Source organism: Sporosarcina koreensis, from assembly GCF_001531445.1.
Classification (GTDB): Bacteria; Bacillota; Bacilli; order Bacillales_A; family Planococcaceae; genus Sporosarcina; species Sporosarcina koreensis_C.
Genome location: NZ_LQYA01000195.1, coordinates 20230 through 60685 on the forward strand (window position 1 = coordinate 20230; position 40456 = coordinate 60685).

Genomic DNA, 40456 nt, shown 5'->3' on the forward strand with positions numbered 1-40456 from the left:
TCGCAGAAACAGATTTTCTTATTACGACGGGCGGCGTATCTGTCGGTGATTATGATTATTTGCCAGCCATTTACGAAAAGCTCGGCGCGAAGGTTTTATTCAACAAAGTGGCGATGCGCCCAGGCAGTGTAACGACTGTCGCGGTTCTTGGAGAGAAATACTTATTTGGACTTTCCGGCAATCCTTCCGCCTGCTTCACAGGATTCGAACTGTTTACAAGGCCTGCAATTCTTGCGATGATGGGAGGAACAGACCCTTATATGCCAAGGATGACGGCGATGTTGGGCGAGGATTTTACGAAGCCGAATCCGTTCATGCGTTTCATCAGGGCGACTTGGAAGTTGACGTCGGATGGAGTGATTGCGGTGCCAGCGGGATTCAATAAATCGAATGCCGTATCGTCAATTGCCCGAGGGAATTGCCTGATTGTACTGCCGAGCGGAACGAGGGGCTTTGCCGAAGGGGATGAAGTCGATATCCTGCTCGTCGGCAGTGAACAGGGCGCCGGCGAATGGACACTATGAAGACGTTCCAAGTCGTCGGCTATAAAAATAGCGGCAAGACGACGTTGGTTGCGAGATGGGTTCGTTTATTGAAGAAGAACGGGTTATCTGTCGCAGTGTTGAAGCATCATGGGCATGGCGGGAAGCCGGACATGAGCGAGCCCGCAACCGACACGGCACGGTTCTTAGCAAGTGGAGCGAATGCAACGCTCGTTGCGGGCGGCGGAGCGATTCAATTCAATTGGAATGAAGAACCCGGTTTCGACAAACTTAAAGAATTAGCTACGATTGGAAAGCCGGATGTGTTATTGATTGAAGGATATAAAGGTGAGACAGGGGGCAAAGTTGTTTTGCTGCGCAATGAAGAGGATTGGGATACGCTCCGTCACTTGCAAGGGCGGCAGCTCGTGATCGGGTGTCCGGAAATTTCGGTGGATTGCCCCCATATTCATTCGCGCGAGCAGATTGAACAGATCGATGAATGGTTTGTGAAGTGGATTGGAAGGGTAGATGACGATGAAACAATATGAAATTGTAGAAACTCCGATAGAGGTTCAAAAATATATGGATTATGTGCTTCATCCTTCAGCCGGCGCTGTCACAGTTTTCACGGGCAATGTGCGGGAGTGGACGCATGGAGTGAAGACACTATACCTATCGTATGAAGCATACGTCCCGATGGCAGAAAAGAAAATGGCGGAAATCGGTGCAGAAATGGAAGCGAAATGGCCGGGCGTACGCGTAGCAATCGCACACCGGATCGGAGAACTGCAAATTTCGGATATTGCCGTCGTCATTGCTGTTTCCTCACCGCATCGAAAAGCGGCTTACGAGGCGAATGAATATGCCATCGACCGGATTAAAGAAGTTGTACCGATCTGGAAAAAGGAAATTTGGGAAGACGGGGAAGAGTGGATCGGTGCTCAGAAGAAATATCCTGAAAAGGGGGTTGAACAAAAATGATCAAAGTGAATTATTTTGCGAGGCTGCGTGAATTGACAGGTAAAGGAGAAGAGACGCTTGACCGTGATTCGATGACGGTGGCAGAATTGCTGAACTGGGCGGAAAAATCCTATCCTGGGTTTGGGGCGGATAATGTCCAAGTGGCGGTGAATGAAGAGTATGCATTGAAAGAAGATGTCATCCAATCCGGTGACGTATGTGCATTCATTCCTCCGGTGAGCGGCGGCTGATGAAGACGGCTGGAATTGTTCTTGCTGGCGGTTTGTCGAGCCGGTTCGGTTCTCCGAAGGCATTTGCCGAGTGGGAGGGTCGTCCTTTCTATGAATTATCATTGGAAGCCTTGTCGCCGTTTTGTGAAGAGTGCATTGTTGTGACGCGCCCCGAATTGGTGGAACGGTTTCCCGAAGGTTTGCATATTACGACAGATATCGCACCTTTTGAAGGACAAGGCCCAATTGCGGGGATTTTGTCGGGAATAGAAAAACTGCGCGCGGAACGTTATATCGTTTTGCCATGTGATATGCCTTTCATGACAGCTGATGTGATCGAGCGGCTGTTGGAATGCCATGGTTCTGGCGTGACGGCTGTCGTTTTGGACGGAAAATATCACCCACTCGTATCCGTATGGGATGCCGCTGTGCTTCCGGATTTGCGAGAAGCGCTTGAAAATGGGAAGCGGCGGGTAATGGATGTCCAAGAGAAACATGGTGTCCGGTGGATTGAAGGCGAATTGCTGACGGAAGAGGACGCTAGCCAGATTTTCATGAATGCGAATACTCCGGATGTCTTGGAAGGGAGTTGACGAAGATGAATCCAATTGTCGATAAATTAGGCCGACCGATCCGGGACTTACGGATTTCGGTGACAGACCGCTGTAATTTCAGGTGCACGTATTGCATGCCGAAGGAAATTTTCGGTGATGATTATGTGTTTTTGCCGAAAAGTGAGCTATTGTCATTTGAAGAAATGGAGCGGTTTGCGAAGCTATTTGCATCTCTAGGCGTGAAGAAGCTGCGACTGACAGGCGGCGAGCCTTTAATGCGACGCGACCTGCCCGACTTGATTGCAAAGCTGACAAAGATTGAAGGAATCGAAGACATCGGATTGACGACGAATGGCGTGCTGCTCGGTCAATATGCACAACCGCTGTATGACGCGGGCCTTCGTCGCTTGAATATGAGCTTGGATGCGATGGATCCGGAACTGTTCGGAAAAATGAACGGGCGCGGCATTAAGCCTGAGCTCATCTTGAAAAATATCGATCGCGCGAAGGAAATTGGATTCACGATCAAAATGAATATGGTCATACAAAAAGGTGTGAATGAAAGCGAAATTCTCCCGATGGCGGCGTATTTTAAGGAACGCGGCATTACCTTGCGTTTCATCGAGTTCATGGACGTCGGCAATGACAACGGCTGGAGCTTCGAGAAAGTCGTGACGAAGAAGGAAATCTATGGAATGCTGCGGGCGGAATACGAGATGGAGCCTGCCGAAGAGGAGTATTACGGCGAAGTGGCGAAGCGTTACCGGTATTTGGACAACGGGGCTGAAGTTGGCTTTATTACATCGGTTTCGGAATCATTCTGCTCAACTTGTACGCGGGCAAGGCTTTCATCGGATGGGAAGCTGTATACTTGCTTGTTTGCTTCATCCGGATTTGATTTACGGGAATTGATCCGCAGCGGCATGTCGGACGAAGAGCTGCTCGAAGCGATTACGGGTGTCTGGCAAGGCCGCAGCGACCGTTATTCAGACGAGCGGACGGAACAGACGGTGAAAAACCGGAAGAAGATCAATATGAGTTATATTGGTGGCTGATTGATGGGTGCTTCGCTAGTTGCGGAGCACTTTTTGTCATGTTGAAGATAGGTCTTAAATCACGAAATGATACTAACTCTTGGGGAACGATCGATAACTGTTTGGGCGGCCATTTAGGTTAATAAGGAATTGTGAGTATAGTTCTAAAGTCATGAAATGGTGATAAGTTTTATGATTCAATAGAAAGCTATCCATATTCAATAGATAATCCACGCGATTCAATAGATAACTCCCCATATTCAATCGATATAATTGTGAACTCGATAGATAACCATGAAAAAGAACCGACTGAATTATGCTAAAATAAATGAAACAGGAGGGATTGCGATGAAACCGACTATCTTTATTACAAGAAAGCTGCCCGATGAGCTCGTGGCGCCATTAAAAGAAAAGTTCACTGTCCGGATGTGGGATTCGGAAGAGGTGGCGGTGACAAAAGCTGTATTGAGGGAAGAAATTGCGCAAGTCGATGCGCTCTGGACGATGTTATCGGATACGATCGACCGCGATATGCTGGAAAGCGCTGCAAACCTAAAAGTGATTTCCAATTTGGCAGTCGGTTTCAATAATATTGATATAGAAGCGGCGAAGGAGAAAGGCATTATCGTGACGAATACGCCCGATGTGCTGACGGAAACGACCGCGGACCTTGCATTCGGCTTGCTGCTCGCCACGGCGCGCCGTTTCAATTCAGCAGAAAAGGATTTGCGGCAAGGCGGCTGGCTTTCATGGACGCCGATGGGCTTTACAGGAATGGATATACACGGGACAACCCTAGGGATTATTGGCATGGGCCGGATCGGTGAGGCGGTTGCGCGCAGGGCGAAAGGGTTCAACATGCATGTGCTCTACCACAATCGCAACCGCAAGCTTGAAACAGAAGAAAAGTATGACGTCGAATATGTCGAACTGGACGACCTATTAAAACAGGCCGATCATGTTGTGATTCTCGTGCCTTTCACCGAAGAGACAAAAGAGATGATCGGCGAACGGGAGTTGTCCCTCATGAAGAAAACGGCAACTCTTATCAGTGTTTCACGCGGAGGCATTGTCGATGAAGTCGCCCTATATGACGCGTTGAAAAATGAAACGATCTTCGCGGCGGGGCTGGACGTTTTTGAAACGGAGCCGATTCCTCTCCGGCATCCACTGCTCACATTGCCGAACATTACAGCGGTTCCGCATATCGGAAGTGCAAGCGTCGAAACGCGCCGTGCCATGATGAAAATGAACGTAGAAGCAATCACAGATGTGCTTGAGGGGAGAGAACCGAAGGACCAGGTAAATTCATTAGCTTCTGCAAGATAGCCAGTTCCTGCCAACCATCCGTTACGTATATGCATTCGCGTCACAATCTTTTGATAATGGGAATAAGTAATTGTCCTTGATAATAGATTGTACTAGCTGAAAATACGGGAAATAACTTCGGTTAGAGCTTCTTCGAACGAAGTGCAAATAGAAACGGAATGGAGGAAAGGGAAATTGAATGCAATTATTGTTGCGGTGGCAGGGATGATTGTTTTTGCGTTGGGTTACCGGTTTTATTCGAAATTTGTCGCTGAAAAGATCTTTAGATTAGATCCGAATTATGTGACGCCGGCGCATCGGTACAAAGATGGAGTCGACTTTGTACCGACGAATAAGCTTGTCCTTTGGGGACACCATTTCACATCGGTCGCAGGCGCAGCGCCGATATTGGGGCCTGCAATTGCCGTCTACTGGGGCTGGCTGCCAGCCTTGCTTTGGGTCGTGCTTGGAACGGTTTTTGCTGCTGGAGTCCATGATTTCGGAACTTTGGTGTTATCCGTTCGCCATAAAGGCCAATCGGTTGGTACGTTAGCGCACCGCCTCATTGGACAACGGGCGAAAATTCTGTTTTTGTTCATTATCCTCATTTTAGTGTTGATGGTGAATGCAGTATTTGCTTGGGTCATCTCCAATTTGTTCATTAAATTCCCCGCAAGCGTTTTGCCGGTTTTCATTCAAATTCCTCTGGCGATTTGGATCGGCACCGCCGTTTATAAGCGGCAGAAAAAGTTGCTTGTTCCTTCGCTGATCGCTTTGGCTGTTATGTATATTACGGCAGTTATCTCCAGCAAAGTGGGCTTTTTGCAGATTGATCTTGTGAAGTACATGGGCGGGACGGAAGGAACCGGTCTGTTTGGACTTGGTGCAGTATCAACGGCATTCTTCATTTGGATTGTCATTCTAATGGTGTATGTCTATTTTGCTTCCACACTACCGGTTTGGCGCCTGTTGCAGCCGCGTGATTTCATCAACTCACACCAACTGGTAGTCGGGCTTGGCATTCTCTACTTGGGCTTGCTTTTCGCAAATCCTACGATTACGGCTCCTATGACGAATGCAACATCTGACGTATCGTGGTTCCCGCTTCTGTTCATTACAATTGCATGCGGAGCGATATCAGGTTTCCACGGACTCGTTTCGTCCGGCACTTCATCCAAGCAGCTGAATAAAGAGACGGATGCCCGATTTGTCGGCTATCTTGGAGCAGTCGGCGAGGGTATTTTAGCACTTGTCTCCATCATTGCGGTCATCACCTTCTTCCCCAATAAAGATGCATTCCTCGCAACCTACAGCAGTTTCGGTGCAGCAAATGGCTCCGGATTGACTGTTTTCGTAGAAGGGGCCAGTAAATTGGCGACTAGCTTGTATATACCAGCTGATGTGGCAACGACAATCGTATCGATCATTGTCATTAGCTTCGCCGCCACGACATTGGATACTTCAGTCCGGCTTATGCGATACATCATTGCGGAATTGGGCATGGAATACAACATGCCGAAGCTGTCAAAGAAGCATGTGGCGACATCGATTGCGGTATTATCAAGTGCAGCACTTGTGCTTCTGCCGGAAGGACCGAATGGATTCGGATCCGGCGGATATTTGCTCTGGCCTTTGTTCGGAACGGCGAATCAATTGTTGGCCGGCATTAGTTTACTGCTGATCGCAGTTTGGCTTAAGCGGCTTGGCAGGAATTATATGGTGGCCATCATTCCGATGATCTTCCTGCTATTCATGACACTGTTGGCGATGTTTAAGCAAGTGGTCTATGAATGGTCATGGTTCGGTTCAAGCTCGAACTGGCTGCTTTTCATTTTTGGCGCCATCATTTTCGTCTTTGCTGTTTGGATCATCTTGACTGCATTCTCTGCCTTGTCCAGCAAAGATAATCAACAAATCTCAACGGACTTGGATGATTAATAGGTGGAGGTAATGATAGATTCCCTGAAAAGACTGATTAACTACTATGAAGAAGTCATTAGTTTGCCCCATCGCCGGGAAATTGCTTCAGAGTTACGGGATGAAGAGGATCTCTTTTTCCTCCTCCTTTATTCCGAAATGATCGGGATTCCGAATCCGGCATATTATTACACATTGGAACTCTATCCGTATATGATCGAAAAATTCCACGAATGGCATTTGCGCATGGGCATGGAGAAGTCTCCGATGCATGGCATCCGCTGTTGCTGAAATGAGGGGGAAACGATGGACGTACTGATGAAACAAATCATTTTTGTTGGTGGAAAGGGCGGAGTAGGCAAATCGACAACGGCGGCGGCCATTGCACACCACTTATCCGCATCCGGGAACCGCACACTTTTAGTATCGACGGATCCGGCCCACAATGTCGGCGACATATTCGGCAGGACGATCGGCGGCAAGCCGGTGGAGGTGGCGGAACGGTTGGTTGCGCTTGAAATCGATCCGCAGCTTGAGACGGAACGGTACATTGCAGGCGTGAAGAATAACATAAAGGGCGTCGTCCATTCCAGTATGATGGAGGAAGCGCACCGCCAATTAGACACTGCAAAAGCTTCTCCAGGTGCAGATGAAGCGGCTCTTTTTGATAAACTGATTACGATCATTTTGGAGGAGCGCGAGGGTTTTGACAAAATCGTGTTCGACACCGCGCCAACCGGCCATACAATCCGCTTGCTGTCGCTTCCTGAACTGATGGGTGTGTGGATTCATGGCTTATTGGAAAAACGAAAAAAGGCGAATGTTAATTACTCGCGTCTGCTTAATGACGGAGAGCCGGTGGAAGATCCGATTTTTGAAGTGTTGGCAAAGAGGCAGCACCGCTTTGCCCGAGTCCGTGAACTATTAATGGATCCGCAGACAACAGGTTTTATTTTCGTTATGAACCCGGAGCGGCTGCCAATTTTGGAAACGGAAAAAGCAATCCAATTGCTGAACCGGCATTCACTTCAAGTGAAATCGATTGTTGTCAATAAGATGCTCCCTGTACAGGTCGAGGGTGAGTTTTGGAATGAACGGAAAGAGCTTGAGCGGAAATATGTAGAGATAATAGAGAGGACGTTTAAGAACCAAGACATCCTTTATGTTCCTCTTTTTCAGGGAGATATTACGAGCTATCAGGATTTGGCTCGGTTTAGTGAACAATTAGTGTAAGAAAAGAAGGCAATCTTAGTGGGAAATTAACCTAAGATTGCCTTCTTGCTTAGCGAAATTAATTTTTCATGAACGCCGCAATTGCTTCATTCACAAAATAAGCGCCGAGCTTCACAGTCTTCCCGTTTTCATCCAAAGCGGGATTCACTTCACAAATGTCGAATGACCGGGTCTTTTCATGCCCAGTGACCTTTCGGATAATCGCGCGCACGGTAGACGGCTCAATTCCGAACGGGGAAGTCGCGCTTACGCCTGGGGCAAACGCCGCATTCAAGACGTCAGTACATAACGTCAACATCACTGCATCATGCTTGTCCATGAAGGCATCCAATGAATCCATCAAATTTTCGAGCTGGCCGGGGATCATTTCATCCTCATGTATGTATGTGGCGCCAAGCAGATCGGCACGGTCGAACAGTTCCTGCGTATTCCCGTACCGCTGGATGCCTGTGACAAAATAGCTCGCATTCGCATCATTCTCCAAAATCTGTCTAAACATCGTGCCAGAAGACGACTGCTCGTCGTAAGGCCGCAAATCGAAATGGGCATCTATGTTGACGATGCCAAGAGAGGCGTCCGGACCTAGGAATTCACGGACCCCCAGATAATGACCGTACAGGGTTTCATGCCCGCCGCCGAGAATGATTGGTGTCACCCTGTTTGAAAGCAGCGTTCCTACCGCCTTTCCCAGTTGAATCTGGGCAGCTTCCAACTCTGCGCCTATACAAGCAATGTTGCCGACGTCAAATAGCTGGGTAGTTTCAGGGAATCTCCACGGCAGATTTGCCAGCCCGGTGCGCAATGCGTTAGGAGCTTTTGCCGAGCCGAGCCGCCCTTTATTCCGCCGGACGCCTTCCTCGCATTCAAATCCGATAATGGCACACCCGTCCTTCGCCGCATGCATATCTACCGTTTCGACAACTTGATGATAACGGAAAGTCGCTCGGTCTGCCACATCATCAATCCTTCCTGTCCAAATGGATTCATTCATAACCCTCATCCCTTTCCAAAGAAGACTTCTTGCCTTCAGTATATAGCTAGATTATGATTATTCCAACTATCGATTGAGAAGAGGTTGATATTATGAAAATCCGACTGCTCATCAAAGACCCACTCGAAGCGCAAGGGCTGAAATGGCTGCTTACATCCCAATGGAATGACGTCCAAGTGGATATTGCGGAGGGGACTGACGCTGCCGACGACGCATACCTCTACATCATCGACATGACCTACATCATGACAGCGGAATTCGAACTGCCGCCTCACGCAATCTGGCTCGGCATTTCCTCCGAAAGGACATTCCAAACAGTCTACAAAGCACTCTCCCTAAAAGCGGAAGACATCCTCTTCCGGCCATTCCAGCCCGACCGGCTCGTCAAACAAGTCCAGCAAATCCGCTTCCGTTGGCGGAATGAAAAGACGCAGCTAAAAGGCCCCGTCCAACCGAGGGAAGCAGTCGTCACATACGAAGACTTTCTCATCGGCGAGACAAAGGCGGAAACCCCAGTGCTTTTCAGTTTAATCGCGCCATCGCGGTTGGAGGAGCTCAACCATCTCGTCCGCGAACTCGAATTGCACGATTTTCCGCTCGTATATAATATTTTCCCGTTTTCAGATTTTGTGTTAGTCGTCCATAAATTGAAAGATCTTCACGTTCTTCATGAAGCATATTCGATCTTTTTTGCCCAATGGAAACGCCAATCGGACGCATTGCTGACGATTTATTTGCATGCGGATGAAAACAGGACGTACCGCGAACTTTATAAAAAAATGCGCAAGTATCACGAGCGGATCTTCTATGACGGCTATGATATTCTGACGATCGAGCAGGACGATCTTCATTGGCGTGACATGGATCCGTTTTTATCACCGCTCGAGCAGCGGAAATGGGTGGAGATGCTTGAGAAACGGCAGATGGCAGAAATCCGAGAGTGGATGGAACAGGATTTCCTGACGCTTGAATCGCCATTCCCAGATCCTGAAATGGTCCGTGTCAGGTTGACGAGTATACTCGCGCAAATCCGACGGTATATGACCGCAAAATCATTGAAGTCGCAGGCAGTGGAAAAGGCGTACCATGCATTGTTTGAAACGGTCATCCGCGAGCCGGTCATGTACCATATCATTCAATCCTTCATCGGGTTCATTGTGGAATTGCTGCAGTCTTCCGCCGGTCAATCGCATCGCGAAGGCAGCTTGGTCGAAAAAGTCCAGGAACGGATTGCGGCAAATTATTGGGATGCTTCCTGGAGTTTGGCGGCGTGCGCCGACGAGTTGAAGTTTCACAAAAGCACGTTAAGCCGCAAGTTTGCGAAGGAGGCAGGGGAGCCTTTCAGCGAGGCATTGCTGAAAATGCGCATTGAGGAAGCGAAGCGTCTGTTGACGGAAACCGACCTTCCCGTTGCGGAAGTGTCAAAATCTGCAGGCTTCACGCATTCCACATATTTTAGCCGACGGTTCAAAGAGGAGACGGGGATGACGCCTTATCAGTTCAGGATGAGGTAGAGAGTGAGTGAAAGAAAAAGCAGTGAAGAATGGAAATTGCTTTTCACCAACAATCTAGGGACAAATTGTTTAACGGTGGTTTGAATAGATAGAGACAAAGAATAGGAAGTGCGAAATGGGATATGATTGGGAAACGTGTTCCCCTGAAGTAAAGGACTTTATTTGCGACGTTAAAAAAGGTATTCAAAAGATTATAATAGAAGATTTTGTTGGTTTTTATATACACGGTTCTTTGGCAATGGGAGGATTTAATCCGAATAGTAGCGATATCGATATTCTCGTTGTTACAAACAAGGCAATGGATGTTAAAGTTAAAAGGCTATTAGCACAGTTCTTCTTGGGATATTCAAATTCCCCATTCCCAGTGGAAATTAGTTTTTTAAACAAAAATCAGTTAAAGGACTGGCAGCATCCTTGTCCATTTGATTTTCATTATAGTGAATTTTGGAGAGAACGGTATCAAGATGATTTGATATGGAATACATTCAAATTTTTAAATAAAGATAGTAGCATTGATGCAGACTTGGCGGCTCATATTACAATAACCAACCACAGGGGTATATGTGTAGATGGTGATTCTATTGATAAGGTATTTCCAATAGTTCCGAGAAAAGATTATATCTCTTCAATAGCGGCTGATTTTCTGGACTGTTTGCGGAATATTGAAGATGAACCGGTTTATTGTTCACTAAACTTAATGAGGGTATTTTGGTATTTAAAAGAAGGGGTTATTTCATCGAAGCAAGAAGCCGGTAACTGGGGGCTAAAGATATTGCCGCAAGACTTGCAGATAACACTTAAAAAAGCGATTAATATCTACACGGGTAAGAAAGATAATAGTCCTTTTGTTAAAAATGAATTGTTCTTTTTAAGAGATTATATAGCTGAAAAGGTGGAATGCTTGTACAAAATAGAGCTTGAATAATTTACCGTAAAAGGACGCGATTGTGAAACAAACTACGCACATCTTCTGGAAATGAAGGACGTAAAAACTTTTAGATCTAAGAGTTTTACGTCCTTTTTCTATTGCCGATTTACTATTAAAGTTTAATCTAATCGGACTATTTTTCATTTTTTATACCCGCCAACCGAACCGTTAGCTTTTCTTCACTGCATTCTATTCAAAATTTCTTCTGGAAAAACGGTGTTTTTTTCAAAGCCAGGCAAAGCGGTATGGCAATCAGCAGACCGACAGCGCTTTGAATGAGGTCACCCGGGATGGATGCCAGTGGCGCAACCCAGTTGTTGTACATAATTCCTTGCCCGATATAGTACACGGCCAGCATGACCGGTGTGGATGCAACGGCTGCCAAGATGTTGAGTCGAACGCTATCTCCTCGGTGACCGTTCGACCAAGCGATCTTCCCGACGATATAGCCTTGCAAAGCGCGGGCAACAATGGTCGTTGGCGCCCAAATGATCCAGCCGCCAAAAATATCGAACAAGCCCATCCCGATGGCTCCAGCCAACGCTCCCTTTTTCGGGCCGAATAAAATCGCAACGATGAAAAGTGCACCTGTCCCTAAATGGATCAAGCCGCCCTGACCGATCGGAAGTTTGATATTGATGAAGACAGTTGATACGAGGACAAGCGTCGACAAAATGGCTGTAAGCACTAAATCAAATGTTTTTGCACGTGTTTTCGTTGTGGGTTGTATAATCACTAAGTCGGTTTCCGATTGTTTTTTGCGTTGTATGATTTGCATATGCGAATCCACTTCCTCACTACATGGAATTTTGATACCTTTCATTTTACTGGAGGTCTGACCATTACAAAAGTGCCAGTTCACTGAAAGTAATAGGGGTCAGATAGTGGAGAGGAAATTGTGTTTCTTTGTATTCGTGCTTTTCCCTTCTTGTGGTACGATGGAGGAAGTGCAAGTATCGACGTGTTAGGTGGGAATTTTAATGAAAAAAGTTGCGGTCATCCAAGACATGTCATCCTTCGGAAAGTGCTCGCTTACAGCGGCTATCCCGGTCTTATCCGTGATGGGGGTGCAGGCAGTGCCGCTGCCGACTGCCATATTGACGTCGCAAACAGAGTATCCGAGCTATTATTGTGAGGATTTGACATCTAAAATGCATCATTTTGTAGACGAGTGGAGCAAGTTGGGCGCTGCTTTTGACGGCATTCATACGGGTTTTGTGACAGGCAAAGAGCAAATCGAAAATATCTTTTCATTTTTACATACATTTTACAAGGAAGAGACAACGCTTCTTGTCGATCCGGTAATGGGCGATCGGGGAGAGATGTATGACGTTTTTTCGGATGAGCTGATTGGCTATATGAAGGAACTTGTGAAGCGAGCGGATATCATTACGCCTAACGTAACGGAGTGCTGTCTACTGACGGGTCTGTCTTATGATAGTTTGCAAAATTATCAGGCTAATGAGGATTATTTATCCGCGATTGAGGAAGTGGGGCGGCAGTTGCAGTCGTCAACAAACGCGAAAGTCATCATTACCGGCTTGAATCCGCCAGCTATTTCGGAAACAAGATACGTCGGCAATATGTTTATCGAAGGATCCCGCACCTTTCACAGTCTTCAGGAATATAACGGAAAAAGCTATTCCGGAACGGGTGATTTATTTGCATCCGTCATTATGGGCGGCATGATGCGCGGCCAAGACGTCGCAGAGACAATGGAGCTTGCGGAGAAATTTTTATCTGCCGCAATCGAAGCGACCGTGAAGGAACGGATTATAAGCCAAGACGGTGTGAATTTCGAAACGTTTTTAGGGATGTTGCTTTAATAGAGTGAACTGTTTCTTGGTAGGTCGAGAAATGGTTCACTCTTTTATTCGATAGTAATGAAAATTAAATTCGTCAAAATTATTCACAAAATAAATATTGATTAGTCAATAAAGTATAGTTTTGCAATTAATTCATAAACAATTATCTGAACCTTCCATATAGAATGATAGTAACGAAAGGGAGGTCATCAGAAAATGAAAGCGGATACAGTGGAGAAAGTCGTTCAATATACAGGCACTGAATTGAATACGAAGGGGTGGCAACAGGAGGCGGCGCTTCGGATGCTTATGAATAATTTGCATCCTGATGTGGCGGAGCATCCTGAGAAGCTCGTCGTTTATGGGGGAATCGGAAAGGCGGCGCGCAACTGGGAAAGCTTTGACGCCATTGTCCGTTCTTTGAAGGAACTTGAGAATGATGAAACATTATTGATCCAATCGGGTAAACCGGTTGCAATTTTTAAATCACATACAGACGCACCTCGCGTGTTGATTGCCAACTCGAATATCGTTCCGGCTTACGCCAATTGGGATACGTTCCATGAGCTCGACAAGAAGGGCTTGATGATGTACGGACAAATGACGGCGGGCAGCTGGATTTATATCGGGTCGCAAGGAATCGTGCAAGGGACGTATGAAACGTTTGCAGAGCTTGCGAAACAGCATTTCGGAGAGTCATTGAAAGGGACGATCACGTTGACGGCAGGTCTCGGCGGCATGGGCGGTGCGCAGCCATTGGCGGTGACGATGGCAGGCGGCGTCTGCATCGGCATCGAAGTCGATGAAACGCGAATCGATCGCCGAATTGAAACACGCTACACGGATGTCAAAACGGACTCCCTTGATGAAGCGATCCGTTTAGCGGAAGAGGCGAAGGCCGAAGGGAAGGCGCTATCAATCGGTCTTCTCGGGAATGCGGCGGATGTATTGCCAGAAATGATTGCGCGTGGGTTCAATCCGGATGTATTGACGGATCAAACGTCTGCGCATGACCCGTTGAATGGCTATATTCCATCCGGCATGTCGCTTGAAGAGGCGGCGGAACTTCGTGCTGCGGATCCGGATGAGTACGTGACAAGTTCGAAAGCTTCGATGGCGAAACATGTTGCGGCGATGATCGAGATGATGGATAAAGGCGCTATCACATTCGACTACGGGAACAATATCCGTCAAGTGGCGAAGGATGAAGGCGTTGAAAGGGCCTTTGACTTCCCTGGATTCGTTCCGGCGTATATCCGTCCGCAATTCTGCGAAGGGAAAGGACCTTTCCGCTGGGTGGCGCTTTCCGGAGACCCGGAAGATATCCGGAAAACGGATAAAGTCATTTTACGCGAATTCAGCTACAATACGCATCTTTGCAATTGGATCCGAATGGCGCAGGAAAAAATTCAGTTCCAAGGGCTTCCTTCAAGGATTTGCTGGTTAGGATACGGCGAACGTGCACGTTTCGGGAAGATCATCAACGACATGGTCGCAAGCGGCGAATTAAGTGCGCCGATCGTCATCGGGCGTGATCACCTCGATTCAGGTTCAGTTGCTTCTCCGAACCGTGAGACAGAAGCTATGAAGGACGGCTCGGATGTTGTTTCCGACTGGCCGATCTTAAACGCGATGATTAACGCGGTCGGGGGGGCGACTTGGGTGTCTGTCCATCATGGCGGTGGCGTTGGGATGGGGTATTCCCAGCATGCGGGCATGGTGATTGTCGCGGATGGAACGAAGGAAGCGGAAGTGCGACTTGAGCGTGTGTTGACTTCGGATCCTGGAATGGGAATCGCACGACATGTCGATGCGGGCTATGATCTCGCGATTCAAACAGCGAAGGAAAAAGGGGTAAACATCCCTATGATGGAAGGATGAAAATCTTGAAACCAATCTGGATCAAACATGCAGCACAACTGGCGACAATTGCGGGTGAAAACGGGCCGCGTAAACGCAAGGAAATGTCCGAACTAGGCATTATCGAAGACGGCAGTGTGTGGATTGAAAATGGCGTCATTGCAGCGATCGGGACGACCGAGGAATTGGAGCGCCAGTACAGTGAGCGGGCTTCGGAAGCGGATATCATTGACGCAACGGGCCGTCTCGTAACGCCTGGCCTCGTTGATCCGCATACGCATGTTGCTTATGGCGGCAGCCGAGAGCGTGAATTTGAAATGCGTCTTGAGGGTGCGACGTATATGGAAATCATGAATGCGGGCGGCGGCATCCATGCGACAACGCGGATGACGCGTGAAGCGACAGAAGATGAACTCGTGGAGCAAACATTGCGCAGATTGGATTCATTCCTAAAGCACGGTGTCACAACTGTCGAAGGGAAAAGCGGTTATGGACTCGATCTTGAAACGGAGCTGAAGCAGCTGCGGACGATGAAGCGGTTGAATGAAATCCATCCGATCGACCTTGTGCCGACATTCATGGGTGCGCATGCCGTTCCGCAAGAATATAAAGGCAACGAAGATGAATATATTGATAGCATTATTAATGACATGCTTCCTGTCGTTGCGGAAGAGAAGCTTGCAGTTTTCAACGATGTGTTCTGCGAAGTTGGCGTGTTTACACCGGAGCAGTCGGAGCGTATTTTGGAGGCTGGAAAGAAACTCGGGTTGATTCCAAAAATTCATGCGGACGAAATTGAGTCGTATGGTGGAGCAGAGCTTGCGGCGAAAGTCGGAGCCATTTCGGCGGAGCATCTATTGAAGGCGTCTGACGAAGGGATTAAGCAAATGGCAGAAGCGGGAGTAATCGCTTGTTTATTGCCGGCAACTGCTTTGTACTTGCGCGAAGATGCTGCTAAGGGACGGCAAATGGTCGATGAAGGGGTTGCAGTCGCCATTTCGACGGACTGCAATCCAGGTTCTTCACCGACGACTTCTATGCCGCTTGTCATGAATTTGGCGTGCATCTCGATGAGGTTGACACCTGCGGAAGTGCTTGTCGCGGCGACGATGAATGCCGCTTGCGCCATCCGGATGGAGGACAAAGTCGGTTCGCTCGAAGTCGGCAAGCAAGGGGATGTCGTCTTGTGGAACATCTCGAACTATCAGGAGCTTCAATATTTATTCGGCGTGAATCATGTCGATAAAGTGTGGAAAAAGGGAGAACAGGTCGTAGGTTGAGACCAGCCGTGGATGAACAGATTGGTGTTTCATTCACGGCTTTCCTTTAACGGAAGTTATTGGAACATTGAGAGAAGGGGGAAAGTTTATGGCGCAAGTGGGGGAGAAAGTGAAAACGCAATCGAATCCTGGTATGTGGAAGTTTTTCGTCTTTAGCGCTATCGGGGCATTCATGTTTTTTGTTCCGGTCACGATTGGCGGAAAGAGTTCGATCATGCTGGATCATATTGTCACATGGATTCAAACGCATGGTAGTGGGGCGCTGCCGTATTATGCATTGGTCGTCATTCTTGCCGGAGCAGTCTATCCGTTCGTCTCGGGTACATGGAAAAAATCGACTGTAAATATGGTTTTTTCGTTTTTTAAAGTGATTGGTTTAGTCGTCGGCATCATGCTTGTGTTTAATGTTGGGCCGGCATGGTTATTTGACCCCGATATGGGACCGTTCCTGTTGAATAAATTAGTAATTCCCGTAGGATTATTAGTTCCAATCGGTGCGGTATTCTTAGCTTTATTAGTCGGGTACGGCTTATTGGAATTTATCGGCGTCCTCGTACAGCCGATCATGCGTCCAATTTGGAAGACGCCGGGCAGGTCAGCGATCGATGCCGTTGCTTCGTTTGTTGGTTCGTATTCTTTAGGGTTGTTGATCACAAACCGTGTGTATAAGGAAGGGAAATATACGGCGAAGGAAGCCGCCATCATTGCGACGGGGTTCTCGACGGTTTCCGCGACATTCATGGTCGTTGTCGCGAAGACGCTCGACTTGATGAGTATGTGGAATTTGTATTTCTGGACGACGTTGGTTGTCACATTTGCCGTCACGGCCATTACGGTACATTTATGGCCGTTGCGCTCGATTAAAAATGAGTATTATGAAGGTTCGACGCCGCAGCCTGAAGCGAAGCCGGAAGGGAAGCGTATCGCGACTGCCTGGACTGAAGCGATGGAGACGGTCTCAAAAGCACCGACGTTCATGCAAAATATCGTGGCAAACGTAAAAGACGGATTGTTGATGGCGATGGCTATCCTGCCTTCCATCCTATCCATCGGTCTATTGGGGCTTGTGTTGGCAGAGTTTACGCCTGTCTTTGATTGGCTCGGCTATATTTTCTATCCGTTCACTTGGGCACTGCAGTTGCCTGAGCCGATGTTAGTCGCAAAAGCGAGTGCGCTCGGCATTGCGGAAATGTTCCTGCCGGCATTGCTCGTCGTGGAATCTGCATTGGTCGTCAAGTTTGTCATTGCGGTTGTATCAGTTTCGTCGATCATCTTCTTCTCGGCAGTCGTGCCTTGTATCGTATCGACGGAAATCCCGATTTCCATTCCGCAGCTGATTGCTATTTGGGTGCAACGAGTTATTTTGACAATCGTAATTGTGACACCAATTGCATATTTATTGCTATAGATGAAGTTTGAAACACCCGGGAAGCCCCGGGTGTTTTTAGTTTCAATCATTTCCCGACATATATCGATCATTTCCCAAGATGTATGGCCATTTTGGGACTTTTGGCCTCATAAAAAGTGGAGCGATGCGACATCCCGTCCCCACGTTTGATATGATGAAGGAAAGCAACAAAAGGGGGTTATATGATGATTGGCAGAAACGATCCTTGCACGTGCGGAAGTGGGAAGAAATATAAGAAATGCTGTGGCAAGAAGGGTCCCGATTTAGTCGGGCTGATTGTGAATGAAGAATTGGATCAAGTCCTCGGCAACTTCTTCGAGCATTATCCGAAAGGGGACGAGCGAAAAGAGATGACCCGCATGATGCGGGAATGGATTCTCCGTCTTTCGGACAGCTGGAGCAAGGAAGATATTGAAGAGGCAGCGGGTGAATTTTATTTATTTGTATACAATCCGAATTGCTGGCATGAATACATACAGGAACAGCTAGGAAAAGCGAAGCGCGAGACGGTGCTTTCAGTGTTGAAAGCTTGGGACGAGCCTTTCATGCTTTTGGCCGAAGTGATTGGTGCGGACGATGGTATGTTGGAAGTCCGTCAGTTATTCACAGAAGAAATCTATCATGTCACCCGAAATGAAGGGATGCCTGTCGACCCGGGAACATTGATGTTCGGCTCGGTGCTGCGGGATCCCCGGAAAAGGGAGGACGCGATTGCGCCGATTTCTTCGATGATGTTCCTCGCGAAATGGAGCAAGCAAACGAAGCAATCGCTCATGGAATTGCGCGAAGCCCACGAAGGGAAGACGGCGGAGGAATTCATTCGTGCGCATGCGCTTACTATTTATGAGCTATTCATTAAACGAAGTGTGGCATCGCTGAACGAATTGGTCGAGGAAGTGCTCGTCCGTTCGCAATTGGATGCATTGAAAGCGTTGGAAGTGGCGTTGCGTGAACTCGGACAAGACGCCGATGCAAGAGAAATCATGCACAAATTAGCGGTCGCGTACTTCATGAATATCCAGCAGGAAATCGCCTCGCAAAATGATTTTGTTGCCGCCGCTGTTTGGACGGGTGCGAAGCTCGGTGTTGTGAGGGGGCTGGAAGATACAGAGACGGAAATCGTGTCTCGATATGGAGCATCCGCTAATGGGATGAAGCCGTTTGTTGAAGACTTGTCCTCCTTATACGAAGAAATGATGGGCAGCTTCGACGAGCTGATGGCGAACGTTGTTTACGACATTGGTACAGATCCGCGGTCTTCAGAAAAAGGACTTTGGGAAACAGCGATGACGACGGCTGGTGTCGTTCAAACGGAACGGAAACCGAATGTGGATGAAGGAAGGGCGCAAATGCTCGCATACGAAGCGTATGCCGCGGAAAGCCAGGTAGAACGGCGAGAGCTTGCTGCGAAGTCATTGTCAATTTCACCGGAGCTTACGGATGCGCTATTGCTGGCAGCAGAAATTGAAGAAGATCCCGGAAAAGCGTCCACCTTATTCGAAAAGGCGATCCGCAATGCGAGCAAGACGTTCGAGCCGGGTGAAAACCCTTGGATGAACATCCCGAATCGGCCATTTATGCGTGCCGCATTTGTATACGGCGTCCATTTATTTAAAATGGGAGAATTTGACGAAGCGGCGGATGTGTTCAAGGATCTCGTCCGGATGAACCCGACGGATAATCAAGGTGCGCGCTTTGAAGCAGTAGCTTGTTTGATCCATGCCGAGCGATTTAACGAAGCTGCTGAACTGATGGTCCGCTATGAAAAAGGTTCGCAAAGTGATGCAACATATTTATACCTTGATTGGAAATTGGAGCATGATGCATCTGGTGGGAAATCGGAAGAAGCTAGGGAAATGCTCGAAAAAGCGGCGAAAGCGAATGGACACGTCATGCATTTGATGACGTTCAAGGCGAAGACGATCGACTATCCGAAACAGATGAACATCCAACCGGGAAGTGAAGAGGAAGCGCGCTATATTTGGCTGTTGTTGAATAGCGCGCATTGAGATAATGCGTGAGTTTTGACGTTTATGAGCGGATTTGGCGATTTATGCGCATATGGGAGCAGTTATGCGTCGATACATGAATTTATGCGCGTCTAGCGGCAGTTATGCGTGGCTTTACAAATTTATGCGTTTATAGCACAAGAAAAACCGGAACGCCGAGGCGTTCCGGTTTTCTCATTCATTTACCGCCAAGCATATTGAACAATCCACCCGCAATGCTGCCTTCGTCGCGTGAGCCGCCGCCTGGAGTTTGCGGTGCTGCTGCGAAGACACGGCTTGCGAGTCTGGAGAATGGCAATGATTGGACCCACACTTTTCCAGGTCCTTTCAATGTTGCGAAGAACAATCCTTCGCCGCCGAACAATGCCGTCTTGACTCCTTTCACCATTTCAATATTGTAATTGACGTCCTGTGTCATAGCGACGAGGCAACCTGTATCGACACGCAGCGTCTCTCCTGGAGAAAGGGTTTTCTCGATGATTGTTCCACCGGCATGTACGAAAGCCATGCCGTCCCCTTCAAGCTTTTGCATGATGAAACCTTCGCCGCCGAAAAAGCCGACGCCAAGTTTCCGTTGAAATTCAACCCCGACAGAAACACCTTTTGCTGCTGCTAAGAATGCATCCTTCTGGCAGACAATCTTGCCGTTATATTGGCTTAAATCCATCGGGATGATTTTACCGGGATACGGAGCTGCAAAAGAGGCATGCTTTTTGCCGGATCCTTCGTTTGTGAATGTTGTCATGAATAAACTTTCCCCGGTCAGTAAGCGTTTTCCGGCTCCCATCAGCTTGCCCATGATGCCTCCGCCGGAACTGCCTGAGCCGTCCCCGAAGATTGTCTCCATTTCGATTCCGTCTTCCATCATCATCAATGAACCCGCCTCCGCGACGACTGTTTCGCCCGGATCCAATTCCACCTCTACAAATTGCATATCGTCCCCGTACAGTTTGAAGTCGATTTCGTGATTGTTCATAATATGCCCCCCTAAAAGTTTAGTTGCTGATTAATTGTACGGCGGGCGTCTTCGAAAGTTTCATGAATTGGTTTTATTTCTATCGATATATTTCCAAAGTGGGATTAGGAATTCATTTACACTTTCGGTAAAATTCGTGCCGTTGCTCGCTTCGCGGAATGAACGTCCAATTGCTTCCAAGAGGTATAGCCTCGGCTTTTCAGTCTGCAATTCCGATAGTAGGAAATCTGTGTATTCGAGACAGTTCTCATTCTGCGCCTCTTCCAGCTTTCTTTTCAGTGAAAGAAGGTCATCCAGAAGTTTTTCCTTCAGCTCCCCTGCCGGCATTTCCAAAGGCGAAATCATATAATTTTCTAGCAGCACGTCCTTCTGTTCAATCATATCGGACATCAGGGCATCCATTCTTCTGAATGTAAAATGGACAAGCTTTCCGGTGTCTGGGTCTTTGGATGAACCGGCTTTCCAGAAGTGGTTCAGTTGTTGAATCATCCCGAGTGTCATGACAGAGCAATCGAATGCATGAGGCTCGGCTTCTTCGCCATAGACGTCGACGAGGCGACGGGCAATCCATTTCAACTCGCTGATGTGGTACGCTTTCACGAAATTCCGGAGCTCTTCATCATTGGAATAAAAAACCGCCTCGTAAATCGGAAGCAGATTCAATTCCCGGTTTACTTGCATCCGGACGAGGATCTGTCCGGCTAATATGTCCTTATCTTTTTTATCCCTCCCAACGAGCAGTTCGCGCCTCCTGATGACCGACTCGTTATGCGCATCTTCCAAGATGGCCATGAGGCATTCGTTTTTAGAGGTGAAATAATTATAAAACGTCCCTTTGGAGATTTTTGCTTCCTCCAAAATGTCTTGAACGGAAGTGGCTGTGAACCCTTTCTCAATAAAGAGCTTTTTTGCGACCAACATGACTTGTCGTTTACGGTCGTTCATCTAAATCACCCTACATTTTTTAGTTTTAGACTCATAGTACAAAATTATTTTATCAGATAAAACATGATAATAACAGCGTTGAATGTTTTTTTATTTCGAGACGATTTTTTTACTTGCCCATTTTGGACTTAAGGTATAAACTATTTAATTGTGTATGGGAAACAAGAAATCGAATGGAGGAATTCTATTGGAAATGGATATAAAGAAGTTGCACGAAAAGCCTCCTTACGGAATGATAGCGATTTTATTCTTCGGGGCGTTCGTCGCGATCTTAAACAATACATTATTGAATATTGCTTTGCCTTCTATCATGAATGAGTTTGCGGTGAAACCGTCAGCGGTCCAATGGCTGACGACCGGTTATATGCTTGTGAACGGCATCATGATTCCGGCAAGTGCTTTCTTTGTCCAGAAGTTTACGAACCGTAGGCTATTTTTGACGGCAATGATATTATTTACGATTGGAACGGCTCTTGCCATCATTGCACCGACCTTTGGACTGCTTGTCGCGTCGCGTATGATCCAAGCATCGGGTTCTGCTTTGATGATGCCGCTTTTGATGAACGTTATGCTTGTCGCCTTCCCGATTGAGAAAAGGGGAGCGGCGATGGGGATGTTTGGGCTTGTCATGTTCACTGCGCCTGCAATCGGGCCGACATTGTCAGGCTGGATTGTCGAGCATTATTCATGGCGCACGCTTTTTGAAATCGTGTTGCCGTTTGCTATTTTGACGATTCTCTTTGCTATGTGGAAGCTGAAAAATATTACACCGAATACATCGGTGAAGTTGGATGTATTCTCCCTCGTTTTATCGAGCGTTGGTTTCGGCGGTCTATTATATGGATTCAGCTCGGCTGGAGATAAAGGATGGGGGGCCCCGATTGTTTATGGAACGATTGCAATCGGAGCAATTTCGCTCATCGTCTTCATCATTCGCCAATTGCGAATGGAAGAACCGATGCTAGACTTCAAAATATATAAATATCCGATGTTTGCATTGGCATCCATCATTTCAATCGTTTTGTCGGTGGCGATGTTTTCAGGGATGATCCTGACACCGCTTTACGTTCAAGAAGTACGCGGCATTTCGCCGTTCGAAGCAGGAATTCTAATGCTGCCGGGCGCAGTTCTCATGGGGATCATGTCGCCGATCACTGGACGGCTGTTCGATAAATACGGAGCGCGGATCCTTGCGATCATCGGTCTGTCAATCACAGTCGTTACGACGTATTATTTGAGTAAACTTGAATTGGATTCAGGGTATTACTACTTGATGGCACTATACACGATCCGGATGTTTGGAATGTCGATGGTCATGATGCCGATCATGACGAATGGATTGAATCAGCTTCCGATGAGATCCAACCCGCATGGCACGGCGATGAACAATACATTGCAGCAAGTATCTGGTGCAATCGGATCCGCGATTCTGCTTACAATCATGACTAAGCGGATGGAGAAATCGGGAGAATCCCTTTTCAACGATGCGGCGTCAAGTGGGAATATTCCGACGGATAAAGGTGAAATGGCGGCTATGGAGCATGCAATCGAATTGAAGGCGATGCTGGACGGCATCAATTATTCATTCTTGGTTGCGACGTTCATTGCCCTTGTCGCATTGATCTTAACGCTCTTCGTTAAAAGGGTACGTCCTCCGAAATATGAAGACATGAAATCGCCAGTTGCGGAAGGTTCAGGAGAAGCAAATCCGGTAAATGAATAAACTAGCGAACTAAGGTGTAGACAACTTGTCTGCACCTTTTTCTTTAATTGCCTTTCACTTTTTGCGAAGATTTCCAGATTTTATTTTAGTAGAAGAAGGAATTCGAGTGGATAATGTCGAAATAGATAGATTGTAAGCGGTTGCAAAAAGTACGTGTTGGAAAGGGGAAATGAAGGCATGCAATTGAACAACTTTATCGGAGGTTCCTGGCAGGATAGCGGGGGTGTGAAATATACGGCTGTCACGAATCCGGCGAATGGGGAAGAGCTGGCGCAAGTGCGTTTATCGACGAGTGAAGATGTGGACCTGGCTGTGAAGGCGGCAAAGGAGGCGCAGAAGAAATGGGCGCTCGTTCCTGCACCGAAGCGGGCGGATTATTTATATGCAATCGGCAATCTCATGAAGGAACGAAAAGAGCATTTGGCGCAAGTGTTGACTGGTGAAATGGGGAAAGTCATCGAAGAGGGCCGCGGCGAAGTGCAGGAAGGGATCGATATGGCATTCTACATGGCCGGCGAAGGGCGCAGACTGTTTGGGGAAACGGTTCCTTCCGAGCTGCAGGATAAATTCGCGATGAGCGTCCGCGCACCGATCGGGGTTGTAGGATTGATCACGCCGTGGAACTTTCCGGTGGCGATTGCGACGTGGAAATCATTCCCGGCAATCGTTGCGGGCAACACATTCGTTTGGAAGCCGGCAACGGAAACGCCGATGATGGCTTACGAAATGGCGAAGATATTCGAAGAGGTAGGTCTTCCTTCAGGTGTTGCCAATGTCGTATTCGGCTCTGGATCTGAAGTCGGGACAGCGATGATCGAGCATCCCGATATCCGGGTCATTTCATTCACGGGATCGACGGAAACAGGCCGGCATGTAGCGGAAACAGGCGGGCGCCATTTGAAGAAAGTATCGCTTGAAATGGGCGGGAAAAATGCTGTCATCGTCATGGATGATGCGGATATTGACCTAGCCGTGGAAGGAATCCTTTGGAGTGCATTCGGAACAGCTGGCCAACGATGTACCGCATGCAGCCGGGTCATAGTGCATAAAGATGTTAAGGAAGAGTTGGAAACGAAATTATTGGCTGCGATGAAGCATTTGACGATTGGAGACGGGTTGGACGAGTCCGTGAAAATCGGGCCGGTCATCAACGGCAAGGCATTGGAGAAAATCCAAAGCTATGTGGAAATCGGAAAAGGGGAAGGCGCGAAGCTATTGGCGGGAGGAAATGTACTGACGGACGGCGACTTGGCGAAAGGTCATTATTATGAACCGACGTTGTTCACGGACGTGAAATGGGATAGCCGACTTGCGCAGGAGGAAATCTTTGGTCCGGTTGTATCTCTGATTGAAGTCGGCAGCCTAGACGAAGCGATTGAAGTGAACAACAGCGTCCTGTACGGTTTGTCGAGTTCCATCTTCTCGCGGGATGTGAATAAAGTGTTCCGGGCTCAACGGGATCTTGATACGGGAATTGTCTATGTGAACGCTGGGACGACTGGGGCGGAAATCCACCTTCCGTTCGGGGGAACGAAGGGAACCGGCAATGGACACCGTGATTCAGGCGTGGCGGCGCTTGACGTGTTCACGGAATGGAAGAGCATTTATGTCGATTTCAGCGGAAAATTGCAACGGGCGCAAATCGACACGGAGTAAAGTGAAACTTCATTCAGCGGGGTGCTTTTCCCCGCTGAATGGCTGAACAAAGGCTAAGTTCGCAACGTCCTGTTGCGACGCCTTTGTGACCTGCATCCTGCAGGTCCGAACCAATCGGGCATTTAGTGGCTGTTGACCCCTCGCAGAGGATCTTACAGCCAGTTAATGCGGGGTAATCTTTGGGAAAAGGGGATGTTCACATGAAAGTGGTTGTACTAGGTGCTGGCTTAATGGGGAAAGAGGCAGTTCGGGATCTTGTAAAAAGCGATGATGTAACGAAAGTATATTTGGCGGATTTGAACTTGAAGCCGGCAGAAGATTTTGCAGAGCAGCTCATGTCTGACAAGTTGGATCTCTTGCAGCTTGACGCGACAAATGACCTTCAGCTGCAGGAAGTGATGGCGCTTGGAGATGTCGTCATCAATGCACTGTTCTACACATTCAATGAAAAGGTGGCGCGGACTGCAGTGGAAATCGGGGTCCATTCCATCGACCTTGGCGGACATATCGGCGGTGCGACCGATGCTGTATTGGCGCTGGCTGATAAGGCGGCTGCAAAGGGTGTTACAATCATTCCGGACCTCGGGGTGGCACCTGGCATGATTAACATATTGTCGGGGTACGGAGCGGGAAAGCTCGACAAGGTTGAAAGCATTAAGCTATATGTAGGCGGAATCCCAGTAAAGCCGGAGCCTCCGCTTAATTACAACGTCGTATTCTCATTGGAAGGGGTTTTCGATCATTACACGGATCCATCTCACGTCATTCGGAACGGACAGCTTCTTGAAGTCCCTTCGTTATCCGAAGTGGAAACGATCCATTTCGATGAATTCGGTGAACTGGAGGCGTTCCATACATCCGGCGGCACATCGACATTGACGAAGACATTCCCGAACGTGCAAACGTTGGAATATAAGACGATCCGGTATAAAGGGCATGCCGAGAAATTCCAATTGCTTGTCGATCTGGGGCTGTTATCGCGTGAAAATGAAGTGACGGTCGGCGATAAGCAAGTGAAAGTGCGGGATGTCATGCGGGAACAGCTTTCACCGCAATTGCGGCTTGGAGATAAATCGGATGCCGTCCTTCTTCGTGTCATTGTGAGCGGCGAAGCGCACGGGATGCCGGCAACATATGAATACAACCTAGTGACGAAAAAAGATCTGACGGTGAATGAAACAGCGATGGCCCGTGCGACAGCGAATACGATTTCGATTGTTGCGCAAATGATCGGAAACGGGACGATTACAAAACGTGGCGTCCATCCGCCGGAGAATATCGTTCCGGGTGCTGAATACATTGAAGAGATGAAAAAACGCGGTGTCGACATTGAGGAAACGGTAAGAACGCAAGAGGCGCATGTGTAATCGATAAGTGGGGAAGGGGTTGTGGGAATTGGATTTTGGATTTACAGAAGAACAGCAAATGCTTCGCAAAACAGCACGGCAGTTTGTTGATGAAGAAATCATGCCGCATATCCAGCGATGGGATGCGGAAGGCGGATTCGATCCGGCTATTTGGAAGAAACTTGCGGACTTAGGATTCATGGGTGTTTGCGTGCCTGAACAATATGGCGGCAGCGGGATGGACTATAACTCCCTCGCCATCCTCTGCGAAGAACTGGAGCGCGGGGATACGGCATTCCGGACAGCGGTTTCCGTCCATATCGGGTTGAATTCCATGACGCTCATGCAATGGGGAACGGAAGAGCAGAAGCAAAAATTCTTGGTACCGCAAGCGAAGGGTGAGAAAATTGGTGCGTTCGGACTGACTGAACCTGGTGCGGGCTCTGACGTCGCAGCGATGGCGACGACTGCAGTGCGAGACGGGGATGAATACGTCATCAATGGGCAAAAGACTTGGATTTCTCTTTGCGATGTGGCAGACCATATTCTTGTTTTCGCTTATACTGACAAATCGAAAAAGCACCATGGCATTAGTGCATTCATTGTCGAACGCACAACGCCGGGCTTTTCATCGAAGGCGATCAAAGGGAAGTATGGCATCCGGGCGGGCAATACCGGTGAACTATTTTTCGAAGATATGCGTATCCCGGCTGAAAACCTGTTAGGTCAGGAAGGTGAAGGATTCAAAATTGCCATGTCCGCACTCGATAACGGTCGTTTCACAGTGGCGGCAGGCGCGGTCGGCTTGATCATGGGTTGCATCGAGGAAAGCGTGAAATATTGCCATGAGCGTGAAACATTCGGCAAGCCGATCGGCAAGCACCAGCTCGTCCAGCAAATGATTGCCAATATGGAAGCGGGTTACCAAATGAGCCGCCTCCTCGTCTACCGTGCAGGTGAATTGAAAAATAAAGGATTGCGGAACACGCGCGAGACATCACTGGCTAAGTGGCAAGCATGCGATTTTGCCAATAAAGCCGCTGATGACGCATTCCAAATCCACGGCGCATACGGCTATTCGGACGAATACCCGGTCGCCAGATTCCTGCGCAACTCGAAAGCGCCGGTTATCTACGAAGGTACACGCGAAATCCATACGATCATGCAAGCGGAATATGTATTAGGCTACCGTGAGGATAAAAAGTTGAGTCATATGCTGCCGGAATGGCCGTTTGACTGAACGGAAAATGCCGAGTAACATAGCGTCGTATTGTATTTTAATTGGGATGATATGAGCATATATCTATTAAAAAACCGGCCAATACCCGAAAGGAAGGGGATGGCCGGTTCACTATTTTTACTGCTGTGATTTTGCTTCCAATGCTTGCGCGTGACTTACTTTAACTTCGCTTAAAAGTGCTGCGTCTGTCAGTAAGTCAAGCCCTGTTTTTGCAAGCGCTTCTGCGCCGATCAGGAGCGCTTCCATACCGCGATCAGATTTGGCTGCTTCGCGGAACGGAACGGTATGTCCGATCAAATCATCATCGCCAATTTTTATATATGGATGGGCAGTAGGCACTTCATAACTGATATTTCCCGCGTCTGTCGATCCAAGACCTTTTCTTTTTTCAGTATGGACGATTTCGCCTAGGGATTCGAGGTGGCGTTTCACTATATGATCAAGTGCGCCTGTAATCACGAAATCTTTTACTTCATTTTGAAAGCGTTCGATTTTGACAGTAGCGCCAGTGGAAAGTGCGGCACCTTCTGCGATTTTCCGTATTTTCGCGGCGATTTCTACTGTCCGTTTCCAAGTGGACGCGCGAATAAAAAACCTGGCTGAGGCATATTCGGGAATAATGTTCGGTGCCTCTCCGCCGTGTGTAATGATGCCGTGTACACGAACATCTTGTGGCAATTGTTGGCGCAGTGCATTAATGCCGTTGAATAGTAAAATGACTGCGTCAAGTGCGTTAATGCCATGCTCGGGTGCACCTGAAGCATGGGCTGGCTTGCCGTAAAAATGGAAATCCAATGGATCGACGGCTAGCGAGTTTGACGTTACACCTGTTTTTCCGGAAGGATGGGCCATCAATGCAACGTCTACATCTTTTAAATAGCCGTGGCGGACGAAACTTCCCTTTGCACTGCCGTTTGGACCACCTTCCTCGGCAGGTGTTCCTAAGACGACCACTTTTCCACCGGTAGAATCGATTTCTTTGGAAAGTGCGATCGCAGCCGCGACACTTGTCGTTCCGATAATATTATGGCCGCAAGCATGTCCGATTCCTGGAAGGGCATCGTATTCTGCCAAATAAGCGATTGTTGGACCCGGCTTCGAACTTGAGAACTGTGCGTAAAACGCAGTTTCGTGGCCGGCGACATTTGTTTCCACTTCGAACCCTTCACTGCGAAGCAATGTCGTTAATTGCTCGCAGGCAAAATATTCTTCGTTTCCGATTTCAGGTTTTGCATGGATCGATAGGCTCGTTTCAACAAAGCGTGCACGGTTTTCCGCTAAAAATGAGTGGATTTGATTGGTTGTTGTCGTCATATTACTCTTCCCCCTTCAATTGTTCGAATGTATCAAGTAGCTGATCTTGCGGTATGTTCAATAAAATTGAACCGCCTTTCGTTTCTTCATCAATTGCTTTCTTCACCTGTTCAGATTGGTAAAGCTCAATGATTTTTAAATACGTCTCGTTTTGTACATCCTCCGCACGTGCTGCAAAGACATTCACATAAGGCAAGGCGTTTTCACTGTCGCCATCTTCCAAAAAGATTGGATCCTCAATAGGGTTGAATCCGGCTTGTCCGGCAATCCCGTTGTTGATAAGAGATGCCGCGACATCTTGCAGTACTCGTGGCGTTTGCTGCGCAACCATAGGGATGATTTCCAAGTTTTTAGGGTTCTCTTCTATGGATGTCGTATCTCCGAATAGTCCAGTGCCTTCTTTTAATTTGATGAGGCCGGCAGTTTCCAATAATCGTAAAGCACGTCCCAAATTCGAAGGGTCATCGGGAACCGCGATTTTGTCGCCTTCTTTGATGTCAGAAATATCGTCAAGCTTATCGGAATAAATGCCAAGCGGAGCGATAACGGTTGAACCAATCGGTACGATGTCAACATTATTCTCTTTAGCAAATTGACTTAAAAATGCGATATGCTGAAATGAATTCAAATCGATGTCACCATTGGCAAGCGCATTGTTCGGTAACGTGTAGTCCGCAAATTCTTTCAGCTCGATTGTTATGCCTTCCTCTTTCGCCAATTTTTTCAGCACATTCCATTGCTCGCCATCCGATCCAGTAACACCAATTACTACAACATCATCGTTAGCGGATCCATTTTTTCCGCAAGCGGCAAGAATGGTTAGCAGTAAAATTACTCCAAGTGATTTAATAATTTTTTTCATTAGAAATCCTCCAATTAGATCCATATTTTTAATAAATGTTTGATTGTGAATAAAAAAGTTACCGTCGCATCACTTTCTTAGACAAGAAATTGCCGATCCATTGTGCCAATTGTACAAGTATGATTAGAATGACGACCGTAACGAACATGACGGAACTGTCAAATCGTTGGTAGCCATGCGTCATTGCGACGTGACCCAATCCGCCTCCGCCAACCGTCCCTGCAACAGCTGAAAAGTCGATTAAACCGACCGTGACGAACGTCAATCCAAGGATGAGTGGTCCAAGCGCTTCAGGGATCAATACGGTGAAAATGATTTGGCGCGGACTTGCTCCCATTGCTTCAGCAGCCTCGATAACACCCGGATCGATACTGATCAAGTTGTTTTCGACGACCCTTGCGACAACAAACGATGCGGCAATCGTCATTGGGAAAATGGCAGCTGCCGTCCCGATCGTCGTTCCAATCACTTCGCGTGTAACAGGTGAAAGCACGAAAAGTAGAATGATGAAAGGAATCGGACGAATAATATTAATAAAGAAATTTAGCAAAGCCGAAATGAACCGATTCTCAAGTATATTTCCTTCTCTTGTGGTAAACAGAAGGATGCCTAATGCCATCCCGATAATTGAACTAAAAACCAAAGTTCCTAAAACCATCGTAATCGTTTCACCGGTCGCCTCCACAATACGAATCCAAAACGTCTCCCAATTAACTTTCATTCGTATTCACCTCCTCAATGTCCACGATGCTTTTCAATTCATGGATGCAAGCCATCACCGCATCATTTTTCCCTTCGAATGAAACGACAAGATTGCCAAAAAACTGTTGCTGCAATTCCCGGATAGAACCGTAAATGATATTGAAATCTATCTGATGCTTTCGAGTAACTGTCGATAAGATCGGGTCACTTGCCCGCTCTCCTTTGAAAATGATGCGGTACAAATCGGTTCCGCCTTTTGCCCGCCATTCATCAAGTAGTTGAGGGGAGGGCAAGCTTTGATCGGTGGCGGAGATGAATTCTTTCGTAGTTGCGTGCTGAGGATTAGTGAACGTTTCGAACACTTCGCCTTGTTCAATAACTTCACCCGTCTCCATTACGGCGACACGGTTGCAAACAGATTGGATAACCTGCATTTCATGTGTAATCAGCAGGATTGTAATCCCTAATTCCCGATTCACTTTTTGCAATAAGTTCAAAATATCGCGCGTCGTGTTCGGGTCAAGTGCGGACGTCGCTTCATCGCATAGCAGAATTTCCGGGTCTGTCGCAAGTGCGCGGGCAATGCCGACACGCTGTTTTTGCCCTCCTGATAATTGCTCGGGATAACTTTTCGCTTTATCCGCAAGACCTACGAATTGAAGGAGTTGCTTCACTTTTGCGTTCCGTTCTGCTTTAGGCACCTTCGATAGTTTCAAAGGGTATTCAACATTTTGTTCGACAGTGCGGGAAGAAAAGAGATTGAAGTTTTGAAATACCATCCCGATCTTCCTGCGCACTTCCCGAAGCTGTTTAGGCTTCAGTTCATGCAAGGGAGTTTTTTTGATAAGAATTTTCCCTTCAGTCGGACGTTCAAGACCGTTGACAAGTCGGATCAATGTACTCTTTCCTGCGCCGCTGAATCCGATGATGCCGAAAATATCGCCTTCCTCAACGTCAAATGTCACCTTTTTTACTGCTTCGACTTGCTTGCTTCCAACAACAAATGTTTTCGATACATTTTCGAATGTGATCATAAAATCCCCCTCCAAAATAAAAACGCCTTCTTTTTCCATATCTATGAAGATATGAAAAAAGAAGGCGCTTCTACTGAATTTGTAGAATATGAAAAAAGCTTCTCTCTTCTTATCTTCCAAACAGGAAACTGTTTGCAGGAATTGGCACGTAGTTTTTTAAAAAACCGTTGCCGAGATGTCATTGGGCCTGTCCCTCGATCTCTCTTGATAAGAAATTTTGTATGAAATTTGAATTGCTTACAACTTTACCACGGTTGAAAATAAAGTCAACTACGTTTTTAAATTTTGATGAAGATTAAATATAAAGTTAAGTCTGATTACTTTGGATGGAAGAAGGACGTGGTTCCGTTCTTCATTGCACGATGGCGGTTCTATTTAGTTAATTTTGTTGCATGTAAAAATAAAAAGTACTTGTTGATTTTGAAGGTATACGTAAAATCTTTGTACGATCATGCAAGCGGATTAAGTGCCTGGTTAGTTGTAAAAGATTGTAGTTTATCTATAATTAGTATCAGGTGCTATATGTTGATGATAATAGGAGGGTATCATGTATAAATTCACAGCCACATTTGCGAAGTTCATTTTTTTCTTCATAGCCAAAATCGAATTGAAGAATACACACAAACTACCTGAGAATGGAGGGTATGTAATTACGTGTGCACACCGAGGATGGTTGGAAATTATTGCGCTCGGTATTTCATTGCCTCGTCCGATTCACTTCATGGCAAAGAAGGAGCTCTTTAGAAGAAAACTAGTTGCAGCTTTCTTAACGAGCATTAAAGCTTTTCCTATTGACCGTGAAAATCCATCACCTAGCAGTATTAAAACACCTGTAAAATTGCTGAAGTCCGGTGAGGTTGTTGGGATATTTCCAAGCGGAACAAGGAAAGCTGAGAGCGCTCCGGTAAAGCGTGGAGCTGTTACCATTGCAGGTCTGGCAAGAGTACCGATCGTTCCGGTTATATATGAAGGGCCCGCAAATCTGAATGACATTTGGAAATGCCGAAATGCAACGATTACAATTGGCGACCCTTTCATTATTGAAAAATCGGGTAAAGAAGAAATCAGTGCATATACGGAGAAATTAGAAAGGGAAATAAACTTAGTTTGAAAATACAGAAGTAGGCATGTTTCTTGTAACCTTTTCCATCTCGATGAAGTCTACGTTTACAAGGATGGTGATTCAATTGAAAAGTAAAATTACCGCTTCTCTTGTCGGAATGAGTCTTATGCTGTCTATGACTGGATGTGGAACAAGCACCGATCAAAACAGTCTTCAAATTTCTAAAGGAGTTGAATTCGGAGAAATGGATTATGAAACAATCGTTGAACCGAACAATGAATTGGGCTTCAACTTACTAAAAGAAATCGAAACGGATGATGACGGCAATCTGTTCATTTCCCCGACTAGTCTATTGATGGCACTCGCCATGGTTTATAACGGTGCGGACGGAGTGACGAAGGAAGAAATCGCGAAAGCCTTACAAATGGAAGGCATAAACCCAATGGTTCTGAATCAAGCGAATGCCTCCTTTATGACAATGCTGAATAAAGATAACGATGCCATTCAACTTCAAGTCGCCAACTCCATTTGGCTTAATGAAGAATATCATTTCCAAGAAGAGTTTTCTAAACGAATGAACGATTATTTCAACGCGAAAATCGAGGAAATCGATATAACGAGCAACGATACGCCGAAACGGATCAATGACTGTGTTGAAAAGGCGACAAATGGCAAAATCGACAAAATGGTCGATGCACCTTTGGACGACGATCTTGTAGCCATGCTGCTAAATGCTATTTACTTCAAAGGAGATTGGAAGTATCCTTTTGATGAAAAAGAGACGGAGGATAAAACCTTCTATCTCAATGACGGAAATGAAATCGATGTGCCCTTCATGAAGTTGCAGGAAGATTTATTGAACATGGCTAATAGTGAATACCAGGCCATTCAACTGCCGTATGGAGATGGTGAAATGAGCATGACAGTCATCTTGCCGAATGAAGGCGTTGGTCTAGAAGAATTTCAAAGCACTTTATCGAGTGGTAAATGGGAAGAAGTCCAATCCGGAATGAAAAGCATGAAAGGAACAATCCTCCTGCCGAAGTTCAAAATGTCATACGAAACGGAACTGAATGATGCACTGGAAGCCCTTGGCATGCCACGCGCCTTCACTGACAAAGCTGATTTCAGCAAAATGGTTGAAGGCGATGCCTCGCTTTTCATTAGCAAAGTAAAGCAAAAAACATACATCGATGTGAATGAAGAAGGAGCGGAAGCGGCTGCGGTGACAGGTGTACAAATGGATACCGCTTCTGCACCTCCAGACGACCCATTCGTCATGGATGTGAACCGACCTTTTTTCTTGGCGATTACGGATGGTGAAACAGGAGCTGTTTTGTTCCTGGGGGTTATCGCGAATCCTGAAATATAGAAAAACTTAATTGTGAAAATGAAACATTCATGCTACACTATTCTTACTATTAATCGGACGGAGGTGAGGAATGATGTTGGACACTGTGTATGCACATGAAAGTTTATTGGAATATTTAGCCACTTCATGTGCGATTACTCATGAAATTGCCGTCAACGGGATACGTATGCCCTTTTTTAGACAATTTCAGTAATCACACAGCTGTTTAGCACATCATTCCTTACATTATTTTTGGGGGAAGACTGCCTAGACGCAGTCTTTTTTTGAATTTCATATTTATGAATCAGAAGGATTGAAGCGAAAGGTGGCGACTCCGGCGGGAAAAGCGTGTCCAGGTGTGACCCCGCAGTCGCTTGCGACGAGGAGGCTCACGGACCGCCCGCGGAAAGCGTCCGCCTGTAGCGGAAATCCGGGTATCCCCTGTAATTTGTAATTGTTTGTGCGCTTCCAGCTGTGAAAACAGAGAGGAAGCGGATAATTATGATCTGTACAATACAACAAGTAAGCAAAATGTTAGGTGGCAACACCATATTTGAAAATCTTTCATTGGACATTAAGACAGGCGACAAACTGGGCGTCGTCGGACGGAATGGCAGTGGAAAAACGACGTTATTCAAGCTCATTGCGGATGTCGAACGACCGGACACTGGGCGCATTCATTTTAAGAAGGGCTCCAAAATCGGTTATTTATCGCAAATTCCTTCATTCGAACAGCCGGTGACCGGATATGATGTCCTTCAAAGCGCTTTTTCGGAATTAAGAACCATTCAACAGCAACTGTCCGAAATGGAAATGGAATTATCAAATCCGGATACAGCGGATATGGAGCGGCTGCTTCTTCGATATGGCCAACTGCAGGATGAGTTTGTCCGGCGTGACGGGTACGCGATGGATTCGGAAATCGAGAAGATCATCAACGGTCTTCAATTACGGACATTTGTGGAGCAGGAGTTCAGCCAGATGAGCGGCGGGGAACAGACGAAAATCATGTTAGGGAAGCTGCTGCTTACGAAACCAGACTTGCTTCTTTTGGATGAACCGACAAATCACTTGGATTTATTCGCGGTCGAATGGCTGGAAGCGTATTTGACGGAATATGCGGGAACGGTCGTCATCATTTCACATGACCGCTATTTTCTCGATAACGTCGTGACAAAGATTGCGGATCTGGAAGATGGGGAGCTGCATTTGTATTACGGTAATTACAGTTCATTCACCCAAGAAAAAGAAGAGCGTCTTCTGCGCGAATTCCAGGACTATGAAGAGCAGCAGAAGAAGATCAAGAAAATGAAAGAAGCGATCAAGCGGCTTCGCATATGGGCGAATGAAGCGAATCCGCCGAATGCGGGATTGCATCGGCAAGCGAGAAATATGGAGCGTGCGCTGGAACGGATGGAGAAGGTCCGAAAGCCGTTGATCGACCCTCGAAAAATGGCATTATCATTTGAAGCCGCGCCGAGAAGCGGCAAGGAAGTCGTCATCATGCAAGAAGCCGTAAAGTCATTCGGTACTAATGAATTATTGCTCGGCGCCAATCTGCAAGTCCTGTGGAAGGACCGGGCGGCAATCGTCGGACGGAATGGGAGTGGAAAATCGACAATCCTGAAAATGCTCCTAGGCGAGCTCGCTCCTGATAAAGGTATGTGCAAATTGGGGAGCAATGTGAAAGTGGGCTTCCTGTCGCAGCATTTCGCTATCGGGGATCCGAAAGCCCGCCTGCTTGATGTCTTCCGTAAAGATGTTGGCGTCGAGGAAGGCGAAGCACGGCACATACTGGCGAAGTTCATGTTTTACGGACCGGATGTGTTCAAGCGGATCGGTGATTTGAGCGGAGGCGAACGTACGAGATTGCGGCTTGCCCAGCTGATGCATCAAGACGTGAATTTCCTCGTATTGGACGAACCGACGAATCATTTGGACATCGAATCACGGGAAGTGCTCGAAGATGCGTTGGAGGATTTTCCGGGAACGCTCCTCGCTGTTTCGCATGACCGGTATTTCTTGAATAAATTATTTTCCCGCACGGCGTGGCTCGAAGACGGAATGATGACGATGTTTGAAGGTCCTTTCGACTGGGCGAGGCAGAAATGGCATGAACTGCAACAGACCGAAGTCGCCGAACCTCCAAAGAAAATAAATGGTGACCGAAAGCCGAAGAAGGAAGCTAGCGCGGAGGAAGAAATCGCTGCACTGGAACGCCAAATAGAGCGTTTGAAAAAGAGCGTAACTAATGAAACGGATTGGAGTGAGTATGAAACAAAGACGGGGAAAATCAATTCATTGCAGGAAAAACTGAATGGGTATTATGAGCGGTGGTTGATTGAAAATGAATAACTAAACGATGTGGGGCAGGTGAAGGGATTTCTTCGCCTGCTTTTTTATGTAGGAATTAAAAATGATTAAGATATTAAAGGTGTTAATTAACATTATTAATGACTAAGTTAAAATAATTAACATTACGCTTGCTATTTTAAAATGATTGGTATATGATGAATTCAAATGAAAGGGGAGTTCACATAATTATGGCATATCCCGTTATTAGCCACTGCCCCGTCTGCGACGAAACGTTGAAAGTCACCAAGCTGCATTGCAATCGATGCCATACATCCATCGAGAATGAATTTGAACTTTCCAAATTAGCCTCGCTATCAGGAGAGCAACTCCATTTCGTTGAAGTGTTTTTAGCGTGCAGGGGCAACATCAAAGAAGTTGAAAAGGAACTTGGCATATCGTATCCGACAGTTCGGGGCAAGCTGAATGAAGTCGTCAGCTCACTCGGCTATGAGATAAAAAAGAAAAACGAAGTGGATGAAAAGAAAGTCGTCGCCATGCTGGAAAGCGGAGAAATCACTCCGGAAGAAGCAATCAAACTGTTAAAAGATGAATAGGGGGAATTCGTGATGAAAACAGAAATTGAAAAAGTATTGACGATGGTGCAAGAGGGGAAAGTGGACGCAGAGAAAGCATCGGAGCTTATCGAAGTGTTGAACAATAGGGATTCCCGGAGCGGACCTGTTTCGAAGTCGACTTCATATGCAGATAAGACATTGAAAATCCGGGTCGTATCAGCGGATAACGACAATGTTTCTGTCAATTTGCCAATCAAGCTCATTAAAGTTCTATTGAAAGCGGGCCATAACATCGCAGGGAATATTCCCCAATCGGAGAAGTACGTGAAAGACATTGATATTGATGTGCTTATCGAGGCGATTGAAAATGAATTGGACGGACAAATCGTTGACGTCAAGTCGGCAGACGGCGATACGGTTTCCGTGTATATCGAATAAATGATGCGCGTCAAAGTTAAGGCAGATAAGGTGCGCTTATTCATCCCGGTACCATATGTATTTCTGACGATTGCCATCATGATCCTATCTTCCGAACGGCTTCAACAGCTCATTAATAAATGGATTGTGGAGCAGTCCGAAGACAAGGAAAAAGTGTTTACAATTCCACCGATAGATAAAAAAGAACTAAGAGGCATTGTATCAGAGTTGAAAAACCATAGGGGGCTTGGGCTAGTAAACGTTAAGGCGAAGGACGGAACAGAAGTTATCGTGAAACTATGATAGCTTCTTTTTTTTTTTTTTGTTGCATTCTGCCGTCCATGGGAGTATTATAATGACTAGATGACCAAAATTGTTTTTCGGTCAATAAAGCGAGGTGTAGAAATGGATCGCAGGCAAGAGATTTTAGAGGCTGCTGCCAAATCGTTTTCGCTGTTCGGTTATAAAGCGACAACGATGGACCAAGTCGCCAAAATAGCGAATGTCGGTAAAGGAACGATCTATACGTTTTTCGCAAACAAAGAAGAGCTGTTTAACGCAATCGTCCTGCAAATGGTCGAGGAGATGCGGGCGGCATCAGATGCAGCAACAGTCGAAGGTGCTTCCTTTGAACAGAATGCCCATGCCCGGCTCATGCAAATGCTGAAATTCCGGGAGACACATCAATTGTACGCCAAATTGATCGACGAAGGAAAAGAACTGCGCACACCGGCAGTCATTGAAGTGCTCGCCGAAATTGAAGATGAAATCGTCTCGTATATTAAAACGAAAATTGAGCGGGCGATCGATAAAGGCGAACTGAAGCCGTGCGACAGTGAGCTTGTTGCATTCCTTCTGTTTAAATCGTATATGGCGCTTGTCGTCGATTGGGGGAAAACCCATCAGGACGAAGAGCTGTCAGAAGAGCGGATTGCAGGATTATTACGCAGCACCATTTTTACAAGTCTCTTAGCTTGAGACTCTTTTTTTATTCACGATTGACCAAATGAGATTTTGGGTCAGTTAGTACAAACGGAGGAATGACGAATGAAAAAATCAATGATAATGGCGGAATGGAAACAGCTTCTCCGTACAAGGAAAATGCTTGTGCCGATGATTGCAATCCTATTCATTCCGGTGTTATATGCCGGCATGTTTTTATGGGCGTTTTGGGATCCATATGCCAATATGAACGCATTGCCTGTAGCGATCGTTAACTTGGATGAGGGCGCCGAGTTGGATGGGAAACAGCTTGCGCTAGGCGATGAATTGGTCGACAAGCTGATGGAAGGGAATAACTTCAATATCCAAGAGGTGTCCAAGATGGACGCGGAGAAAGGCTTGAAAAATCAGGATTACTATATCGCGATTGAAATACCGGAGAACTTTTCGCAGCATGCTACGACTTTGCTGGATGAAAATCCTGAAAAGTTGACGATCGTGTATAAGCCGAACGAGGGATTCAACTTCCTGTCTGCCCAAATCGGGGAGACGGCAATGGAACGGATCCGTGCGGAAGTGAATGACAAAGTTGCGTCGACGTATGCGGAGCAGTTGTTTGACTCCATCAATGAGATGGGAAATGGTTTTGGCGAAGCCGCTGACGGTGCGGGCGAATTACATGACGGTGCAAGCGAGCTTGCGAAAGGCGCGGATGATCTGAAGGGGTATTTGGAAACGTTGGCGTCCAGCACCATTACGTTGAAGGATGGATCCGACAAGTTAGCGAAGGGAACAACGGAAGCCGCTAAAGGTGCTGCGGATTTGAATAAAGGAATCGGCGCGCTTTCTACTGGTGTCGCAGATCTTCGCACGGGTGCAAGTAAAGCGAGTACGGGCGCATCCGATTTACAGTCGGGAATCACTGATTATACGGCTGGCGTAGAGAAATTGAGAGCTAGCTATGCGCAAATTGCGGAAAAAGAAGCCGAGTTTGGAAAAGCGGTTGGAACAATCAAAGAAAAAACAGCTGCGTTAAATGGATCTGCGCAACGGCTCGCTGATGCCTCGAAAAGTGTGAACGCAGGCATCGATGATCTGTCCGAAAAATTGGCGCCTGTATTGGCTTCATTGCCGGAGGATCAGCAGGAGGGCTTGAAAGCGGCATTAACCCAATTACAACAAGGAAGTGCTGAACTATCGGCCGGTATGAGTGAGCTTACCTCTGGAACTGCCGCACTTAGCGATGGAACTTCCCAGTTGAACAGCTCGGCTGGGCAATTGCGCGACGGTCACGCGCAAGCACTTGCAGGTCTTGATGAATTGAATGGCTCTTCCGCTAAGTTGACAGAGGGGGCTTCTTCTCTTGCGCAAGGGAACGGTGCATTGGCATCTGGTCTTGAACAGCTTTCAGAAGGTGTTGCGAAAGCGCAAAAAGGTTCATCTGATTTGGCGTCAGGCTTGAATGAGCTGAATGCGGGTACGGGTACACTACAAGAAGGTACTGGCACGCTCGCTTCGAAATCGAAGGAGCTTGCAGACGGTTCGGCGAAGTTGACGGACGGCATGAACGAGTTGAATGAAGGAACGCATACATTGCAGGAAAAACTTGCGGAAGCGAATGCGACGGCAAGTGAAGTGAATCCGAATGAGAAGACGTATGAAATGGCGGCATCTCCTGTCGATGTTGAAAAAGAGGGCATCAATGAGGTGCCGAACTACGGTACAGGATTTGCACCGTACTTCCTCTCCCTCGGCTTGTTTGTCGGAGCTTTGTTAGTGTCAATCGTCTTCCCGCTCGTCGAACCGGCGATCAAACCGACAGGTGCATTCGGCTGGATGGCGAGCAAAGTTTCCGTCTTGGCGATTGTAGGTCTAGTACAAGCATTGGTCGCGGTCGGCATCATAAAAGGCGCACTTGGAATGGAAACGGTCAATTTGCCGTTGTTCGTTTTGACGGCTATCATTACAAGCTATACTTATATCGCGATCGTCCAGATGTTGGTGTCATTGCTCGGCGACCCGGGCCGCTTCATTGCGATCCTTGTATTGATTTTGCAATTGACGACGAGTGCAGGGACATTCCCGTTGGAATTAATTCCTGCGCCACTCCAAGTGTTCAATACGCTGTTGCCGATGACGTATTCTGTTCAAGCTTTCAAGGCGGCGATCTCCACTGGCGACCTTGGTCATCTTTGGGCAAGCAACGGCGTGCTGATCGGCTTCATGGTCGCATGCTTGGCGATTACGTTCGGTTATTTTGCATTGGTGTTCAAAAAACGGTATTCAAGAGATACTGTAGAAGCATAAGAAAAAGCGATTTGCAGAAGATAATCTGCAAATCGCTTTTTTAGTATGGTGCGCCCAAAGTGAAGGTGCCTGCGTCCAAATCGAGCAGTTGCACGTCCAAAGTGAAGGTGCCCGCGTCCAAATCGAGCAGTTGCGCGTCCGAAGTGAAGGTGCCCGCGTCCAAATCGAGCAGTTGCGCGCCCAAAGCGAAGG

The 40456-nt window shown here is 47.1% G+C and carries 38 protein-coding genes and 1 riboswitch; of the genes, 30 read left to right on the forward strand and 8 right to left on the reverse strand.

Annotation, left to right across the window (positions count from 1 at the left end):
* The 10 genes from AWV70_RS24815 to AWV70_RS17275 all read left to right on the forward strand — a co-directional run.
* Window positions 1–524, forward strand: a 524-nt coding sequence (locus AWV70_RS24815) for a molybdopterin-binding protein (RefSeq protein WP_235588731.1), incomplete at its 5' end; no start/stop codon positions are given.
* Window positions 512–1033, forward strand: coding sequence for a molybdopterin-guanine dinucleotide biosynthesis protein B (mobB, locus tag AWV70_RS17235; RefSeq protein WP_060209709.1), 522 nt, complete (start codon window positions 512–514; stop codon window positions 1031–1033). The genes AWV70_RS24815 and mobB, both read left to right, overlap by 13 nt.
* Window positions 1020–1466 carry a molybdenum cofactor biosynthesis protein MoaE gene (locus tag AWV70_RS17240; RefSeq protein ID WP_060209712.1) on the forward strand — a complete coding sequence of 149 codons (447 nt, stop codon included), beginning with the start codon at window positions 1020–1022 and terminating at the stop codon, window positions 1464–1466. The genes mobB and AWV70_RS17240 overlap by 14 nt, the downstream gene beginning before the upstream one ends.
* A complete protein-coding gene (moaD, locus tag AWV70_RS17245) occupies window positions 1463–1696 on the forward strand; it encodes a molybdopterin converting factor subunit 1 (RefSeq protein WP_060209714.1) in 234 nt (77 codons plus the stop codon). The genes AWV70_RS17240 and moaD overlap by 4 nt, the downstream gene beginning before the upstream one ends.
* Window positions 1696–2268 (forward strand): molybdenum cofactor guanylyltransferase, encoded by a 573-nt coding sequence (gene mobA / locus AWV70_RS17250; protein WP_060209715.1) that lies wholly within the window; start codon window positions 1696–1698, stop codon window positions 2266–2268. Before moaD ends, mobA begins: the two co-directional genes overlap by 1 nt.
* A gap of 5 nt (window positions 2269–2273) precedes the next feature.
* Complete coding sequence (moaA, locus tag AWV70_RS17255; protein WP_060209717.1) at window positions 2274–3284, forward strand: GTP 3',8-cyclase MoaA; 1011 nt, start codon at window positions 2274–2276, stop codon at window positions 3282–3284.
* A 327-nt stretch (window positions 3285–3611) separates the two neighbouring features.
* Window positions 3612–4592, forward strand: coding sequence for a 2-hydroxyacid dehydrogenase (locus AWV70_RS17260; RefSeq protein ID WP_060209719.1), 981 nt, complete (start codon window positions 3612–3614; stop codon window positions 4590–4592).
* Window positions 4593–4766: 174 nt separating this feature from the next.
* Window positions 4767–6509, forward strand: coding sequence for a carbon starvation CstA family protein (locus AWV70_RS17265; protein WP_060209721.1), 1743 nt, complete (start codon window positions 4767–4769; stop codon window positions 6507–6509).
* Window positions 6510–6521: 12 nt separating this feature from the next.
* The gene (locus AWV70_RS17270) at window positions 6522–6779 is read left to right on the forward strand and encodes a cory-CC-star protein (RefSeq protein ID WP_060209723.1); all 258 of its coding nucleotides are present in this window, start codon (window positions 6522–6524) and stop codon (window positions 6777–6779) included.
* Between the two features lie 15 nt (window positions 6780–6794).
* On the forward strand, window positions 6795–7721 hold the full coding sequence (locus AWV70_RS17275; RefSeq protein WP_060209725.1) for an ArsA family ATPase: 927 nt from the start codon (window positions 6795–6797) through the stop codon (window positions 7719–7721).
* Between the two features lie 58 nt (window positions 7722–7779).
* On the opposite strand, the gene hutG is transcribed toward AWV70_RS17275, so the two are convergent.
* Window positions 7780–8712 carry a formimidoylglutamase gene (gene hutG / locus AWV70_RS17280; RefSeq protein ID WP_414714848.1) on the reverse strand — a complete coding sequence of 311 codons (933 nt, stop codon included), beginning with the start codon at window positions 8710–8712 and terminating at the stop codon, window positions 7780–7782.
* Between the two features lie 92 nt (window positions 8713–8804).
* Between hutG and AWV70_RS17285 the strand changes: the two genes are divergently transcribed.
* Both AWV70_RS17285 and AWV70_RS17290 read left to right on the forward strand, forming a co-directional pair.
* A complete protein-coding gene (locus tag AWV70_RS17285) occupies window positions 8805–10226 on the forward strand; it encodes a helix-turn-helix transcriptional regulator (RefSeq protein WP_060209729.1) in 1422 nt (473 codons plus the stop codon).
* A gap of 115 nt (window positions 10227–10341) precedes the next feature.
* Window positions 10342–11151, forward strand: a complete 810-nt coding sequence (locus AWV70_RS17290; protein ID WP_060209731.1) for an aminoglycoside adenylyltransferase domain-containing protein — start codon at window positions 10342–10344, stop codon at window positions 11149–11151.
* Window positions 11152–11347: 196 nt separating this feature from the next.
* Here AWV70_RS17290 and AWV70_RS17295 read toward each other — a convergent pair whose 3' ends face one another.
* Entirely contained in the window at window positions 11348–11932 is a 585-nt protein-coding gene (locus AWV70_RS17295; RefSeq protein WP_060209733.1) for an ECF transporter S component, read from the reverse strand.
* A 202-nt stretch (window positions 11933–12134) separates the two neighbouring features.
* On the opposite strand from AWV70_RS17295, the gene AWV70_RS17300 reads away from it, so the two are divergent.
* From AWV70_RS17300 to AWV70_RS17320, 5 genes are all read left to right on the forward strand, one after another.
* Complete coding sequence (locus tag AWV70_RS17300) at window positions 12135–12980, forward strand: pyridoxamine kinase (RefSeq protein ID WP_060209735.1); 846 nt, start codon at window positions 12135–12137, stop codon at window positions 12978–12980.
* A 195-nt stretch (window positions 12981–13175) separates the two neighbouring features.
* Window positions 13176–14840 (forward strand): urocanate hydratase, encoded by a 1665-nt coding sequence (gene hutU / locus AWV70_RS17305; RefSeq protein WP_060209737.1) that lies wholly within the window; start codon window positions 13176–13178, stop codon window positions 14838–14840.
* Window positions 14841–14842: 2 nt separating this feature from the next.
* Complete coding sequence (gene hutI / locus AWV70_RS17310) at window positions 14843–16099, forward strand: imidazolonepropionase (protein ID WP_276525651.1); 1257 nt, start codon at window positions 14843–14845, stop codon at window positions 16097–16099.
* A gap of 88 nt (window positions 16100–16187) precedes the next feature.
* Entirely contained in the window at window positions 16188–17507 is a 1320-nt protein-coding gene (locus AWV70_RS17315; RefSeq protein ID WP_060209739.1) for a YjiH family protein, read from the forward strand.
* A 182-nt stretch (window positions 17508–17689) separates the two neighbouring features.
* Complete coding sequence (locus AWV70_RS17320) at window positions 17690–19516, forward strand: tetratricopeptide repeat protein (protein WP_082713681.1); 1827 nt, start codon at window positions 17690–17692, stop codon at window positions 19514–19516.
* Window positions 19517–19694: 178 nt separating this feature from the next.
* Here the strand turns inward: AWV70_RS17320 and AWV70_RS17325 are convergent, their stop codons facing one another.
* Both AWV70_RS17325 and AWV70_RS17330 read right to left on the reverse strand, forming a co-directional pair.
* A complete protein-coding gene (locus tag AWV70_RS17325; RefSeq protein WP_060209744.1) occupies window positions 19695–20492 on the reverse strand; it encodes a TIGR00266 family protein in 798 nt (265 codons plus the stop codon).
* Window positions 20493–20552: 60 nt separating this feature from the next.
* Window positions 20553–21437, reverse strand: a complete 885-nt coding sequence (locus AWV70_RS17330; RefSeq protein WP_060209746.1) for a TetR/AcrR family transcriptional regulator — start codon at window positions 21435–21437, stop codon at window positions 20553–20555.
* A 193-nt stretch (window positions 21438–21630) separates the two neighbouring features.
* On the opposite strand from AWV70_RS17330, the gene AWV70_RS17335 reads away from it, so the two are divergent.
* From AWV70_RS17335 to AWV70_RS17350, 4 genes are all read left to right on the forward strand, one after another.
* Window positions 21631–23160, forward strand: a complete 1530-nt coding sequence (locus AWV70_RS17335) for a DHA2 family efflux MFS transporter permease subunit (RefSeq protein ID WP_060209834.1) — start codon at window positions 21631–21633, stop codon at window positions 23158–23160.
* Window positions 23161–23337: 177 nt separating this feature from the next.
* Complete coding sequence (locus AWV70_RS17340) at window positions 23338–24816, forward strand: aldehyde dehydrogenase family protein (RefSeq protein WP_060209748.1); 1479 nt, start codon at window positions 23338–23340, stop codon at window positions 24814–24816.
* Window positions 24817–25016: 200 nt separating this feature from the next.
* Window positions 25017–26183, forward strand: coding sequence for a saccharopine dehydrogenase family protein (locus AWV70_RS17345; RefSeq protein ID WP_060209750.1), 1167 nt, complete (start codon window positions 25017–25019; stop codon window positions 26181–26183).
* A gap of 28 nt (window positions 26184–26211) precedes the next feature.
* Window positions 26212–27402: an acyl-CoA dehydrogenase family protein gene (locus tag AWV70_RS17350; protein WP_060209752.1), complete on the forward strand. Its 1191-nt coding sequence runs from the start codon at window positions 26212–26214 to the stop codon at window positions 27400–27402.
* A 117-nt stretch (window positions 27403–27519) separates the two neighbouring features.
* Here AWV70_RS17350 and AWV70_RS17355 read toward each other — a convergent pair whose 3' ends face one another.
* The 4 genes from AWV70_RS17355 to AWV70_RS17370 are packed head-to-tail and all read right to left on the reverse strand — an operon-like array spanning window position 27520 to window position 31314.
* On the reverse strand, window positions 27520–28716 hold the full coding sequence (locus tag AWV70_RS17355) for a M20 family metallopeptidase (protein WP_060209754.1): 1197 nt from the start codon (window positions 28714–28716) through the stop codon (window positions 27520–27522).
* Between the two features lies 1 nt (window position 28717).
* The gene (locus AWV70_RS17360; protein WP_060209756.1) at window positions 28718–29578 is read right to left on the reverse strand and encodes a MetQ/NlpA family ABC transporter substrate-binding protein; all 861 of its coding nucleotides are present in this window, start codon (window positions 29576–29578) and stop codon (window positions 28718–28720) included.
* 58 nt (window positions 29579–29636) lie between these two features.
* Window positions 29637–30299 carry a methionine ABC transporter permease gene (locus AWV70_RS17365; protein WP_060209758.1) on the reverse strand — a complete coding sequence of 221 codons (663 nt, stop codon included), beginning with the start codon at window positions 30297–30299 and terminating at the stop codon, window positions 29637–29639.
* Window positions 30289–31314, reverse strand: a complete 1026-nt coding sequence (locus AWV70_RS17370; RefSeq protein ID WP_060209835.1) for a methionine ABC transporter ATP-binding protein — start codon at window positions 31312–31314, stop codon at window positions 30289–30291. The genes AWV70_RS17365 and AWV70_RS17370 overlap by 11 nt, the downstream gene beginning before the upstream one ends.
* Before the next feature lie 106 nt (window positions 31315–31420).
* Window positions 31421–31528: riboswitch (SAM riboswitch) on the reverse strand.
* Window positions 31529–31861: 333 nt separating this feature from the next.
* Here AWV70_RS17370 and AWV70_RS17375 point away from each other — a divergent pair.
* The 9 genes from AWV70_RS17375 (at window position 31862) to AWV70_RS17410 (ending at window position 40264) form a co-directional block, all read left to right on the forward strand.
* Complete coding sequence (locus AWV70_RS17375; protein WP_060209761.1) at window positions 31862–32425, forward strand: lysophospholipid acyltransferase family protein; 564 nt, start codon at window positions 31862–31864, stop codon at window positions 32423–32425.
* A gap of 76 nt (window positions 32426–32501) precedes the next feature.
* Window positions 32502–33749 carry a serpin family protein gene (locus tag AWV70_RS17380; RefSeq protein ID WP_060209763.1) on the forward strand — a complete coding sequence of 416 codons (1248 nt, stop codon included), beginning with the start codon at window positions 32502–32504 and terminating at the stop codon, window positions 33747–33749.
* 73 nt (window positions 33750–33822) lie between these two features.
* Window positions 33823–33942: an RAxF-45 family protein gene (locus AWV70_RS25245; RefSeq protein ID WP_306464403.1), complete on the forward strand. Its 120-nt coding sequence runs from the start codon at window positions 33823–33825 to the stop codon at window positions 33940–33942.
* A 287-nt stretch (window positions 33943–34229) separates the two neighbouring features.
* Window positions 34230–36083, forward strand: a complete 1854-nt coding sequence (abc-f, locus tag AWV70_RS17385) for a ribosomal protection-like ABC-F family protein (RefSeq protein ID WP_082713683.1) — start codon at window positions 34230–34232, stop codon at window positions 36081–36083.
* 188 nt (window positions 36084–36271) lie between these two features.
* Window positions 36272–36637, forward strand: a complete 366-nt coding sequence (locus tag AWV70_RS17390; protein WP_060209765.1) for a DUF2089 domain-containing protein — start codon at window positions 36272–36274, stop codon at window positions 36635–36637.
* Between the two features lie 12 nt (window positions 36638–36649).
* Window positions 36650–37036 (forward strand): SHOCT-like domain-containing protein, encoded by a 387-nt coding sequence (locus tag AWV70_RS17395; protein WP_060209767.1) that lies wholly within the window; start codon window positions 36650–36652, stop codon window positions 37034–37036.
* On the forward strand, window positions 37037–37318 hold the full coding sequence (locus AWV70_RS17400) for a hypothetical protein (protein WP_060209769.1): 282 nt from the start codon (window positions 37037–37039) through the stop codon (window positions 37316–37318). It abuts the gene before it with no gap.
* Between the two features lie 102 nt (window positions 37319–37420).
* Window positions 37421–37993: a TetR/AcrR family transcriptional regulator gene (locus AWV70_RS17405; RefSeq protein WP_060209771.1), complete on the forward strand. Its 573-nt coding sequence runs from the start codon at window positions 37421–37423 to the stop codon at window positions 37991–37993.
* A 69-nt stretch (window positions 37994–38062) separates the two neighbouring features.
* Window positions 38063–40264 carry a YhgE/Pip domain-containing protein gene (locus AWV70_RS17410; protein ID WP_235588732.1) on the forward strand — a complete coding sequence of 734 codons (2202 nt, stop codon included), beginning with the start codon at window positions 38063–38065 and terminating at the stop codon, window positions 40262–40264.
* The last annotated feature ends 192 nt before the right edge of the window (window positions 40265–40456 follow it).

Excerpts from the sequence above, each read along its gene's own strand:
- AWV70_RS17270 (WP_060209723.1), top strand. The coding sequence starts at position 6,522 with ATGATAGATTCCCTGAAAAGACTGATTAACTACTATGAAGAAGTCATT.
- AWV70_RS17315 (WP_060209739.1), top strand. The coding sequence starts at position 16,188 with ATGGCGCAAGTGGGGGAGAAAGTGAAAACGCAATCGAATCCTGGTATG.
- AWV70_RS17335 (WP_060209834.1), top strand. The coding sequence starts at position 21,631 with ATGGATATAAAGAAGTTGCACGAAAAGCCTCCTTACGGAATGATAGCG.
- AWV70_RS17285 (WP_060209729.1), top strand. The coding sequence starts at position 8,805 with ATGAAAATCCGACTGCTCATCAAAGACCCACTCGAAGCGCAAGGGCTG.
- moaD (WP_060209714.1), top strand. The coding sequence starts at position 1,463 with ATGATCAAAGTGAATTATTTTGCGAGGCTGCGTGAATTGACAGGTAAA.
- mobB (WP_060209709.1), top strand. The coding sequence starts at position 512 with ATGGACACTATGAAGACGTTCCAAGTCGTCGGCTATAAAAATAGCGGC.
- AWV70_RS17395 (WP_060209767.1), top strand. The coding sequence starts at position 36,650 with ATGAAAACAGAAATTGAAAAAGTATTGACGATGGTGCAAGAGGGGAAA.
- AWV70_RS17275 (WP_060209725.1), top strand. The coding sequence starts at position 6,795 with ATGGACGTACTGATGAAACAAATCATTTTTGTTGGTGGAAAGGGCGGA.
- AWV70_RS17340 (WP_060209748.1), top strand. The coding sequence starts at position 23,338 with ATGCAATTGAACAACTTTATCGGAGGTTCCTGGCAGGATAGCGGGGGT.
- AWV70_RS17355 (WP_060209754.1), bottom strand. The coding sequence starts at position 28,716 with ATGACGACAACAACCAATCAAATCCACTCATTTTTAGCGGAAAACCGT.
- AWV70_RS17330 (WP_060209746.1), bottom strand. The coding sequence starts at position 21,437 with ATGAACGACCGTAAACGACAAGTCATGTTGGTCGCAAAAAAGCTCTTT.
- AWV70_RS17290 (WP_060209731.1), top strand. The coding sequence starts at position 10,342 with ATGGGATATGATTGGGAAACGTGTTCCCCTGAAGTAAAGGACTTTATT.
- abc-f (WP_082713683.1), top strand. The coding sequence starts at position 34,230 with ATGATCTGTACAATACAACAAGTAAGCAAAATGTTAGGTGGCAACACC.
- AWV70_RS17295 (WP_060209733.1), bottom strand. The coding sequence starts at position 11,932 with ATGCAAATCATACAACGCAAAAAACAATCGGAAACCGACTTAGTGATT.
- AWV70_RS17410 (WP_235588732.1), top strand. The coding sequence starts at position 38,063 with ATGAAAAAATCAATGATAATGGCGGAATGGAAACAGCTTCTCCGTACA.
- AWV70_RS17360 (WP_060209756.1), bottom strand. The coding sequence starts at position 29,578 with ATGAAAAAAATTATTAAATCACTTGGAGTAATTTTACTGCTAACCATT.
- AWV70_RS17365 (WP_060209758.1), bottom strand. The coding sequence starts at position 30,299 with ATGAAAGTTAATTGGGAGACGTTTTGGATTCGTATTGTGGAGGCGACC.
- AWV70_RS17345 (WP_060209750.1), top strand. The coding sequence starts at position 25,017 with ATGAAAGTGGTTGTACTAGGTGCTGGCTTAATGGGGAAAGAGGCAGTT.
- AWV70_RS17300 (WP_060209735.1), top strand. The coding sequence starts at position 12,135 with ATGAAAAAAGTTGCGGTCATCCAAGACATGTCATCCTTCGGAAAGTGC.
- AWV70_RS17320 (WP_082713681.1), top strand. The coding sequence starts at position 17,690 with ATGATGATTGGCAGAAACGATCCTTGCACGTGCGGAAGTGGGAAGAAA.
- AWV70_RS17240 (WP_060209712.1), top strand. The coding sequence starts at position 1,020 with ATGAAACAATATGAAATTGTAGAAACTCCGATAGAGGTTCAAAAATAT.
- hutG (WP_414714848.1), bottom strand. The coding sequence starts at position 8,712 with ATGAATGAATCCATTTGGACAGGAAGGATTGATGATGTGGCAGACCGA.
- AWV70_RS25245 (WP_306464403.1), top strand. The coding sequence starts at position 33,823 with ATGTTGGACACTGTGTATGCACATGAAAGTTTATTGGAATATTTAGCC.
- moaA (WP_060209717.1), top strand. The coding sequence starts at position 2,274 with ATGAATCCAATTGTCGATAAATTAGGCCGACCGATCCGGGACTTACGG.
- AWV70_RS17370 (WP_060209835.1), bottom strand. The coding sequence starts at position 31,314 with ATGATCACATTCGAAAATGTATCGAAAACATTTGTTGTTGGAAGCAAG.
- AWV70_RS17325 (WP_060209744.1), bottom strand. The coding sequence starts at position 20,492 with ATGAACAATCACGAAATCGACTTCAAACTGTACGGGGACGATATGCAA.
- AWV70_RS17400 (WP_060209769.1), top strand. The coding sequence starts at position 37,037 with ATGATGCGCGTCAAAGTTAAGGCAGATAAGGTGCGCTTATTCATCCCG.
- hutU (WP_060209737.1), top strand. The coding sequence starts at position 13,176 with ATGAAAGCGGATACAGTGGAGAAAGTCGTTCAATATACAGGCACTGAA.
- mobA (WP_060209715.1), top strand. The coding sequence starts at position 1,696 with ATGAAGACGGCTGGAATTGTTCTTGCTGGCGGTTTGTCGAGCCGGTTC.
- AWV70_RS17260 (WP_060209719.1), top strand. The coding sequence starts at position 3,612 with ATGAAACCGACTATCTTTATTACAAGAAAGCTGCCCGATGAGCTCGTG.
- AWV70_RS17390 (WP_060209765.1), top strand. The coding sequence starts at position 36,272 with ATGGCATATCCCGTTATTAGCCACTGCCCCGTCTGCGACGAAACGTTG.
- AWV70_RS17375 (WP_060209761.1), top strand. The coding sequence starts at position 31,862 with ATGTATAAATTCACAGCCACATTTGCGAAGTTCATTTTTTTCTTCATA.
- AWV70_RS17405 (WP_060209771.1), top strand. The coding sequence starts at position 37,421 with ATGGATCGCAGGCAAGAGATTTTAGAGGCTGCTGCCAAATCGTTTTCG.